The following is a 55613-nucleotide window of genomic DNA, read 5'->3' as shown; positions in this document are numbered from 1 at the left end:
CCACCTTTGCCTGCGACCACTTCAATGGTCGCTTCGTCTACGAATTTCATGGTGATGAGTGCTGTATAGGTCCAGGGGCCGCAGAACTGTATGGGCTGCTGGTCTGGGAGCAGACCATTTTAAACAAAAACCCCAATTGCTTAGTGTATAGGAGATTGGCTTATCTGCCGGTATGTGCCGTGATAGTGGCCGATTTTTAGTCTCTTGCTGTGGCCGTAGGGAGACTGGCTAAGCCGGGTGGGCGGGTTTGGGCGATGGCGCGTTGGCCATGCATAAAAAAAGCCCTGCCTAGGGCGGCAGGGCTTTTTCGCAGCGAGTACGCTTTGATCGGGTGGCTTATTCGCCAGCAACGACCGAAACGGTACGCTTGTTCAGAGCACCCGTGATGGAAAATTTGACTTTGCCATCGACCAGGGAGAACAGGGTGTGGTCTTTACCAATGCCCACGTTCACGCCGGGGTGAAACTGAGTGCCACGCTGACGAACAATGATGCCGCCAGCCGAAATTACCTGACCGCCGTAGACTTTAACGCCCAGACGTTTGGCCTGTGAGTCACGGCCGTTCCGCGTAGAGCCGCCGCCTTTCTTCTGTGCCATTTCTTTAGCTCCTAGATGAAGAAAATACCAAATTCGCTTTTAGCAACAACTTAGGCGTTGATCGCTTCGATGCGGATTTCAGTGTAGTTTTGACGATGGCCTTGCGTTTTGCGGTAGTGCTTGCGACGGCGCATTTTGAAAATCTTGATTTTGTCGTGACGGCCTTGCGCAAGAACAGTAGCCTTGACCACAGCACCAGCAACGAAAGGAGCACCGATTTGCAGTGCTTCACCTTCGCCGACGGACAGAACCTGGTCAAGCGAAATTTCTTGCCCAATGTCTGCCGGTATCTGTTCTATTTTGAGTTTTTGGCCAGCAGTAATGCGATATTGCTTACCGCCGGTTTTTATAACCGCGTACATAGGGAATCCCTTAAAGAGTCAAACAGGCATCGCGTAAAAGGCCAATAACAGCCCGCTGTAATGCCATCTAACATAAAAAAATCTTGACACGCAAAATGCCAAGCAAAAAATAATAGGGCAAAAAGGCTTTGCTGTCAATGGCTTGGGGCTTCTCCTGTCTGTATTTTGCATCCAATCCTTTCCTCTGCCAGAGCAAGGTCAGGGGAACAGGGCTATCGCAGAGCTCGAAGTGGCGGGCAGAGGGCCAGGATTCACTCAAAATGGCGCCTGGCTCCAAACTATTACACTTTTCCTCAATCTGTGGCCTTTGAAAGCGCGTGTATCCGTTACGGTAGAGGCGTTGCGTTCACAGAGCGTAAGTCATTTATTTTTCGAACCTGATTAGGGGAAACGTATGAATAAGGACACGATCGAAGGCAAATGGAAACAACTGGCAGGCAAGGCACGCAGTGTCTGGGGCGAGATCACCGATGATGATTGGGCCAAGATCAAGGGCGATGCCACTCAACTGGCTGGTTTGGTGCAAGAACGCTATGGCCGTACCCGCGAAGAGGCAGAGCGCGAAGTAAAAGATTTCTACGACAAGTACGACCGTTAGTGAAGCGGGGCTCGTTTTGGTCTGATGCTTATTTTATGAGCCGTAAAAAAACGGCCCACCAGACAAAGCCTTGATTCTGTACATACTGATGATGAGGAGAATCGTATGCTTTACTACGCTGTCATCTTTTTTATTGTTGCTATTGTGGCCGCTGTGTTGGGCTTTGGTGGTATTGCCGCCGGTGCTGCGTCCATCGCCAAAATTCTATTTGTTGTGTTCTTGATTCTTGCGGTGCTCTCGCTGGTCAAGGGCATGGGCAAGAAATAGAACAGGCCCGCACAAGAGGCGGGCCTGTCTTAGCCATAAAGCCGTCTCCACCCATTGAGTGGAGGCGGCTTTTTATATCAGGAGCGGTAGTCGGCGTTGATGGTGACGTACTCGTGCGAGAAGTCGCAGGTGTAGACCGTTTCGCTGTGCTGACCACGGCCCAGAGAGACACGGACCAGAATTTCGGCTTCTTGCATGACACGCTGGCCGTCCTCTTCCTGGTAGTCGGGGTTACGGCCGCCGTTTACGGCGACCAAAACATCGCCTAGCCACAGGCGCAGCTTGTTGACGTCCAGATCGCTAATGCCGGCGTAACCAATGGCGCACAGAATACGGCCCAGGTTCGGGTCGGAGGCAAAGAAAGCGGTCTTGACCAAAGGCGAATGGGCGATGGCGTAAGCCACTTTCAGGGCTTCTTCGCTGGAACCGGCGTCATCAACCTGGATGGTCATGAACTTGGTGGCGCCTTCGGCGTCACGCACGATTTTCTGGGCCAGTTCGCGCGAGGCATCCACCAGAGCGTCGAGCAAGGCGTTGTAGTTCGGGTCTGCGATGGACTCTACCGTGACACCGCTCTGGCCAGTTGCCATGATGATGAAGGAGTCATTGGTGGAGGTGTCGCCATCAACCGTAATGCGGTTGAAAGAGCGGTCCGCCGCCAGACGGCACATATCGCGCAGCAGTTCGGGAGCAATACCGGCGTCCGTAGCCAGGTAACCCAGCATGGTGGCCATATTGGGGCGAATCATGCCCGCGCCTTTGCTGATGCCGGTCAAGGTAACGGTTTTACCCGACAGCTGGATTTGACGGGACACGATTTTGGGCTGCGTGTCGGTGGTCATGATGCTGTGAGCAGCATTGAACCAGTTGTTGTCGGCCAGATCGTTCACCGCCGCAGGCAGAGCGCCCAGCAGGCGATCCATGGGCAGCGGTTCCAGAATCACGCCGGTGGAAAAGGGTAGTACTTGCTGGGGCAGGATGTTCAGCAGGCGTGCTGTTTCCGTGCAGGTTTGCTGTGCTTTTTCCAGGCCTGCCTGACCTGTGCCCGCGTTTGCATTGCCGGTATTGATGACCAGAGCGCGGATACCATCATGAGTAGCCAGGTGCGCTTCGCACACTTGTACTGGAGCAGCACGGAAACGGTTGGTGGTGAACACACCGGCCACGCTGGTGCCGGGGGCCAATTCAAACACGGTCAGGTCGCGTCGGTTGGCCTTGCGAATACCGGCTTCGGCAATACCGATTTTGACACCGGCAACGGGGTGAATATCAGATTCAGAGGGGATGAACAGATTGACGGCCATGACGCGATCCGAAAAACAATGTTAAAGGCGGCTCAAAGCAGTAATGATACTTGCTTTGAGCCGCCTGGGCATATCTTTGGTCGCGCGATGATGTTAGCTTTCGCGAGCAGCCATGGCGACGTTGTTGCGAGTGATCAGCTTGAGTTCGCCCAGAGCTTCAAACAGGTTGACGCGTGCTTTTTCCGATAGGTTGGCAAACATCTCTTGCAGCCACTGCTCGTGGGAGGCAGCCATTTTCTTGAATTGGCGCTTGCCTTTGGGAGTCAGGCGGATCAGGGAACTGCGACGGTCGGTGAGTACCTTGATACGTTCGACCAAACCCTCTTTTTCCAACTGATCGGTGATGCCCGTGATATTGCCGTTGGTGACCATCAGGTGGCGGGACAGCTCGCTCATTTTCATGCCGGCGGGCTGGCGCTGCAATTGGGCCATCAGATCAAAGCGGGGCAGGGTGGTGGTGTGTTCAGTACGCAGACGGCTGCGAATTTCGCTCTCAACCAAATTGGTGCAGGCCATCAAGCGCAGCCACAGACGTGTGTCGAAGTGGTCGTCGCTATGGGCACGGCTTTCCAGGTCGGGAGCGGCATCGGCGACGGCGGAAGCGGGGATATCGTTCATGATCATAGATAGCTTGCCTTAATGGTGCATGTCCAAAATATTTAGCTTTGAAGGACGCAGACCGCAGCCATGAGCAAGCTGGGTTAGCTTGGAAGGTATCTTAGGGGCTGGTTTGAAGTTTGACATTGCGACAGATCAAAGTAAATTCGTTTTTAAGCTTAAATTAATCAACTTGCTAGAAAGCACTGGCAAGGGTGACAAGGTATTGAGTAAGACAATGCAAATTCTTGTCTGCTATTTACTTTTGTAACCGTGGCTTTGATTACGGTGTAGACAGCGCCTTTACTTTGATTCGATGCGTTAAGCCGTCTGAATTCAAGTGATTATTTAGTTGAAGTATAAGGCATTTGCCTCTGTATCGTCCGTTTGCTTAATCATTTTCCTGCTATTTAGGATGTTTTTTTAGTTTTTGGGAATAATGCTTGGGGTAAGTTTTCTTAATTGAAAAATTGGCAGATGACGGATTGATTTATTTCTTATATCTTGAAATTTTTTATTAAACTTTCCGCTGCCTGGGCAAGACTTCACGGATTTTCAAGCTAGTCTGGAGTGTCATCTGAAAACGGTGGGTAGTGACGCGCTACTGCGGATAACCCGTAGTCAGGTTTACTGATGTTGGGACGTTTTTTTTGCTAATATCCTTTAGGACTAAACAATATAGACCTTGCCAATCTGGCCGGCGCCGTTGAGGGATAGGGTCTACGCCTGAGTGGGGCGTAATCTACGCAGGAGATAAGGATGGAACGTTCAGCGCACCTTGATACCTTTGCACGTGACAATCTGCCACCCATGGAGTGGTGGCCGGAGATGTTGCTGGAAGGAAATCCGGATGTGGACTATCCCGCTCGTCTAAATTGCGCTGTTGCGTTGTTAGGGGAGCAGGTAGCAGCGGGGCAGGGTGATCGCGTGGCTTTGCAGTGGGCACAGGGTGATGAAAATCGTAGCCTGACCTACCAGCAGCTAGATGTGCTGACCAATCGTATAGCTCATGTGCTGGTTGAGGACATGAAGTTGGTGCCTGGGAACCGGGTTTTACTGCGTGGCCCCAATAACCCCATGATGGCTGCTTGCTGGTTGGCCAGCATCAAGGCCGGTCTGGTTACGGTTCCTACCATGCCTTTGCTGCGCGCGGTGGAGTTGAAGACGATTCTGGACAAGGCCGAGATCCATGCCGCCTTGTGTGATGAGCGTTTGCGTGAAGAGCTGGAACACTGCATGGACTCCGCGCACGATTCCTACACGCCTGTTCTGAAACAGTTGCTGTGCTTTAACGATGAAAGCGCCCATGGTTTGGAAGCCCTGCTGGCTGACAAGCCTGAAGAGTTCATCGCCTGCGATACGGCGGCTGATGATGTTTGCCTGATCGCCTTCACGAGCGGCACGACCGGTCAGCCCAAAGGTTGCATGCATTTCCATCGTGATGTGCTGGCCATGTGCGATACCTTCTCGCGCCATGTGCTGCGCTTAAGGCCCGATGATGTGGTTTGCGGTACACCTCCTTTGGCCTTTACGTTTGGTTTGGGCGGTTTGTTGTGTTTTCCGCTGCGTGCAGGTGCATCCACGGTATTGCTGGAGCGCCTGACGCCTTCCGATCTGCTGGGCATGATTGATCGCTTCAAAGTGACCATGAGCTTTACCGCACCCACCTTCTATCGTCAGATGGCAGGGTTGGTGGATCGTTACTCCTTGGCCAGCTTGCGTGCCACCGTGTCGGCAGGCGAAGCCTTGCCAGACGCGACACGTCAGCTTTGGAAGCAGGCCAGCGGTATCGAGATGACGGACGGCATTGGTGGCACGGAAATGATTCATGTGTATGTGTCCAGTCCGCCGGAAAAAGTACGTGCCGGTGCAATCGGCCAAGTGGTACCCGGTTATGTCGCCACGATTCTGGACGATGACCTGAACCCGGTGCCCGTTGGTACGGTGGGGCGTTTGGCTGTTAAAGGCCCAACGGGCTGCAAGTATTTGAACGACGAACGCCAGAAGTTATTTGTTCAGGGCGGCTGGAACTTCCCGGGTGATACGTTCAAGATGGACGAAGACGGCTACCTGTATTATCAGGCCCGTAACGACGACATGATTGTTTCCTCGGGCTACAACATTGCAGGCCCAGAGGTGGAAGGTACCTTGCTCAAGCACGAGGCTGTTGCCGAGTGTGGCGTGGTGGGGGCTGCGGACGAAGAGCGTGGCCAGATTGTGCAGGCTTTCATTGTGCTCAAGCCCGGCTTTACCGGCAGCGACGAGCTCAAGAAAAAGCTGCAGGATTTTGTGAAGGAGAATGCCGCTCCCTACAAATACCCGCGTGCCATCGAATTTGTGGCTTCCTTGCCGCGTACTGAAACGGGCAAGTTACAGCGTTTTGTGCTGCGTCAGATGGCGCAGGACTGAGCCATCAGGCAATAAAAAAGCGGGCTTAGGCCCGCTTTTTTGTGTCCGGCGCGTTTAGTTTTTGAAAGTGGCAAAAATTTCGCGGGCCGCTTGCACGGTTGCGTTGGTGATGTCGGAGGTGTGTTGTACCGACACAAAACCGGCCTCAAAGGCCGATGGCGCAAAGTACACGCCCTTATCCAGCATGGCATGGAAGAATTGCTTGAAGCGTTCGATGTCGCCCGCCGAGACTTCGGCCAGAGACGTGGGAACATGCTCGCTGAAGTAGATCCCGAACAAACCGCCTTGGTGGTCGGCGGTGAAGGGTAAACCGGCTTCTTTCGCTGCGGTTTTCAAGCCCTGAATCAAGTTGGCGGTGTTGGCGGTCAGGGTGTCGTAGAAACCGGGTTGAGCCAGTTTCTTCAAGGTGGCCAGACCAGCCGCTACAGCGACAGGGTTACCGGACAGCGTGCCTGCCTGGTAGACACCACCGACGGGAGCCACGCATTGCATGATGTCGCGGCGGCCACCGAACGCACCGACGGGCATGCCGCCACCAATCACCTTGGCCAAGGTAGTCAGGTCTGGGCGAATGCCGGTCAGGCCTTGTACGCCTTGCGGGCCAACACGAAAGCCGGTCATGACTTCGTCAAAAATCAGCACGGCGCCGTATTCGGTACACAGCTCCCGCAAGCCTTCCAGAAAGCCGGGGGCTGGGCGCACCAGGTTCATATTGCCGGCAAAAGGCTCAACGATAATGCAGGCGATTTCGTCGCCCTTTTGTTTGAAGGCATCGCGCACGGCATCCAGGTCGTTGTAGTCCAGAACCAAGGTATGGCCTACAAACTCGGCCGGTACGCCTGCGGAGGTGGGGTTGCCAAAAGTCAGCAGGCCGGAACCGGCTTTGACCAGCAGGCTGTCAGCGTGGCCGTGGTAGCAGCCTTCAAATTTGATGATGGTGTTGCGACCGGTAAAGCCGCGGGCCAGACGAATGGCGCTCATGGTGGCTTCAGTGCCGGAGCTGACCAGACGCACTTGCTCGATGGAGGGCAGCATCTTGGTCAGGGTTTCAGCCAGTACGACTTCGCCTTCGGTCGGTGCACCGTAAGACAGGCCATGAACGGCTGCTTCTTGTACGGCCTTGATGACGTCCGGATCGGAGTGGCCCAGAATGGCCGGGCCCCAGGAACCGACGTAGTCCGTGTATTGCTGGCCGTCAGCATCCCAGATGTAGGGGCCTTGGGCGCGTTCGACAAAGCAAGGTGTACCGCCCACGGAACCGAAGGCACGGACGGGCGAGTTGACGCCGCCGGGAATGACTTTGCAGGCACGTTCAAAAAGTTCGGAGTTACGGGACATGAGGCAAGAATCCAGAGGTGAAAAGGTCAAGGCCAGGCAAGGACTCAGCGCACAAAGCGCGATGCGTCCTGAGCGTGAAAATAGTCGGTAAAGCGTTGCGCCGTGGCGCGTATGTCGCTGGTTTCAAACAGGCTGCTGATAACGGCAACGCTATCAACCCCCGCCTCCAGCAGTTCGGGCATTTTCTCGGGTGTGATGCCGCCAATGGCAACAATGGCAGCACGCCGTCCCTCGTGTTCTTGTTCTTGGCAAAGCAATCGGGCTTGTCGCACGGTGTTCAGTTCAGCCGGTGGTGCTTCGGGTTTGACGCTGGAGGGGTACATGGCCCCGAAGGCAATGTAGTCTGCATCGTCCGCCAGGGCCTGGCGAGCCAGATCCAGACTGTTGTAGCAGGAGCGTCCCAGCAGGGCGTGCGGTCCCAGTGCCTGACGGGCCTGGCTCAGTGCGCCATCGCTTTTGCCCAGGTGTGCGCCCTGCACGTCAAGCTCTTGCGCCCAGTTCCAGTGATCGTTCACCAATAGCGGTAGATCCAAAGACAGGCACAGCTTGATCAGCTCTTTGAGTTGTTGCTGGCGGATGGGTTCCGGGCCGTTCTTGCGACGAAACTGCAAAACCTGCAAACCACCGTCGTGAGCGGCACGCACTGCGTTCAATAAGCGGGTGGTGTCGTCCCATTCGGGAGTAATGCCGTATAGACCGGCAGGAAAGCGCAGGGTGGTGGCGTCAGTCATCTTGGGGGGCAACAGGGTTGAACAGGCGGTGGCCCATACCGGGCTGGAAGGTGTTGCTGGCACGTGCCTGCAGGTGCAACAAGGCTGATTCTACCGCGTTATCCAGTTCGTGACCTCGAGCCAGAAAGCTCAGGCAGGCGGTAGCCAGCAAACTGTCTATGTCCTGCTGGCGCAGGCCGCCATCCAGCGGCATGCTGTAGTCCAGACGGCCATGATGCCCCTGGAAGCGTGTGTGCCATTGCCCGGCAGCCCCTGGCACGCCTGTCACCAGTACGGCATTGGCGCCGTTGTTCAGCAGGGTTTCTACGGCATCCGGGGTATCGCCCAGCAACTCGTCGGCTTGCCAGCGTTCCAGGCTTGGATGGTCGATCAATAATAAAGAGCTGAGCGGCAGGAGCAGGCGTAAACTGGCATCAAGCGCATCGTCAGCATCCAGTTCGTCCAGTCCGGTGGGCATGGTGCTCAGGTGCAGCACTAAAGGTAGTTCAGGGTAGTCGGAGCATAGCTCGGCCACCATGCTGGCGATTTCCGGGCTGTAGACGGGGCCACACTTGATGGCTTGAATGTTCATGTCTTCCAGCAAGCAGCGCGCCTGGTCGTCGGCAATGTCTTCTGCCAGGGTCTGGATGTTTTCTTGCTGGGCACTGTCGCGTACCAGCAAGGCAGTGGGCACACTGACGACATGGCAGCCCAGTTGAGCGCCAGTAATGCCATCTGCAGGCAGGTGGGCGCCACCGCTGGGATCATAAGGAGCCAGCACGAGCGCCAGGGCAGGACTTGAATTTTTGATTTCAGCAGCCATCTTGTCTTGGATGCACATGCAGGGCCAGTAAGGCTCTGGATGTCACAGGTTGAGTAATTTAGTAATATGAACCCCATTTTAATGGATTGCCCCGATTTGCACGCGGATCGGACTATGTTTACAAATACAGTAGGAATACTATGCGTACGTGGATGTGCCTGATTTGCGGCTGGATTTATGATGAAGAAGCAGGTTTGCCTGAGGAAGGCATTGCGCCAGGCACACGTTGGGAAGATGTCCCTCCGAACTGGGTCTGTCCCGAATGCGGCGCCCGTAAGGAAGACTTCGAAATGATCCAAGTGTGATCATCTCAAGTTCCAAGGTGGTTTGTTTTGACGGGAGGTGTGTATGAGTGCCACTAGCCAGTCCCCGCTAATCCAAGAAAGCGCCGACTTAACGCACCACCTGTTACTTGCCATGCCCGGTGTGGTGTCGGGCAGTTTGGCCGACACGGTGATTTATGTCTGTGAACATAATGAACAAGGTGCTTTGGGCCTGGTCATTAATCGACCAACGGATCTGAGCCTGGTTGAACTATTGTCTCGCATCGAAGTGGAGGTGGAGAACCGGGCTGATCTAGCCGGGACTTCGGTTTATTTCGGTGGGCCCGTGCAAACGGATCGCGGCTTTGTCCTTCATGACTCCGACAAAACCTATACTTCCAGTCTGGGGGTGGGGGATCTTACCCTGACCACTTCCCGCGATGTGCTGCAGGACGTGGCTCAAGGCCAGGGGCCAGTGCATATGCTGGTCACGTTGGGCTATGCTGGTTGGGGTGCCGGTCAACTGGAAAGCGAGATGGCCGACAACGCCTGGCTGAGCATCAAGGCTACCCATGAAATCTTGTTTTCCACCCCAGTTGGGGAGCGTTATGATCGCGCCCTGGCTTTGCTGGGAATCAGTCCTTTTACCCTGACAGGTGCGGCGGGCCATGCCTGAACACGATACGCCGTCAACGGTTAGCTCGGCACAAACCTTGCTGGCTTTTGACTACGGCCTGAAAAAAATTGGCGTGGCGCTGGGCAATACCTTGACGCGCCAGGCCCGCCCTTATACGATTTTGCGGCCCGTGACACGGGAGCAGCGTTTTGCGGCTATCGAGGCTTTGCTCAAGGAATGGCAGCCTGATCGCGTCGTGGTAGGTTTGCCTTTGACTCTGGATGGCGGTGAGCAGTATGCTTCGCTGCGGTGCCGGCGTTTTGCCAACCAACTGCACGGTCGCTACGGTGTTGTAGTAGACCTGGTCGATGAGCGGGGCTCCAGTATGGAGGCTCAAGAATTGCTGGGCAATAATGACGATGATGATGCCATGGCAGCTTGCGTGATCCTGCAGCGATATCTGGACAGTCTGCCACCGGCCTGAGCCCTCTATAAGGTTGCAGCCTTTTGATAAGTTTATTTCGTTTTAGTTGGCGCGCTGTCGTTCTGATTGTGTGGATCGTGATCGGCTTGTTCAGCGTCGGTTTGCTTTTTCCGGTATTGCGTCCAGGCGGACGTCGCGTCATGGTGCTGCGCATGTCACGCCTTTTGATGCTGATCTGTGGCGTACGCGTCATTCAACACGGTCAGGCAGTTCAGGATCGCGCTGTGCTGTATGTATCCAACCACGTGTCCTGGCTGGATATCTTTGTGATCAATAGTGTGCGCTGCACTTCTTTCATTGCTAAAAGCGATATTCGACGTTGGCCTGTCATTGGTTGGTTGGTCGCGGGCGCAGGAACTGTCTTTATTGAGCGTGGCCAGCGTCGTGCCATTCAGGTTGTCAGTCAGCAAATGGCAAGCTGCTTTGAGCGCGGTGACGCTGTCGGGCTGTTTCCTGAAGGCACCACCTCCACAGGAATGGATGTCCGACCTTTCCATGCCAGTTTATTTGAGGCTGCCATTGCCTTGAATGTCGATATTCAACCGATGGCTTTGCTGTTTGAGCAAGCAGGGCAACGCAGTGAGCGTTTTGCCTTTGTGGGTGAACAATCTCTGGTAGCTAATATTTGGGTCTTGCTAAGCGCCCGTCAGGTGTCGGTGCATTGCCATTTTCTTGATCTGATCCCAGCTCAGTTCTGTACGGAATGGGGGCGCGCACAAACGGCACAAAATGCCCGTGAACAGATTCGCGCAGTCGTTTGCCCGGAAGCTGTGACTGTCGCGGCCTGATAGGCTTAGCCCGGTTTTTTGCTTTCCGGGCAATGAATCTGAACCAGATGCCGGTCTTGCAGACGAACAGCACTAAGCTGACGACCCCAGACGCAGCCGGTGTCCAGGCTGATTACCGTCGGTGTATTCAACAAGCCCAGCGTAGACCAATGACCAAAAATAACAGGTACCTGGGCACAGGCACGATTCGGCAGTTCATACCACGCTAACAGGCCTGATTCGGTATCCGGGGCCCCCTTGTGCTTGAAGTCCATGCGGCCATTGAGATCACACATACGCATGCGTGTCAGGGTGCTGACAATGGCCCGCAGGCGGTCATAGCCTTGCAAGTCGGTATCCCAACGATCCGGCTTGTTGCCAAACAATTCGATAATCTTGTCTTGCCAGTCATCCGCACGCAGCAGCGCCTCCAGCTCGTGAGCGTATTCCAGTGTTTGTTGCGGGCTCCAGTCTGGATGCACACCGGCATGCACCATCAAATGACCGTGCTCGTAGTGGGCTAGTGGCTGGTGTCGCAACCAATCCAGCAGTTCTTGGGCATCAGGGGCGGCAAGCAGTTCTTGCAAGGTGTCCTGTTTGCTGGATTTGCGTACACCTGCCGCGACGGCCAGACAGTGAATGTCGTGGTTGCCCAGCACGCAGACGGCGCGATCCCCCAGGGAGCGAATGAGACGTAGCGCACCGAGCGAATCCGGGCCACGGTTGACCAGATCGCCCGCGAACCAGAATTTGGCCTGGTTATCGGCCGCGACATCGGGATGGCTGAGCAAGCTGTCCAGAGGGCGGCAGCAGCCTTGAATATCACCAATCGCCCAGATGGCAGGGGAAGTAGCTAAGGACATGGTTTAGTTAGTGGTGCTGGAGGTGCGACGGCGCCGGTTGTGCCGGTTTTCCATCATGATAAGGGCACTCAAGGCCATGGCCATGGCAATCAGGTTTGGCACCAGTGCGGTGACCCATGGTGCCAGGTTACTGAGCATGGCTACATTCAGGGCCAGTTGGTTGATCATGAAAAAGCCCACGCCCAGCAAGATGCCGGTAAAGACCTTGGTTCCCACACCGCCGTGGCGCGTCTGCATAAAGCCGATAGGTGCCGCAATAGTAATCATGACCAGCAAGGTGAAGGGGTAGGCAACTTTGCGCCACAAGGCGACAACCTGACGTTTGGTTTGCAGCTTGTTGGCATCCAGATAGCCAATGTAGTCTTTCAAATCCAGAATGGACATGCGCTCGGGTGTGACGACTCGGGCAATCAGACGATCGGGAGTCAGTGTGGTGGTCAGTGACAGGTCTGGGCGTTTTTCGATACGAACCAGAGGCTGATCCGGGGTCTTATCTTGCGCCAAGGCCTCGTGGGATTGTTCACTGACATAGGTTTCGGTCACGTCCTGCAAGTCCAGTTGATTCTTGTGGAATTGACCGGTTGGCGCTTGTGTCATTGAGCTTAGGCGTTGTCCATCCGAGAAGTCGAACACGCTGACATCGCTGACTTTGCCATCGCCTTGCAGGTTGGCAATATTGATGATGCGCACTCCGCCATTGTCATTGCTTTCTTTGAACCAGTAGCCGCTGTCCAAGCGCCCGCCACCGGAGCGGCCCAGCAAGGCCATACCTTGCTCACTGGATTTGACTTCGGCCATTGGTGTGACGTATTCGGAGAGCACAAAAGCACCGGCCACCAAGGGCAGGGTAATGGTCCAGAGCATCAGCATCATATGTAGGCCGCTGACGCCTGAGGCGCGCAAAATCACGAGCTCATTGCGTTGTGCCAAGCTGGCCAGGGCCAAGGTGGCGCCAATCAACAGCCCAATGGGGAGCAGGTCGTACAAACGGGTAGGTAGCTCCAGGGCCTGGATGTAAAACAGATTCATCAGGGTGAATTTGGAGCCTACCTTGTCCAGCTCTTCGATCAGGGCGAAAAAGCTAAACAGGCCAAGCAAGGCAATCAGCACCACGGCGCTGGAGCGATAGATTTCGGAAGCGAGATAGCGGCGAGCGGTGCGCATGAAAATAGGGCCCAGGAAAGACGTGGCTAGCTTAACAAAAATGCAGATTGCAGTCAGGGAATAGCGACTTGTCGCATACGTTGACTGATGGTGCGTGTGCGCGATTGCAAGTAGGGGCTGTTGCGGTTTTTGTCATAGTAGGCTGGATTGGGCAGCATGCTTGCCAGACGGGCGGATTGCATGGCGCTGAGCTTGGTTGCATCAACCTTGAAGTAGTGGCGTGCCGCCGCCTGGGCGCCAAAAACGCCTTCCCCCCATTGGGCTACGTTCAGGTACAGCTCCAGAATGCGTTCCTTGCTCATGACGGCTTCAATCATATAGGTCAAAATCAGTTCCTGACCTTTACGCAAATAGCTGCGGGACTCTGACAGAAACAGATTCTTGGCCAATTGCTGGGAAATGGTAGAACCTCCGCGACGGCGGCTAGAGCCTTTTTCTGACTGGCGGCGGTTGTATTCCCAGGCTTGACGAATGGCATCCCATTCGACACCAGTGTGGTTCAGGAAGTTTGAATCTTCGGAGGCAATCACCGCACGTTTCAAGTTGACGCTGATCTTGTCGTAAGGCACCCACTGATAACGCAGTTCGGCGTCTGCATCGGCGCTACGCAACTGGCCCTGTTCTGCCGCCATGAAGGTTGTCATGCGTGGCGGCATCACGCTGTACCAGAGCACCATGACAAATAGGGCAATCTGATAGATCAGGACACCGGCAGCCACAGCCAAAGCAGCTAGGCCAGCCAGTTTCCAGGGATGGATCAGTAGGCGACGCACGTCAGACTTGTCCGATTTCCTGGCGTAGCGTGGCCAGTACAGGTTCGACATTGGCCGCTACACCGTGCCAGATTTGAAAACTGGCCGCCGCTTGGCCGACCAGCATACCCAGGCCATCGACGCTCTGTGTCGCACCGGCCTGTTCGGCGGCGCGCATGAAAGCGGTGGGTTCGTTGGCATAGAACATATCGTAAGCCAGGGAGTTGCTGCGATAACGGGCGTTGGGCAGTTCGGGCAGGTTTTGATTCAGGCTGGCCGAGGTGGCATTGATCACAATGTCCCAGTCGCCACAATGATCGTCCAGGCCGCCCGCGCTCAGGCGGCGCGAGGCATCCGGGTCCAGCGCAACGACCTGCTCACGAATGTCGTAGGCTTTGGCACTGGTGCGATTGATGATGTGCAGCATCTCGCAACCGGCCTCCAGCAAAGGGAACACCACCCCGCGCGAGGCGCCACCTGCACCGATCAGCAAGATACGCTTGCCTTCCGGCTTGTGGCCAACACGTAGCAGATCCGCGCACAGGCCCACGCCATCAGTATTGCATCCATGCAGTTGGCCATCCTCCAGCCACAAGGTATTGACGGCCCCGGCCATGCGAGCGCGACGGCTCAGGCGCGGGCCGACCAGATCATAAGCTTGCTCTTTGAAGGGCAAGGTGACGTTCAGGCCACTGCCGTTCTTGAAAAACGCTTCCACGGTGACGGCAAAGCCATCCAGCGGTGCCAAGATACGCTCGTAGCTCAGGGCCAGGTTGAATTGACTGGCAAACTGCGTATGGATTTGCGGGGAGCGGCTGTGCTCGATAGGGTGGCCAATAACGCCGTAGCGCTTGGCGGGAGTCGTGTCGGGCATGGTTGAGCAATACTAGTTTTGTTGTGAGTGGTCAGCCCTTAGGCCGCAAGCCGGTATTTTACCCTAGGGGCTGCTCTCGTTTGGGCTTGCTGTGGACAATATGCGCTTACTGCGTATCTCCGCCGTGCATGCTGAGTGTGTCATGCGTAAAGCTCCAACTGCGAGTAATGACGAGTACATCGGCGCCAGGGGCCACGTGTTCGGGTAGGGGGGCGAACGGGGCGGCCAACTCAACAATCCGTCGTGCAGCCAGATTCAGGGCGGCCTGATCCGAAGGCTGAGTAATCTGGGCGCGTAGCAAGCTGCCATCGCGTCGGATGTAAACCGTCATTTGCAACTGGCCGTATAGCTGTTTGCCGTCCTGCTTCGGATAGTGACGCGTGCCAGTTTGCTCAATTTTTTGACGCCATTGGTCCAGATACTGGGCCTGCTCGCTGGCTTTGGCGCTAGGGCCGACATAGTGATAGCGCGGTTGGCGTTGTTGCTCACGGATTTGCTCGCGCAAAATAGCCAGCTGGCTATTGTGAATGTGCGGATCCAGATCATGGTCATCCGGGCCGGGTTCAATGGAGGCACCAATATATTCAGGGTTGGGTGTGGAGGGAGGCGCTTTGTCTAGACTGTCCAGTTCACCCAGCAGGCGCTGCTGCTCAGCTTCCAGGCTTTGTTGGCGGGCACGCAATGCCTCCAGTACTAATTGGTTAGGCAAGTTGGGGTCGGTCAGCGGCAATGGGTTGCTGGCCTGTCCTTGCTGATGCTCTCCGCCACCGTCCAGATTCAGTTGTGCCAGCAGTTGGGGACTTAAGGGCGCCGAGTCGGTACTGAAATTGACCAGTGCCACATCCAGATTATGGGCCGGTGCTGATGAGGGGGGGCGGCTGGGCCAGAAGATCAGCAACAGGTGAAACAGTGCCGAAAGGGCGACCGCCAGCCACAGATAGTCTTTGGGTGCGTGGCGGCGGTCGGGCTTGACCATGATCGTCAGTCAGCCGTGGCGACCGAGCGCAAGCGGGCTTCTACCGTCAAAGCCAGTTCGTCGAAAGACAACAGATCCAGCGTCACTTCCTGCCCACGATCCAGAGCAGGTAGGCCGGGTACATGAAGCACCAGCGGCGCATTGCTCAGGCGCACCAGATCTTCTTTGATGAAGTTGGCCTGGACCTGCTTGATGTCGTTTTGTTGCAGCCAGCGCAGGCACCAGAAGCGTTCCAGAGAAGACTGGTAGTCCGACCACTGAGTGTATTGTGATTCAAAGGCGCCAATAATGGCGTACAGGTCTGCATCTTTAGGCTGGAAGGGGGCCGCCAGACGCGCAGAGATTCCGTGCTCGGCAGCCGCCAGAATCTGGCCCTGGTTGATCAGGTCCACATAGCGACGTAGGGGCGAGGTAGACCAGATGTATTGCGGTACACCAATGGATTCGTGTGGGCCAGGCGTGGTGGACATGCGTGTACGCATGAATTGCTGGGAGCGATAGATGCCAGGTACATTGTGCTCGGCCAGCAAGCCGCCCCACAGTTGATTGGCCAGAATCATGTATTCAGCAATCAACAGGCTTAGCGGGGCATTGCGCACGCGAGGCACCAGACGAATGATGGAGTTGGGGTCGTCGTGCGGGCCATCCAGTTCAAAACTGTATTCCACACGGTTATTGTTTTCTGGCTTGCCTCTTACCGCTTCACGCTGAGCCGATAATTGGCGCGAGAAGTTCCACAGCGGGCGCAGCCATTGTGCATAGGGCAGCTCGGCATTTTCGTCGGCCAGGGCTGCTTCGCTGATCAGTGGGTCCAGCTCGTGCTGACGCAAGTTGCCCGCCACGGTAATGCGCTCTAGACGGGTGTGATGTGACAGGATTTCGCCGGTGCTGATATCCGCGTCTACATACAGTGACAGGGTAGGGCGAGTCTGGCCTTGATCCAGCGAGAAACGCGCGATCAGTTCGGGCGGCAGCATGGGAATCTTGTGGCCGGGCGTGTACACCGTGGCCATGCGATTGCGAGCAATCTGGTCGATCTCGTTGCCGCGTGTCATGGCCAGCGAAGGCACGGCGATGTGAACCCCGACACGCAGGCGCCCCGGCTCTGGGTGTTGGACGGACAGGGCATCGTCAATTTCAATCGTATTGGCGTCGTCCACCGAATAAGCGGTGACATTGGCCTCGGGCAGATCCTGCCCCCAGTTTTGCAGGGCAATACTGGGAAAGCCCGTGCCTTTGGGGAAATGTGCGGCCAGAAAGCGATGTTGATGCAAGGTCAGCGGATTGGACCAGGCCCCCAGCGATAGCAGCAGCTTTTCAGTACTGACGCCTAACTCTTTCTGAGCCTGATCAAAAGCTTTCCATTCCAGTGTGTTCTTGTCTGGCTGGGTCAGGAAGGTGCCGGCCTTTTCGGCGACTTCGGGGGGCAGTTCGCCCTTGATCATCTGTTCGGCCCAGACCTGGATTTGCTCTTGCTGTAGACGTTTTTTCTCAATGGCAGCCAGGGCAGCTTGTAAAATTTCCGGCGGGGCGGGGCGGTACAGTCCTTTGCCGCGACGGTGGAAGTAAGCGGGCGCACTATGCAGGGCAAAGATGGTGCCGGTTTTTTCGACGGCGCTGGGCGCGTGACCGAAGTATTCCTGTGCCAGTGTGGAGGCCTCAAATTCGTCCTGAGGGGCGCATTCCCACAAAAAGTTGATATCCAGGGATTCGGCCAGGGCTTGTGCTTTTTCCAGCAGCTCTGCCGGTGCAGGCTGCTCGAAGGTAAATAGAACGCTGTTCTTCTTTATTTTGCTGCGTTTGCCAGACGCGGATTCCACCTGCATGGTGGTATCGCTGTCAGAAAATATTTTTTCTGCTTTGAAATTACCGCTGTCTTCAAAAAGGACGTACATGATTTTCCATCTGGATGGGGCTGGCCATCCGGTAAAGATAAATTAAGGGTGTGGCAGGGCAAAGCGCAAAATGTCGTCGATCCAGGGATCAAAGTCGGTCAGGCCGTGGTCTCCGCCTTCTAGAATGTGCCCTTGGCTACCTTTGTACCAGTCTGCCATTTCGCGCCAGTTCAGGACTTCATCACCTTTAGCGGCCAGTAGGTAAAAGCGTTGAGGATCGACAGGGCGCGGTACGTGAATGTCGTTCAGTTCATCCACATACTCGGGCAGGAAATGAAAAGGGTCGGGCGAGTGATAACAGATATGTTCGCCCACCTGTGTAGCCAGATCCCGTCCTGCATAGACTGCCGGGTTAAGCAGCACCGCGCGGCTGTGGTAGTGCTGCGCCAAGTGGCTGGCATAGTAACCGCCCAGCGAGGAGCCAATCACACATAACTGATCGGCCGTCATGCCCGCCTGTATTTCTGTATCCACAATGCGCTTGCACATGGCAATGGCCTGGGCCGGGCTGGCGGGCAATTGTGGACAGCGCCACAGGTGCAGCAAGCCTCTGTCTTGCAGGGTTTGTTTCAGGCGCTGCGCTTTATAGGACGAGGGCGAGGAACGAAAGCCGTGTAGATAGAGGATCATGGGGAGGCACCTGCTATATGGATGAGGGGGTCAGCGTGACAATTGATCCAGCAGACGCTGATGAATGCCACCAAAGCTGCCGTTACTCATGACGACAATGGCATCGCCGGGCTGGCTGGCCTGAACAATGGCCTGAACCATTTTATCCAAATCATTCCACGCTGTGGCGCGATTACCCAAAGGAGCCAGTACCTGAGCCGCATCCCAGCCCAGTGCGTGCTTGCCCTGGGCTTCGCCGTAGCAAAACACCAGGTCGGCATCTTCCAGCGAACCGGGCAGCCGGGACGCCATGGCGCCCAGCTTCATGGTGTTGGAACGCGGCTCCAGTACGGCCAGAATCCGAGAGGTTTTGCCGGTTTGGCTGCGCAAGCCCGACAGGGTGGTGGCAATGGCGGTGGGGTGATGTGCAAAATCGTCGTAGACGGTAATGTCATTGACCACGCCACGCACTTCCATGCGGCGCTTGATACCGGCGAACTGGCTCAGCGCAGCGCAAGCCTGTGCGGGCTTGACGCCTACATGGTAGGCAGCGGCAATGGCGGCCAGGGCGTTCAGGCGATTGTGTTCGCCGGTCAGGGTCCATTGGACCATGCCTTGGGACTGGCCTTGGAATATCACTTCAAAAGAGGTGGCGCTGATTGCCTGGCTGTCCCAATCCCCTTCGGGGCCAAACTGCTCGACCGGTGTCCAGCAACCTCGGGCCAGGGTTTCGTCCAGACTGGGGGTGTGGGTAGGGCGCAGAATCAGCCCGGTGGAGGGGATGGTACGTACCAGATGGTGAAATTGGGTCTGGATGGCGTGCAGATCAGGGAAGATATCGGCGTGATCGTATTCCAGATTGTTCAGGATGGCTGTGCGAGGCCGGTAGTGAACAAATTTGGAGCGTTTGTCGAAAAAGGCGGTGTCGTATTCGTCGGCCTCGATCACAAACAGGGGGTGCTCAGGGTGGAAGCGGGCCGATACGCCCAGGCCTGGAGCCACGCCACCGATCAGAAAGTTGGGGCAGAGCCCGGCCTGTTCCAGAATCCAGCCCAGCATGGAGCTGGTGGAGGTCTTTCCGTGCGTGCCAGCCACGGCCAGAACGTGCTGCTTGTGCAGGATGTTCTCGCCCAGCCATTGAGGGCCGGAGGTGTAAGGCAGACCCTGGTCCAGAATCGCTTCCATCAGGGGATTGCCGCGCGTGACCACATTGCCCACTATATAGAGATCGGGGGACAGCGTGGTTTGCTCTGCGCCAAAGCCTTCAATAAGCTCAATGCCTTGTTCTTCCAACTGTGTGCTCATGGGCGGATAGACCCCGGCATCGCAACCTGTCACTGTGTGGCCAGCCGAGCGGGCAATCAGGGCCAGGCCGCCCATGAATGTGCCGCAAATCCCTAGTATATGTATGTGCATGACAATCCTCCGGCCTGTATTCTAGACGACTGTTTGATCTGATGCGTGAGCTTTGGTGAGGGGCGATGCTATCATCTTCAGATGATTCTTTTTCAGGTGTGAGCCGGTATGCGTAGGCGTCTTTTTTTACAGAAATCGCTAGTGTGTGCAAGTCTTTTGGCCTTGCATCCCGCTCCTTGGGCTAGTTTGCTGCCTTCAGACCCCTTCCTGGCGCAAAGTTTCAAGGATCTTCAGGGCGAAGATCAGGCACTCTCTACTTATATAGGCAAGCCCCTGGTGGTCAACTTCTGGGCTACCTGGTGTGCGCCATGCGTCAAGGAAATGCCGGATCTCCAGGAACTGCACCAACGCTATCCCGACGTGAACTTTGTGGGCATCGCAGTGGACTCGCTGGATAACGTGACCGAGTTTCTGGAGCGCGTGCCCGTCAGTTACGACATTTTGCTGGCTGGTTCGGGTGGCTTGAAACAAATGCGCAGCGTGGGTAATAAAAAGGGCGGATTGCCCTTTACCGTAGTCTTTGGCAGCAACGGCCGGGTCAGCGAACGTATTTTGGGCCAGATAGATCCCGAAAAGTTGGACGAAGTTATTAAAGCTCAACGCTAACTGGCCGACTTTTTCGCTTAATTTCGTCAAATTGCCGGTCTGCTCCATCCCTGTTTAAAACGGGATTGGACCAATGCTAACTGTTTGTAAGCCAAGCAGGTTTATGGACAAATGACGTTATTTAGCGTAAAAAGGCGGTCTGTCTTGACGAAAAATCCGCTATGGCGAAACATGTCCTGGTCCTGAATGGGCCTAACCTTAACCTGCTGGGTACCCGGGAACCCGATGTCTATGGACATCAGACTCTCGACGATATCAATAATGGTTTACAGGTGCTGGCCGACCAGTATGGCGCGCAGTGTCATTTTTTTCAAAGCAATCACGAAGGCGGGCTCGTCGATCGAATTCATCAAGCCCGTACCGAGGGCGTCGATTTCATCCTGATCAATGCTGGGGCTTATACCCATACCAGTGTAGCGATACGGGATGCACTTGCCGGTGTCGGTATTGCGTTTATTGAAGTTCATCTGTCCAATGTTCACCGTCGTGAGCCGTTCCGTCACCACTCTTATCTCTCTGACATCGCTAGCGGTGTCATTGTTGGTTTGGGGGCGTATGGTTATGAAGCCGCCCTGCGGTTCGCTTTGAATAGTTAGGTGGTTCGTTTCGTTTTTTTGACCAATATTTTTTAATGCCGTCCTGACCCGGTCAGTGGCTAGTACGGCGTTGCGGGAAGTACGCATGGATCTTAGAAAACTCAAAACCCTGATCGATCTGGTCGCCGAGTCTGGCATTGCCGAACTGGAAATCACTGAAGGTGATGACAAGGTTCGCATTGTGAAATTTTCGCAAAGCTCGGCCGCTCCTGTGGTCTATGCTCCCGAGGCTCCTGTCGCCCAGGTGGTAGCCCCCGCTGCTGGCGCTCCTGCCGCGGCACCCGCAGCACCGGCCGCTCCTGAGGGCCACGCCGTCAAGGCTCCTATGGTTGGCACCTTCTACCGTGCTCCTAGCCCAGGTGCTTCTCCTTTTGTGGAAGTGGGCCAAACGGTCAAGGAAGGCGAGCCTTTGTGCATTATTGAAGCCATGAAGTTGCTCAACGAGATCGAAGCCGACAAATCCGGCGTGATCAAAGAAATTCTGGTTGAAAATGGCGGGCCGGTGGAATACGGCCAGACTCTGTTCGTCATCGGTTGATGATATGTTTGAAAAAATCCTAATCGCCAATCGGGGCGAAATTGCCTTGCGTATCCAGCGCGCTTGCCGCGAGATGGGTATCAAGACAGTCGTCGTTTATTCTGAAGCTGATCGTGATGCCAAGTACGTGCGTCTGGCCGACGAGGCCGTGTGTATTGGCCCCGCCCAAGCCCGTGACAGCTACCTGAGCATGCCTGCCATTATCTCGGCAGCAGAAGTCACCGATGCGGAAGCCATTCATCCTGGTTACGGTTTTATGGCTGAAAACGCGGACTTTGCTGAGCGTGTCGAAAAGAGCGGCTTTGTCTTTATCGGCCCACGTCCCGAAAGTATCCGCACGATGGGCGATAAGGTCATGGCCAAAAAGGCCATGATCGAGGCCGGTGTGCCTGTAGTTCCCGGCTCGGACGGTGCCTTGCCCGACGATCCTGCAGAAATTGTCCGTATTGCCCGCGAAGTGGGTTACCCAGTCATCATCAAGGCCTCTGGCGGCGGTGGTGGTCGCGGCATGCGCGTGGTCTACACCGAAGCAGCCTTGCTGACTGCGGTTGCCACTACCAAAACCGAAGCCGCTTCTGCGTTCAACAATCCCGAGGTCTACATGGAAAAGTACCTCGAGAATCCACGCCATATCGAAATTCAGGTATTGGCTGATGGTGACCGCAACGCGATCTGGCTGGGTGAGCGCGATTGTTCCATGCAGCGCCGTCACCAGAAAGTCATCGAAGAGGCACCCGCTCCTGGTATTGCCCGTCGCCTGATCGAACGTATCGGTGAGCGTTGCGCTGATGCCTGCCGTCGCATGCATTACCGTGGTGCAGGTACGTTCGAGTTTTTGTATGAAAACGGCGAGTTCTTCTTCATCGAGATGAATACCCGTATTCAGGTTGAGCACACCATTACCGAAATGATCACCGGCATTGATCTGGTCCAAGAGCAGATCAAAGTGGCTGCAGGCGAGAAGTTTGTGCTGCGCCAGCGTGATATCGAGTTTGAAGGTCACTCGATCGAATGCCGTATCAACGCAGAAGATCCGTTCAACTTCGTACCAAGCCCAGGCCTGGTCAGCAAGTGGCATACTCCTGGTGGCCCTGGCGTGCGTATCGACTCGCATGTCTTTACCGGCTACACCGTGCCGCCGTACTACGACTCCATGATTGCCAAGCTGATTACTTACGGTAAGACGCGTGAGCAAGCCATTGCCCGTATGGACATTGCCTTGTCTGAAATGGTGGTGGAAGGAATCAAGACGAACGTGGAATTGCACCGGGAATTGATGCAGGACGCCAGCTTCAAGGCAGGCGGCACCAGCATTCACTACCTGGAACAAAAGCTGGCCCAACGCAGCAAATAAGGGCAGCAAGGGGCAGGCCACAGGCCTGGCCCGATAAGAATAATGATTACGTAAAACAGGGGCGAGCCCCCTGTTTTGCTTTATGGAAACTATGTATGCGTGAACTCTTACTGAGCTGCCAGGAACACGAGGCCGAACGCTTGTCCGATGCCTTGCTGGAAGCCGGCGCCTTGTCGGTGTCGGTAGAAGATGCGGATGGTGATACCGATCAGGAAAAACCCCTGTTTGGTGAACCTGGTATCGAGCCGGATGTGCTGGCCTGGGATCGCAACCGGGTGGTTGCTTTGCTGCCCGAGGAACTGGAGCCTGAAGAGTTACTGCAGCCGCTTTTTGATGCCGGTGTACTGGAGCCTGAAAAGGCACAGTGGAGTGTGCGTGAAGTGCCCGACGAGGATTGGGTTCGTTTGACACAGTCGCAGTTCGGTCCTATCCCGGTGGGCGAGCGCATCCTGATTGTGCCTAGCTGGCACAAGGACGATGAGGACCTGCCGGTCGCTCAAGAAGGCGATGATGGTCTGGTGCGCATTGAACTGGATCCCGGCCTGGCGTTTGGTACCGGCAGCCACCCCACAACACATTTGTGTCTGGATTGGTTGGCTCACCATGTGCAAGCGGGTCAGACTGTGCTGGACTATGGTTGCGGTTCCGGCATTTTGGCGATTGCTGCCCGCAAACTGGGTGCTGGCCATACCGTGGGTGTGGACATTGACGAGCAGGCCGTGATTGCCACGCGCTACAATGCGCAAGTCAATCAGGTTGAGGTTGAAGGCTTGCTGCCCGATGCCATGCCCGCTGGGCAAACCGATCTGGTGCTTGCCAATATTCTGGCCAATCCCCTGCGTATGCTGGCCCCCATGCTGGCCAATCGGGTCAAACCGGGCGGGCATCTGATTCTGTCCGGTATTTACGATTGGCAGGCCGAGGAAATGATCGAGGTCTATTCCTCTTATCTGCCCTTGTCTGTCTGGCAGGAGCGCGATGGCTGGGTGTGTTTGGCCGGTCAACGCCCCTTGTAAGACGGTAGAACCTAAGGTGAGTTCATGGAGCTAAAGACTCGCTGCCCCCGTTGCGGGACATCGTTTGCAGCCAGTGTAGAAACGCTGCAACGCCGCCGGGGCTATATACGCTGCATTCAATGTGCGCATATCTTCGATGGTTTTGAAGAAGTCATTGATGATCAAGCTCCTGAGCCTTCTTATCACCCCCCGGCTGCACCGGTTCAGACCGAGCCGCGCCTGGAGCTAGAGCCATTTGCCTCACACCGGCAGGAGCAGGCGCAGACAGTGGACTTGCAAAGCCCTGTTCCGGGGCCGCGCTTTGTAGAGCATTCCCGTCACGCACCGCCGCGTGATGAAGGTACAGCCCACGACTCCTTGCAGGTACGTAAATTTCCCGATTCCATCCTGGCGCAGGCGCCGGTCACGCCGGCCTCGCCTTCTGTTAATACTGCGGAGCCTTTTGTGCGACCGGCAGAACCGTCTGTTGAGTTGACTCAGTCTTCTTTGCAGGCTTCAGAACCTTCTGTCATTCGTGCCCGCTCTCGCCTCGAGCCCGTGACCAGAGAGAATCAGGACACCGCTTTTTTTGTATCGACCGGTACTGCTGCCCCTGAGCCGGAGGGCGGGCATCACATTGGTCAGGCCTCCTGGCCGGCTGCCGAGCCCGAATTCAGTGTGGGGGATCGTGCCGGTGCTTTGCGCGCTTCATTCCCCTCGCGGCAAGCTGACGGCACCCACGATGATGATGGCGACCATTTCCAGCAGGATTGGGTGATTGATCCCAACCCTGCTTTGCAACGCGAGACGCGTTACGAGGGTGAGGCCAGCTTTGGCCAGCGCGTGGGTTCGCTGATCTGGACCAGCTTGTGTGTTTTGGGCGCGCTGCTGTTCGTTTTGCAACTGATGTACGTTTATCGCGTACAGATCGTTAGCCAGATCCCCATGCTACGTCCCGTGTTCGAGCGCGCTTGCCAGACTTTGTCGTGTGAAGTGCCTTACGAGCGCCGCCTGGACCAGATCCGTGTGCAGGCTTCGGCCCTGCATAAAGCGCCGAATCAGCCTGAGCAATCTACGTTGGGCTTTACGCTGCGTAACGAGTTTGAGCGGCCCCAGGAGTGGCCGACACTGGTTCTGGACTTGAAAGATTTTTCCGGAGCCTTGATCGCCCGGCGCAATATTGCGCCCGATCAGTATTTGGCCCCCGAGCGACGCGAGCCCGCGTTTGCAGCGCGCAGTGAAATTATGGTGCGTCTGCCTTTGAATACCGGGTCGCTCCAAGTTAATGGCTACCAGATTAGCCCTTTTTTTCCATAAGGTAATTTATGACCGAGCGAGTGCTGGTATGTGGTTCGATCGCGTTTGATACGATCGCGGTTTTCGAGGGGTACTTCAAAGATCACATCTTGCCCGATAGCATCAAAACCCTGAGTGTGTCTTTTTTTGTGCCCAGCTTGCGTAAAGAGTGGGGCGGCTGTGCTGGCAACATGGCCTACACATTGAACATGCTCGGTGGCCATCCTGTTCCAGTGGGGGCGGTTGGTAGTGATGGTGTGGATTATGTGCAGCGTCTGCAGAATCTGGGTATTGATACCAGCATGGTGCGAGTGATGCCAGATATGTTCACCCCCCAGTGTTTTATCACTACAGATTTGGCTGCCAGCCAGATTACTTCTTTCCATCCTGGTGCCATGGTCAGTTCGGCCCAGATTGACTTGTCCGGTCAGGAAGCGGCCTGGGGCATTGTGGCTCCGGACTCCAAAGATGGCATGTTTGCTCATGCCCGTCGCCTGAGCGCACAAGGCACACCATTCATCTTCGACTTGGGCCAAGCCATGCCGTTGTTTATGGGTGAGGATCTGCTGGAAATGCTGGAACTGTGTCAAGTTCTTACGGCAAATGAGTATGAGGCCGAAGTTATCGAGCAACGTACCTCCAAGAGCATGGCCGAGATCGCACAGGGCTTGCAGGCCGCTATTGTGACGCGTGGAGAGTATGGAAGTACGCTCTACCACAACGGACAGGTTTACGAAATTGCCCCGGTGCCCGTGGAAAATGTAGTTGATCCTACTGGTTGTGGTGATGCCCATCGTGCAGGTTTGTTATATGGTCTTACAAAAGGCTGGAGCTGGCAGGAGGCTTGCAGCTTGGGCAACTTGATGGGCAGTATTAAAATCCAGGTCGATGGCCCGCAAAATCATGAATTTAAACGGTCACAGATCTCGGCCATGTTAAAACAGCACTATGGCATTGAGCGCAGTCTGTAAGAGAGCGCCTAACAACTTTTTATGGTTCGGCCAGCTACGTTTTTTGGAGTAAACCGTATGTATGTTTCTTTTTTCGATCGACCCAAAGTGCGTCTGCTGGTAGTGGCGAGCTTGGCGGCCCCCGTGTTTTTGTTGGCGGGTTGTGCCAATAAATCGGCATCCAGCTCGGTGTACAGCTACGGTCAGGCTCAGCGTGAGCAAATCGTGCGTTTGGGTACCGTTGTTTCGGTCCGTGCTGTCACGATTCAGGAAGATCAGAACTCCGGCGTCGGCACCGTGGGTGGGGCTGCATTGGGTGGTGTCGCTGCCAGCAGTATTGGTGGTGGCCGAGGCAGCATCCTGGCTAGTATTGGTGGCGCCATTCTGGGGGGGCTGGTTGGTAATGCGGTTGAAAACCGCATGGGTAAAACCCAGGGTCTGGAGATCACGGTGCAACTGGATAATGGTGAAACCCGTGTGGTGGCCCAGGAAGCCGATGTGCCTCTTTCAGCCGGTCAGCGTGTCCGTATGCTTAGCGGTAACGGCCCAACTCGTGTGGTGCCCATGTAAGCAAAGCCCCTGGGTTTTGTGCATAAGACCCGGCCATTGGCCGGGTTTTTTCATGCCTGCTAATCGTAGTGACTTTATTGCGCGTGTTCTCGCTCCAACAAGGTTTTCTTGCGCTCCAGCCCCCAGCGGTAGCCCGCTAGGTCACCGCTTTGTCGCAAGACGCGATGGCAGGGGATGGCAATGGCCAGAGTATTGCTGGCGCAGGCTCGTGCGACTGCACGGGCGCCCTTGGGCATGCCCAGGCGCTCGGCAATCTCGGTATAGCTCAGCGTCTGGCCTGCCGGGATATGACGCAAAAACTCCCAGACCCGCTGTTTGAAAGGCGGTGCCTTGAATGTCCAGGGGTAGGGCTAACTTTTGGTTTGGCTCTTCTACCATGGCCAGTACTTGAGCAACCCGCTGCTTGAATGGTGAATCTGCACCCATCAGTTCGCTTCCTTTGAAACGATCCTGCAACTGTTCCAGCAAGACTTTGGGATCATCGCCTAAAGAAATGGCACAAATCCCGCGCTCACTTTCTGCGACCATCAGTGCGCCCAAGCTGGATTGGGTAATTACAAAACGAATTGGGTTGCCTGGGCCTTGTTGGCGAGGTGATTTGGCCTGTGGGCGTTGACTGCGATGTAGCTTGTTTGGGGTAGGCTCTGACGCTGGTGTGTGTTTGGGCATGCGCCACAAGTACCAGGAAGCCACACTGCGATAGGGTGCCCAAGCCTGGCCGATGTCACGCAAGGCGCGGGCGGAGGGGGCCTTGTCCAAACGCTTCAAATGACGATAGCCCTCACGCACCCCGAAGTCGTCTGCGGGCAGAATATCCTCATGCTCCAGCGTGTACATCATCATCATTTCCACCGTCCAGCGGCCTATGCCGCGTAGTGTGGTCAACTGCTTGATCAGATCTTCATCAGGCATTTGCAAAGCGGTGGCCTGATCGGGAATAACGCCCTCCAAACTTGCTTGAGCCAGTCCCACAATGCTATTGGCCTTGGCACCGGACAAACCACATGCGCGCAGGGTTTCATAGGGAGTGGCCAGCACTTCTTCAGGTGTTGGGCAGTGGCCATGTGGATAAATATCAATCAGGCGTTGCAGAATGCGTTCAGCCGCACGGGTGTGCAATTGTTGATACACCACCGAGCGGATCAGGGCCTCGTAGGGGTCGCGCTCGGGGCGCGGCTGATGGATGCAAGGACCTACATGGGTGACCAAGGCTTGCCAGTCTGGGTCCAGTGCGGCCAGAAATTGTTCGGCCTCGCGGTAGCGGCGGTCTGAGTCCGATTTTGGTGGAAGACGAGTCATGGCTGTGGCCTGCTGATGGGTGATGAGGCCAGTATAAGGTCCGCTTTTGGCCAAGACACCCTGATTCTTGCTCTTGAATTCAGGGCAGGAAAGGAAGGTTTTTTTCCAGACTTGGGAGGAGATCAGATCAGCCTAATTCAGAATGAGTTTGTTTGCTTGAATATGGCTGCGGGTTGCGTATTCTTGAGGATGACTTTAATGCGGTTCAGCAAGTAGGCAAAGATCAAGCATAGCGATGCATCAAAGTAAAAAACCTGAGCATAGCCCAGGTTTTTCAAGTTTCCAGCGCGCAGTGCTTAGATTGGCACCAGGCTGAAAGCCGTGCGTGTGATAACCATATTAAGCACTTGGGTCAGCAGCAAGACGACCAGCGGCGACAGATCCAGGCCACCCAAGTCGGGCAGGACACGGCGTATCGGGTCCAGCAAGGGGGCGGTAATTGAGCGCAGCAAAGGCATGCTGGGTGATTGTGGCTGAATCCAGGATAGCAGGGCCTGCAGCAGCACAACCCAGAAGATCAGGCTTAAGGCCCAGCGCAGCAAGGTAAAGACGGCGGCCAGCAAGAACATGGGGAAGTTCGAGAGCATGGACATGGAGCCGGTCAGCACCATGGCACTGAGGACCAGGTAGACCAATGCACTTAGCCAGGCTGCGACCAAGGAGGTCCAGTCCCAACGGTTGCCGCTTTTGACCACGCGTCGCAAAGGCATGACCAGCCAGTCCGTGACTTTGAACATGGCTTGTGAATAAGGGTTGAAGGGATGAATTCTGAGCGCATAAACCCAGGCACGCAGTAGCAAAATCGTGCCCAGCAGCGACAGAACAATATGGATTAGGAAGAGGGCGACTTCACTGAACATAGTTGCTTGGTATGAATTGATGGGAGAAGGAATTGTCGCATGCAAGTGCTACAAACCAAAGAGCCACCCTGACCAGGGTGGCTCTTTGAGGAAAAATATGAAGGCAGTGTGTGATTAAGGACGCTTGCCGGTTGGGAAGGGCCAGGAGCCGGCGGGGTTGATGTCGTCGCGCAGCGGCTCGGCAGGCGATGCTGCCGTTTTGCTCGCTTTGCGAGCTGCGGTTTTATTCCCTACCTTAGCGGTAGTTTTAGGTGTGGTGCTGGTCTTTGAGGTTTTGGTTTCTGCGGTCACGGATTTAACTTCTTTCTTCTTTGGAACTACGGGTTTCTTGGCACTGGCAGCAGGACTGGCTTTCTTGGCCGCGGTCTTTACAACTGCCTTGGTGCCGGTTTTAGTGGCAGGTTTCGCTGCCGCTTTGTTGGGAGTGGCTTTTTTGGCCACAGGCTTGCTTGCCTTGGTGCTGGCCGTTTTTTTTGCAGCAGCGGTGGCAGCAGGTTTAGTGCCTGCCTTTTTAGCGACGGCCTTTTTGGCCACGACTTTCTTGGCCACCGCTTTTTTAGCGATTGTTTTTTTAGCTGCTGCTTTTTTAGCTACGGTCTTGACGGCGGCAGCCTTGGTCGCGGTGGTTTTGATCGTCGTGCTCTTTGTCTGAGCCGTTTTTTTCACTGCCGCTTTTTTCGCAACCGTTTTCTTGGCGGGTGCGCTGGTCGCGGACTTGGCAGGCGCTTTTACAGCAGCCTTGCTGGTCTTGGTAGCCGTGGTTTTAGAGGGGGACTTTTTGGCAGCGGGTTTGCTGCTGGGACTGGTCTTGGTAGCGGAAGCTTTTACTGGTGCTTTGGCTGGCGTTGCTTTCTTGGGGCTAGGGGTTTTGGTGTTTGCTGCTTTTGCTGCGCCTTTCTTGGCTGTTGCCATGATCATGCTCCTTGAGAACAAGTCTTTAGTTTGTCCACACCCATTTGACCTGGCCTGGAAAACTGCAATGGCCTTTTTCAAATGACGCAGGCGTCTAAGGTCAATACCTTATAAGCTTAGCAGTCTAACGCAAGCCCCTACACAGTCAAGTAATAATCATGTAGCACAGGCATATGGCTTTGTTAAGCCCCGCCTGCTGTCTCCAATAAGTTGCGTTCTGTAGACGGGAAACCCATTCGTGGCCGTAAGTAAGTCCCTGATTCTTGACGCATTCTCGTCTAGAGGTACGGGGCTTTTGCGACTTGAAAATCCCTATTAAGCGTGGCAAATAAGTTTGAAAACGAGGTGTGGTTCATGATTGAGCTGCGGTTTTTAGTGTGTGTTCAAGCTTAAAAAAAAGCCCTGCATAAGCAGGGCTGAAAGGGCAGGTTAATCCTTCTGGAGAGGTAAGACTTAGGCGGGAATTGCCTGAATTGTCAGGCCTGTGTTTTTCAATTGCTGCGTCAACTCTGCAAACCGGGCTTCGTATTGCTTGGCCGATTCCATTTTTACGGGGCCGAAGCCGCGCAATTGTTGGGGCAGCTCGGCCAGTTCCAATGCCGTGGCGTAGTTGGCCTGATCCAGATTCTTGCTCAAGCTGTTGAGCAGGCTCTGGTATTCACGCCAGAAGCGACGCTCCATACGACGCTCATGGGTGTAGCCAAAGGGATCTAGTGGGGTGTTGCGTAGACCCTTGCCTTTGGCCATCCAGCGCAGCAAAGTGGCTGTGCGTGGTCCCAAGGTGATCTTGCGTGGGCGGCCTGTCGCCGGGTCACGGCGTGCCAGCAAAGGCGGGGCGAAGTGAAAGCGCAAGGAGAAGTCACCTTCAAATTGCTGTTCCAGATCCTGGCGGAAAGCGGGCGAGCTGAACAGGCGAGCCACTTCGTACTCATCTTTGTAGGCCATCAGCTTGTACAAGCTGCGAGCCGCTTTTTCAGTCAAGACAGGACGCTGACCCGGACGCAGTGTTTGCTCGGCGTCACGCAGTGCATTGATGGTGTTGGTGAAGCGTTGGGCATACGCGGCGTTCTGGTATTGCTCCAGGCTGCTGGTGCAACGCTGCATGATTTGTTCCAGTGTTTCGCGACGCTGCAAGGTCACCACTTGAGCGGCTGGAGCCAAGAGGCTGGCCAGTGCTTTTTCATCGTGAGCCAGCACGCGACCCAAGTGGAAGGCATCCAGGTTGGCTTGAATAGCTACACCATTCAGACGGATGGCTTGTTCAACCGCCGTGCTGCTAACGGGCATGGAACCTTGCTGCCAAGCCATGCCCATCAAGAGCATATTGGACAGCAGACTGTCTCCGAACAGCAGGGTGGCTGCCTGGTGAGCATTGAAAGAACGCACCTGGTTTTCACCAGCGGTGGTCTTCAGTTGGCTCAACAAGTGCTGTGCATCCAGAGGGGCATCCGGGTTGCGGGTGAACTCGGCTGTGGGAGCCAGATATTCGTTGATGATGGCGTGAGTATGGCCAGGGCGCAGGCAGGAAAGGGCATTGGGGTGAGCGGCTGCCACCACGTCGCACAAGATTGCCAGGTCGGCTTGGCCGGGATCAACACGCACGGCACCCGTGTTTTCTTTATTGGCAGACAGGCGAATGTGGCTGATGACGGTGCCGCCTTTTTGTGCCAGACCGGTCATGTCCAGTACGGAGCTGGAGCGACCTTCCAGGTGTACCGCCATGGAGAGCACCGCACCAATAGTGATCACGCCGGTACCACCCACACCGGCCACAATCACATTGCAGTCCTTGGCTTGAATGACAGGTTGTGGCAGTGTGTCCAGCTTGGCCAGCAACTGGGCCTTCATATCGGCCTGACCGTTTTGATCGCCACGGCGCAGCGCACCGCCCATTACCGACACAAAGCTGGGGCAGAAACCGTCCACGCAGGAGTAGTCTTTATTACAGCTGGACTGGTCAATCTGGCGCTTGCGGCCTTCGGGCGTTTCAGCAGGCACCAAAGACAGGCAATTCGATTGCACCCCGCAATCCCCACAGCCCTCGCAGACGGCCTTGTTAATAAAGAGGCGGCGGGCAGGATCGGGGTACTCGTTCTTTTTACGACGACGGCGCTTTTCAGCCGCACAGGTCTGGTCGTGAATCAAAATGGTGACGCCAGGGATCTCGCGCAGTTCACGTTGCAGACGATCCAGCTCGCGACGGTGATGAACGTCTATACCGGCAGGCAGGCTGACACCGCGATAGCGTTCTGGCTCGTCGGTGGTGATGACCACACGACGCGCCCCTTCACCAATGGTTTGCTGGCAAATGCGGGGTACGGAGATCGGGCCGTCAACGGGCTGACCGCCGGTCATGGCAACCGCATCGTTGAACAGAATTTTGTAGGTGATGTTGGCATTCGCGGCAATAGCCTGACGAATTGCCAGATAGCCGGAGTGAAAGTACGTGCCTTCACCCATGTTCTGGAACATGTGGCCCGTCTGGATAAAGGGCGACAGACCCACCCAGTCCGTGCCTTCGCCACCCATTTGAGTCAGACCACGGGTTTTGCGGTCCATCCAGGTCGCCATGTAGTGACAACCCACACCGGCCATGGCCTGACTGCCTTCGGGCACTTTGGTGGAGGTATTGTGCGGACAGCCTGAACAGAAGTAGGGGCGACGCGTCAGCCCATTGGTATCAATCGGAGTTAGGTTTTGCACCGTACAGGCAGGCAATTGCACATTGGTGTGATGGCCCAGCCAGCGACGCAGACCCACGGCCACGCGGGCAGGGCTGAGCTGACCATCGGCAGGAATCAGTACTTCATTTTCAATATCGCGCTTGCCCGACACCGTGGGGCGTTGGGCACGGTTAAAGAGCAGGTTCTTTAACTGATCTTCAATGATCGGGCCCTTTTCCTCAATGACCAGAACGTGGTCCAGGCCTTCAATAAAATCGTTCAGCGATTGCGGATTCACAGGCCAGCTCAACCCGATTTTCAGATGGCGAATGGCGGGCAGATCCTTCAGGCTGCTGAGCTGTTGCAGTGCGTCCAGGGTGTCCAGTGTGGCTTTGCCGGTGGACACAATACCGATACGTGCCTGGGGCGCTGCTTCCAGCACACGATCCAGACTGTATTTATGGGCAAATTCGCGCACGCTATCCAGACGGGCATCCAAGGTGCCCTCCATGGAAGGCGTCAGGAATTTGCTGGGATCGTAGGGGTGTTTGCCGCCTTGTTTGTCGGCCAAGGCTGGGGCCAGATCATCCAGAGGGGCAATCTCGAAAGAGCGGCCGCTTTCCACGGTTTCGGTAATGGCTTTGAAGGCTACCCAGGAACCGGAGTAGCGCGATAAGGCCCAGGCCCAGATACCAAAGCGTTCGTATTCTTCAACAGAGCTGGGGTTGACCACCGGGATGCCCCAGGCGATCAGGGATTGTTCGCTGGCGTGGGGGATGGACGAAGACGAGGCTACGTGGTCATCACCCACAATCATCAGGACGCCACCGTGCTGGGAGGCTCCAGCAGCGTGACCGTGGTGCAAGGCATCGCCCGCACGGTCTACTCCGGGACCCTTGCCATACCACATGGAGAACACGCCATCGACGGTACGGTCGGCGCGCTCGCCGGCCTGCTGGGTGCCCATGATCATGGAGGCCGCCAGATCTTCGTTAATAGCCGGTTGGAAACGGACCTTGGCTTGATCCAGATGCTTCTGGGCCTTCCACATGATCATGTCCACGCCACCCAGTGGCGAACCACGGTAGCCGGAGACAAAACCGGCGGTGTTCAAACCGTGTTCTTTATCCAGGCGCGCCTGGGTCAGCAACATGCGCACCAGGGCCTGTGTGCCCGTTAAAAAGATGCGTCCTGATTGTGCGGTCAGGTTGTCGCTTAGCTTGTATTGAGTGTCGACGGACTGCGTCATGATGAAACCTCCAGATAGAGATCATGATAGAGAGTCTGCCCTCGCTTTTTTTTGCGTTATAGTTGCGTGTATTCCCTATTCTTTGAAATATTCATTTCGTAAATGTTTAAATATGGATAAAACTGACTTAAAAATCTTGGATGCTTTGCAGTTGGATGGTCGAGCCTCGGCTCAGCAGGTTTCCGAGCAGGTGGGTTTGTCCACCGCGCCCGTCTGGCGGCGCATCAAAAACCTGGAAAAAAACAAGGTCATCCAAGGCTATTATGCGCGCGTGGATCGCCGTCAGGTGGGCCTGCAAAGCTGCATGTTTACCCAGATCAGTCTGGACCGCCATTCGGGTGAAATTGTTGATAACTTTATCCGTGCCGTGCGCGATGCACCTGAGATTCTGGAGTGCCACGCTGTGACCGGTGATGCGGATTTTCTGCTCAAGATCATGGTGCCCAGTGCCGAGTCCTACGACGATTTCCTGCACCGCTTCTTGTTCAATATGCCGGGCGTGCGTCAAACCCGTACGATTGTGGCCATGCGTGAGATCAAGAATGTGACCCGTCTGCCCTTGCCACTTTGAAGCATCTTGTTATGGGGTAATACAAGCGCCTTCAGGTAGAATAATCAGGATTCGCCGGCCTGTGGTGGGTCGGTATAAAAGCATGAAAGACGGGGTTTTATGACGAAGGCGAATATCTTGCGACGCACTTCCTGGGTTGCTGTGCTGGCGACTGTTTTTTTGAGCGCCTGCGCGGTCAAGGCACCGGCTCCTGAGCCTGCTGCACAAGCTGCTGCTGCCAAGCCCGTCCATCCTGCATGTCAGCCCGCTGCGGCTGGAGATCAACTGGCGGGTAACTGGTTAAGCAAGCACCGCCAAAAAGGTGTGGTGGGCGAGCTGCGTACCTTGTTTACCTTGCAGGCTGATGGTTCCATGGCTTACACCGAGCAGGTCAAGCGCCCTAACAAACCGTCGCAAGGTTTGAACGAAAGCGGTTGCTGGGTTCGCAAGGGCAATGACTTGCAAATCCACACACAAGAATCCAATGGGGTGACCACCGAACCGGGCGACCCGATTTACGAAAATCACTACAACATCGTCCGTCTGACAGCCCGCAATCTGGTGCTGCGTGACCAAAGTGGTACCACCTATCGCTTGACCAGAATGTCGCCTGGCTACCGCCTGCCGTTCTGACTGCTTCTGGTTTGAATGATTCCTGGCCGTCCTGGGGGCGGCCAGTTTTTTGTCTGTTTCTTTTGCTGGACGCTCCATGGCTCTGCGCGCAACGATTTATAAAGCTGAACTTAATGTGGCCGATAACGACCGGGCCTACTACGGCAGTCATACACTGACGCTGGCCCGTCACCCCTCCGAGACCGAAGAGCGTCTGATGGTGCGTTTGCTGGCTTACGGTTTGTATGCGCAAGCGGAGGAAGCCCTGAGCTTCTCGCGTGGTTTAAGCGACTCGGACGAGCCTGCTCTGTGGGAACATGATCTGGGCGGCAATTTGCTGCATTGGCTGGAAGTGGGCTTGCCGGACGATAGACGTCTGATCAAGGCCAGTGGCCGTGCTGACAAGGTGACGGTGCTGGCCTATGGCCGCAACGTATCCGTCTGGTGGAGTGGTATCAAGGACAAGATCAGCCGCGCTCGCAATATACAGGTCTATGCGCTGGATGCTGCTGGTACCGACGCTTTAGCCGCCCTGGCCGAGCGTGGTATGACCATCAATCTGAATGTTCAGGACGGTACGGTCTGGGCCAGTAGCGATAAAGGCGAAGCTACTATCGAAGTCAGCCACCTGAACGCGCCTGTTTGATCACTTTCAATGAATCTGTGATGAGAAAGTCGGTGTAGAGGGCATAACGCCACTGGTTTTACTGCGTGGATAAGACGGCCATGGAGTATTGGCTCGTCACGCTCTGGGCCGAATGCTTTTATTTATGTCGCTACGACAGGATTGAACAGTTGTAGAAGGACATTGGCCAGTTCATTGGTTGTTACAAATATTAACGCATCGGATTCAAGCTAAAAGGCCTGAATCCGGCGCAGTACCGGGTTCAGGCCTTTGGGCATTAATATATCTCGTCCAGCGATGGGGCTTAGTCCCTCTCAGAGGCCCTTTTAATTCGCGACGGAGATTTTTACAAACCCGCCAGACGCCCCAACACCTTGTCGCGTCCAACCAAAGCCAGCACTGCATCTACCGCAGGTGTCTGCTTCTGTCCCGTCACAGCTACACGCAAAGGAATCGCCAGCTTAGGCATCTTGACCTCATGATCCGCTAGAACCTGCTTGATCAAAGCAGCCAGATTCTCCGTATTCCACTGCGGCAAGCTGATTGCCTTGCTGGCAAAATCACGCAGCAAAACACGTGCTTCCGGCGTCAACACCTCGGCCATCAGCTCATCGCTGGCAGGCTCGAAAGGACGGCAGAACAGCAGCGCACCTTCAGCCAGTTGATTCAAGGTCTCGGCGCGGTCTTTCAACAAACCCATGATACCGGGCAAATCCTGACCATCCGTTTTGCCACCCAAAGCCTCAATACGAGGCGCCACACGCTCGGCCAGATCTGTATTGTCGCTGGCCTTGATGTAGTGGGCATTGACCCAGTTCAGTTTCTTGGGATCCCACTGCGAAGCGGACTTGCTCAGGCTGCGCGTATCAAACCATTCCACCAACTGCTCGCGAGTGAACAACTCGTCATCACCGTGGCTCCAGCCCAAACGGGCCAGGTAATTGACCATGGCTTCAGGCAGGTAACCATCCTTGTCGTAATCCATGATGCTGACTGCCCCATGACGTTTGGACAACTTCTCGCCATCCGGGCCCAGAATCATGGGCACATGGCCGTACTCGGGCAAAGTCGCGCCCAAGGCCTGCAAAATCACAATTTGACGTGGCGTGTTGTTCACGTGATCGTCGCCGCGAATCACATGCGTGATTGCCATGTCCCAATCATCTACCACCACGCAGAAGTTGTACGTAGGCGTGCCGTCCGGGCGGGCAATGACCAGATCGTCTAGCTCGCTGTTATCAAAGCTGATGCGGCCCTTGACCATATCGTCCCAACTGGTTGCGCCGGACTGCGGGCTCTTGAAACGAACCACAGGCTTGCGGTCGGCCGGGATGGCAGGCAATTGCTTGCCTGCTTCAGGACGCCAGGTGCCGTCATAACGAGGCTTCAAACCCTGAACACGCGCCTTTTCGCGCATGGCCTCCACTTCCTCGGGGCTGCTGTAGCAGTAATAGGCATGGCCGTCTTTCAGCAACTGGGCGATGACCTCGCGGTAACGATCCATGCGCTGCATCTGGTAGAACGGACCTTCATCCGCATCCAGGCCCAACCATTGCATACCATCCAGAATGCCTTGCACCGCTTCCGGTGTGGAACGCTCCAGATCCGTATCCTCAATGCGCAGCACGAATGTACCTTGATGATGGCGGGCAAAAGCCCAAGAGAACAGTGCGGTGCGCGCACCGCCCAAGTGTAGATAACCCGTGGGCGAGGGGGCAAAACGGGTACGGATGACGTTGGAAGTAGACGTGCTCATAACTTGTGTGTGGCCTTGACCTTGGGAAGCCCGCATACGGGACCGAATCTGCGCATTTTAACCCAGCGCGTCAACTAAGAAAGAACCGCGGGGCAGAAGTGTCCTAATGGCCTGTTTCCGTATTGAGCAGATCGAACTGACGCACCAGTTCCGCCAGTGAAGCGGCTTGCATTTTCTGCATCACGCGGGCACGCCGTACTTTTACTGTGACTTCTTTCACATCCAGTTCAGCCGCGATCTGCTTGTTCAGCAGGCCTTGTACCACCCGCTCGAACACATCACGCTCACCCGCGTTCAGGCTGTCCCAGCGTTGCTGCAAGCTCATCCGGGCTCTGGCTTCCTGTTTGCGCTGCGCATCCGCAGCCAGAGCCGATTGCACGGCGTCAATCAGGGCCTGATCCCCGAAAGGTTTGGTTAGAAAATCCCAGGCCCCATGTTTGATGGCTTTGACTGCCATCTGAATATCGCCGTGACCGGTAATAAAGATGACCGGCATATGCAGCCCGCGCGAGTCCATCTGCAAATGAAAGTCCGTGCCGCTTTGCTCGGGCATGCGCACATCCAGCACCAGACAGGCGGGGACGTCAGATAAGGGGTGCGCCAAAAAATCCCGCGTAGAGGCAAAGCTCAGTGCGTTCAAGCCTACGCTGGCCAGCAAATCGTCCAGGGCAGCGCGAACGGAAGGGTCATCATCAATGATGTAGACGGTGGGCGTGTTCAGAGAGGAATCCAGATTTTCTGTCATGGGGCCAACGGTAAGGTGAAATGAAAGGCAGCACCGCCGTCAGCGGGTTCAGTAGCCCAGATATGGCCATTATTGGCATCAATAATGCTGCGGCTGATGGTCAAGCCCAGGCCCAGACCGCCTGCCTTGGTCGTCCAGAACGTATCAAACAAGTGGGATAGCTGCGTGCCCGACAAGCCGGGGCCGTTGTCCTTGATGGAAAACAGCACCGTGTTGGCCTGTGGTTTGTCGCTGGGCAGGACACGGGTTTCTATGGTGATATGAGCGGCATGATAGTCCGAGGTAGGTGACAGGGCTTCGATGGCATTGAGCAGCAAATTGGCCATGACTTGCTGAACTTGGACCCGGTCGGCAAAGACCTGGGGCAGATCGGACTGCAAGGCCAGGCGTAGATCAATATGCTGATGCTGCATCTGGCCACCGGACAGGCTGAGCAGTTCCGTCAAGGCCAGGTTCAGATCAAAAGCACTGCTGCTTGGTGCCTCGTTGCGGGTAATGCTGCGCACCCGATCCAGCACGTCTTTGGCGCGCTGGGCATCGTACACAATCCGTTGTGCGGCAGCCTGTGCCTTCTCGACATTGGGGGGGGAGGCTTGCAGCCAGCGCAGGCAGGCACCGGCGCTGCTGTTGATGGCCGCCAGGGGTTGACTGACCTCGTGGGCAATCGAGGTACTGAGCTGGCCCAGCGTGGTTACACGGGATAATCGCAGCAAATGTTCGCGTGTTTCATGTGCGGCCGCCTGCACGGATTTGAGCTTGAGTCCCAGATAGGTGGTGATGACGATGGCAACCAGGCTGATTCCGGTATTGACCAGCCCCACCTCGTAGTCGCCCGAACGGGTCAACAGAACGCTGACCACTGTCAGCACCATACTGAAGCTTGCCAGGGTAATGACTTGTCGGGCCGATAGAAAACGAATCGCGATCAGCAGCAGCGGAGTATGAAAGACGGCGGCGGCGATAGCGTAGTTGGTGATGGTATCGGCAATAAAGACCAGTGCCATCAAGATGCAAATGCCGGTCACGGCCAAGGCGCGGTAGGTTTTGCTCGACAAGACGCTAAAGGGTGGTTTCATGTCTTTCGTGTGGAGATCAGGTAGCAGGATCGTACTTTTTATGTCGCCATCATATACCTGGGTTTGTGTCTGACTGCGTATCAAGGCCTGGCCCCCCGAAAGGATTTCCGGAAGTCCAGGCCTGTCAGGTTTAGAACCATTGGCCAAAGCGGCGGATGTACCACATTTTCATACCCTGTGCGACCAGGCAGTACGCCAGCAAGGTGCCGGCCAGCCACGGGAAGTATTCCCAAGGCAGTGGCTGCAGGCCAACCATGGCTCCCACACCGGAAAAGGGCAGGTAAATGCCGACAGCGGCAATCAGGAAGGTCATCAGCATGACAGGCAAGGCCGCCGTACTCTGGATAAAGGGAATTTTTTGCGTACGCAGCATGTGAACAACCAGTGTCTGCGAGAGCAAACCTTCAATAAACCAGCCGGACTGGAACAGCGATTGCAGTTCAGGCGTATTGGCGCCAAATACGTACCACATCAGGACAAAGGTAGTGATGTCGAAGATGGACGAGGTCGGGCCAATCCAGATCATGAAGCGGCCAATATTCTTGGCATCCCATTTACGCGGTTTGCGCAGAAAGTCCTTATCCATGCGGTCCCAGGGCAAAGCCAGTTGGGAGACATCGTAGAGCAGGTTCTGAATCAGCAAGTGAATGGCCAACATGGGCAGGAAGGGGATGAAGGCACTGGCTACCAGCACCGAGAACACATTGCCAAAGTTGGAGCTGGCCGTCATGTTCAAGTACTTGATGATATTGCCAAAGGTCTCGCGGCCTTTGATCACGCCTTTTTCCAGAACCAGCAGGTTCTTTTCCAGCAAGATGATGTCTGCCGATTCCTTGGCAATATCTGTGCCGCTATCCACCGAGATCCCCACATCGGCATCGCGCAGGGCGGGGGCGTCGTTGATGCCATCACCCAGAAAACCGACGGTGTGGCCATTGGCCTGCAATGCTTTCAGAACACGCGATTTTTGCAGGGGAGTGAGTTTGGCAAAAACGGAGTGACGCTCGACAGCGCAGCGCAGATCGGGGTCTTGCATCAGCTCGATTTCAGGTCCGAGCAAAGGTTTGCCGGGCGCCAGCCCCACTTCACGGCAGATCTTCGCGCTAATGATTTCGTTGTCACCGGTCAGCACTTTCACGGTTACACCGTGCTCGGTCAGGGCAGCAATGGCTTGGGCTGCACTTTCTTTAGGTGGGTCCAGAAAGGTTAGCAAGCCTTGTACGGTCATCTCGCGTTCGTCCTGGGCTTCGTAACGGTTTTTAGCCTGTTCAATGGGAATACGGCGAGTGGCAATTAGCAAGACACGGAAGCCGTCCGAGTTGTAGCGGTAGGCCATTTTCAGCAGACGGGCACGCTGCTCGGTATCCAGTGGCAGGCGCTGATCACCTTCTTGAACGTGGGTGGCAATGCTAAGCATTTCTTCCACCGCCCCTTTGCAGACCATGAGCTGTTCGCCCTGCGGATTTTGTACGACAACCGACAGGCGGCGGCGCACAAAGTCAAAAGGCAGTTCGTCTATCTTGCGGTAGGAGCCAATGGCTTGCAGGGCAGAGGGTGTTTTCTTTGCAAAGCGCAGCACCGCCTGATCCATCAGGTTTTTCACACCACTTTGGTGCAGGCTGTTGAGCAGGGCCAGTTCCAGAATGTGTGGGTTGTTGCGATCATCCAGACCCAGATGGTGTTCCAGAATAATGCGGTCTTGTGTCAGAGTGCCGGTCTTGTCGGTACACAGCACGTCCATGGCACCGAAGTTCTGGATCGCGTTCAGACGTTTGACCACCACCTTGTTCTTGGCCATGGCCACCGCGCCTTTGGCCAGGTTGGAGGACACAATCATGGGCAGCATTTCAGGGGTCAGGCCCACGGCAACGGCCAGGGCGAAGAGGAAGGCTTCGGTCCAGTCGCCTTTGGAAAAACCGTTGATCAGCAGCACGATAGGCACCATGACCAGCATGAAGCGAATCAGCAGCCAGCTAACACTGTTTACGCCCCGGTCAAACGAGGTCTCGGCGCGCGAACCGACAATGGCTTTGGCCAGCGAACCCAAATAGGTTTTGGCGCCGGTGGCCACAACTACAGCCGTGGCCGTACCGCTGACCACGTTGGTGCCCATAAAGCACATATTGTTCTGTTCCAGTACGCCGGCCTGGGAGCTGGATGCCGTGGCGCTCTTGCTGCTGACGGCGCTAAAGACATCATACTTTTCGACTGGCAGGGCTTCACCCGTTAGAGCCGCCTGGCTGACGAACAAGTCTCGGGACTTGATCAAGCGCAGGTCTGCCGGAATCATGTCGCCAGCCGACAGGCGCACAATATCGCCCGGCACGATCTGGCTCATGGGGATTTCGCGCATGACTGTGGCGCTGGACACGGTAGAGCGTCGTTGCACGCTGGCGGTGGTACGCACCATGGCTTTCAGGGCCTGGGCGGCTTTGCCGGAACGATATTCCTGCCAGAAACGCAGCAGGCCGCTCAAGGTGACCATAACCACGATAATCAGCACGCCGGTGTAGTCCACCTCTTCGCCCGAACGCATAGGCAAAATAATGTCAGTCACGGCGCTGACGGCGGCCAGTACCATCAGGACCGCAATAAAAGGGTTTTTAAAGGCCAGAGCCAATTGGATCAGGGCGTGGGCAGGCTGGTCCCGGGCGACCTCGTTAGGGCCGTATTCGGTCAGGCGGCTCAAGGCCTGGGCGTCGGTCAGGCCATGTAGATTGGCTTGCACAGCGGCCAGAGTCGTCTCCAGGCTAAGCCCGGTTTCGGTGGCCGTGCGCAGCTTGGCGTCGTGATCCATTGAACGCAGTGGCGGACGGTGTTGTTGAATGCTCATGTAATGCTCCTGGGGTACAGGCGTGACTGTGCCGTCCATCCCAAGAGATGGACGCAGCAGATCCTGCTGACCGGTTTGAGGGTCGGCAGACTACAGGTAAGAACTAGCGGATTTAGTAAGCGTCAGGCCGTGTTGATACGCCAGGCAATAGCGGGGCGGCGGTTGGGTGCAGCGCGCTCGTGAGGGCAATCTGTGGCAAGATGCGAGCCCGACAGATTCAGGATTCTGGTCGGTCTTGTATGAATAATGCGGTGCATGGTTGACTCCTGATTGTGCTGCGCAAGCCCTATCAGCAGACAACCGAGCGGATCAGGTGTGTCTGAGGGGCCTGTGCAGCCTGTTTCTTCGACTGTCGTCGTGGGACATAGTGTGTTGTTCCTGTCAGAGGAAACGAAAGCTCCTGCTTTCCGAACGAATGTTATTTTACGGCCTGCAAGCCGCTTTACGACTGGCTTTGAGCCGTTTTTCCCCCAGGCATTGGCGTATGGTTTCTATACGAAAGGATATGAACCGCCGGCTTCAGGGTAAAAACTGGCGGCATGATGCAAGACAGAGATAGCCAGTCCAGTCTCTTTTATTTGTAGACAGTTGTACTTAAGATGGGGGGATTCATTATTTTGGTGTGTGGTTTTCTTATGGCGGAACAATCATGGCAGCCCTAAGGCATCGTCTGACAGCATTGTTTGAGCCCCGTTCGGTGTTGGTCGTCTCGACCTTGCCGATGCCTTTGTTCAAGGAGGTGCCAACCCGATTGGCTGGACGGATCACGCAGGCCCGTATAACTGCCACGCAAGTGCAAGTGCCAGATCGTTTGGAAGGCTTGACGGATACACAGCGCCTGGACCTGGCGCTGGTTTGTATCGAGCCGGTGCGGTTGCCGCAGGCCCTGGATGCGATCCGGGTCCACAAACCTCGTGTAGTTCTGATCCTGCCCTCGAACCTGGCCTCCCGTGATCCCATGGAAGACATGGTGTATGCGCGCTCTTGGGCCCGTATCAATAATTGCCTAGTGCTGGGACCACGTGCCTTTGGAATGCAGCGCCCGCATCTGGGCATCAATTTAAGCCACGAGCCGCAAATGGCACTGGCAGGCCGTGTGGCTCTGGTGTCCCAGTCGCGCTCCATTACTTCGGCCTTGATGGACTGGGCCGAAGACGTCAGCCTGGGTTTTTCTGCGATTGTGTCGGTAGGGGATGAAGCCGTTATCGATGTGCCCGAGGTGCTGGAATATCTGGCCATGGACCCGCGCACGGACAGTATTGCGCTGTATCTGGAGCACACGCCCGCGTCTCGCCGTTTCACCAGTGCTTTACACGCGGTGGCGGCCGTCAAGCCTGTGGTGGTCTTGAAGGTAGGCGGCCAGCGTCAGCAGGGCGAGGCCCACGAGGCGGTATTCAATGCCTTGATGCGGCGCGTGGGGGCGGTGCGGATTCGTTATTTTGTGCAGTTGTTCTCGGCCCTGAAAGTGCTGGTCTACACCCGTCGTCCCAAAGGGCGGCGTATTGCCTTGTTTTCCAATGGGAACGGCGCGGCGCAGATGGCCCTGGATGTACTCGGTTCGGATGCGGCGGTGACGTGTCCGGAGCTGTCGCCCTCGACCCAGCGGGCGCTGGACAACCTGCTGGCCCCTGGCGATCAGGTTCAGAATCCAGTGGTGACCTATGTACCATTGACGCCCATGCGTATCGACTCGGTTATTTCCACCTTGTTGGACGATAAGGATATCGACGGGGTGCTGGTCTTGTTGACCCCGGACCCCTTGGCCGACATGCCGGCAGTATCGCGTGAGTTGGCCATGCTGTCGGCCAGTGCTCGCAAGCCCATCATTACCTGCTTGATTGGGGATGCGGATATGCGGCCCTTGCGTCATTTGCTCGATGGGGTGGGGACACCGGCTTTCCGTACTCCGGATACGGCTGCCAACGCCTTTGACCTGCTGGCCCGCTATCACTACAACCAGCACTTGTCACAGCAGACCTTGCCGCCTTTGCCGCTGGGCACCTTGCCAGAGGTAGAACCTGCCCGCGAACTGGTGCGCCAGATTCAAAGCGAGCGTCGCGAAGCCAGTGAGCAAGAGTGCCGTGATCTACTGCGCTACTTTCACGTGCCTGTTGTCGATTTGCGCGTAACACATGATCAGGGCGAACCTGATCCCGATGTCACGCCCATGGGGCTGCGTTTTGAAACCGATGACAAGCTGGGCCCTTACGCCGTCTTTGGTGGGGCCGATCACGCAGATTGGCTTTCTGCGTCCTATCCGGCGGTCGAGCTGCCACCGCTGAACCGATATCTGGCTCGTCAACTGGTGGAGCGTAGTCCTTTGTGGCGCAAGAGTTTGTCCTCGCAGTTGACGCCCTTGGTGCTGACGCAACTGTTGCAGGTGCTGGAGCGTCTGTCGGACTTGATGAGCGAGTTGCCCGGCGTGCGCCGTGTGGTGCTCGATCCCATCATGGCGGGCGACAATAGCCTGTACATCAAGAGTATTTCGATCTCCTTGAGCAAGCAGTCCATGCTGGTGCTGCCTGAGACAGCGGGTTATCGCCATATGGCGATTCACCCTTATCCGCGCAACATGATTGAACGGCGTCAGTTCAAGGACGGACAACGCTGGACCTTGCGGCCGATACGTCCTGAGGACGCCGAGGCGCTGCAGACCTTCATGCGTGGCCTGTCGGATGAAAGCCGCTACATGCGCTTTGTGTCCATGCTGCGTGAACTGACTCCACGCATGCTGTCTCGCTATACCCGTATTGACTACGACCGGGAGTTGGCACTGATTGCCACCGTACGTTCGCCCAATCCCGATAACCGTAATCATCCGCGTGACGAGATTATCGGCTTTGCCCACTATCTTCGTAATGGCGATGGCCGGGGGGCGGAATATGCCTTGGTGATTGGGGATGCCTGGCAGAGGCGTGGTCTGGGAGTCATCTTGATGGAGGCGCTGATTCAGGCTGCTGCTGAACAAGGGTTGACCTATATCGATGGCTATGTGCTGGCTTCCAACTCGCCTATGCAAGCCTTGATGAAGCGTCTTGGGTTCCAGAACGATGCAGATCCGGAGGACCCCAGTATGCGGCGTGTCTGGCTGGATCTGGGTGAGACGCGTCGATCAGATTGATTTTTCGCTTGTTTTGGCCCATAAACAAACGCCACGGATATACAGTGGCGTTTTTCTTGCTATTTGGTGTGTCTACCAGCGATTGGCTCTGTCAGGCGCCACGCTTATTTCAGTACCTGCTTCAGAAAGAGACCGATTGCACTGATCTCTTCCGGGCAAACCGCGTGGGGCATGGGGTAGACATTCCATTGCACCTGATAGCCCATGGCCTCCAACTGCTGACGGCTGGCTTCGGCACGGGTCAGCGGCACAACGGGATCCATGTTGCCATGCGCCATGAAAATAGGCGTGTTCTGATTGGCCTGATGACGCTCGTTTTCTACCACTGCCGCCAAAGGTAGGTAACCGGACAGACAGAGCATGCCAGCCAGACGCTCGGGCAGGCGCAAGCCGGTTTGCAAGGTCATGGCACAACCTTGTGAGAAACCAGCCAGCACAATGTTTTCGGTAGGAATACCACGGGCATTTTCGCGCGCAATCAGGTTTTGCACCTCGATCTGTGATTTACGCAGTCCGCTTTCATCCTCGTGCCGTACCAGGTCAGCCACATAAATGTCGTACCAGGAACGCATGGCCATGCCGCCGTTAATGGTGACAGGCTGGATAGGGGCGTGCGGGAAAATGAAACGGATAGCGGGGGCGTTTTGCAGGCCTAGCTCTGGCACGATGGGGGCAAAGTCGTGGCCGTCTGCACCTAAACCATGCAGCCAGATAACAGCATGTTGGGGATTGGCACCGGTTTCAATTTCAATCGACTCAAGCAGCGGGTTCATGCGGACTCCGAAAGATCTACCAAGGTCTTGATGTACTGGTACAGGGCGCGGTAGTGTTTGCGCTGTGGGTCCTGGCCTTGTACCAGTGTGGCGTTTTTCTGGGCTTCTTTGCGTGCGGCACGAATCAGGGTGCGCAATTGCTGGATATCAGCGCCGGAAAATTCATTCATGAATTCGGTCAGGGCGTCGTCATCACGCAACAGCAGGTCGCGCAGAGCTTCCAGTCTGTGCATGGCACGGGTGTCTTCTTTGGAGCCGTTTTCCCAGACGTCCAGTTGTTTCAGGATCGGTTCGGGATCCACGTTGCGCATCAGCTTGCCCACATAGTGGATTTGACGGCGGCGTCCTTCGCGGGCCGTCGGGCTGATGCGCTTGGCATCCTTGATGGCGGCCATCAAGGACTCGCCCAGATCAAGTTGTTTGAGTCGGTCGTCCGAGAGCTCGATCAGGCGTTTGCCCAAGTCGAGCAGAGCGTGCATTTCGCGTTTTACCTGCGATTTGCTGGGGCGGTCGTAACCGTTTTCATCGATTTCAGTGCGTGGACGGGCCATAAGAAGTGAAATAGCAAAGATTGTCGCCAATTGGCTATGATAACCGCCTAACCCTCAAAGAGTAGCAATGAGTCATCCAACTATTTCCCAATTGTCGATCAGCGCCAATCAGTTCCATTTTTGCGAATTGGTAGATGAGGCACTGCGGCATGCCAAAAAACTGGGCGCCAGTGATGCTGCCGTCGATATTTCAGAAAACAAAGGTCTGGCCGTTTCGGTGCGTCAGATGGAACTGGAAACGGTAGAGCAGACGCAAGACCGCTCCTTGGGTGTGACCGTGTTTGCAGGCCAGCGCAGTGGCTCGGCCTCCACGTCGGACTTTTCGATCAAGGCGCTGCGTGAAACGGTGGAAGCCGCCTGGCATATTGCCCGCTATACCGCTGAAGATCCTTTTGCGGGTCTGCCTGAAAAAGACATGCTGGCCCAAAGCTATCCCGATCTGCATTTGCACCATCCCTGGCTGCTGGACGCGGATCAGGCCGCCAAGCTGGCGATCCGTGCCGAGCAAGCCGCGCTGGAGCGAAGCCCCCTGATCAGTAATTCCGAGGGCGCGTCGGTGGATACGCTGGAAGGGCACTTTGTGATGGGCAACAGCCGTGGCTTTTTGGGTGGCTATCCCTACAGCCGTCATTCGCTGAGTGTCAGCCCTATTGCCGGCAAGGGCGACAATATGCACCGCGATTATTGGTACAGCAGTTCGCGTGACCCTTCCCGTCTGGCCAGCGCCGAGTCGGTTGGTCGTTACGCGGCAGAGCGTACCTTGTCGCGCCTGTCGGCCCGTCGTATTCCGACTGGCCGCTATCCGGTTTTGTTTGAAGCTCCGCTGGCGGTAGGCTTGATTGGTTCCTTGGTACAGGCCACCAGTGGCTCTGCCCTGTATCGCAAAACCAGCTTCCTGCTGGATTCGCTGGGCAAGTCCGTCATGGCCAAACACATTGATGTGCTGGAGCGCCCACATCTGGCTGCTGCCATGGGCAGTGCGCCGTTTGACTCCGAAGGGGTGCGTACCTGCGACCGTGATGTGGTGCGTGGCGGCGAGCTGCAAGGTTATTTCCTGTCTTCTTACGCAGGTCGCAAGCTAGGCATGCCCTCCACGGGGAATGCTGGTGGTTCGCACAATTTGCTGCTGAGCTCGCGCCTGACCCGTCCCGAGGACGACCTGGACACCATGTTGAAGAAAATGGACCGTGGTTTGTTGGTTACCGAGCTGATTGGTCAGGGTATTAATTATCTGACCGGCGATTATTCGCGTGGCGCCTTTGGTTACTGGGTGGAAAACGGCCGTATTCAGCACGCGGTCGAGGAAGTGACCATTGCGGGCAATCTGGCGGAGATGTTTGCGCAGATTGTGGCCGTGGGTGCCGATATTTTTGCCGCCGGTTCCAAGCGCACGGGTTCCATCTTGATTGAACAGATGTCGGTGGCTGGTTCCTGATTTCTGCTGTCTGGAAAATTTGCTTGGCCCGCTATGCCTGGTCACAGGCAAGAGGGCGCTCAGAAATCAGATGATTACGGTCTGAGTTCGAACTTGCTTCCGACTCAGGCTGTTTTCCTTAGGGCGTCGTTCAGATGTTCCAGGTCAAAGGCCTGGCAAGATAGGGCTGGATTTGCGGGATAATCCGGGCTTTCACCGCCCCCCATTCGGGGCGCGCCAGTGTACTATCCATAGCATAAAAATATTTCCCCATTTTCGTCGAATACCCATAAGGAGGTTATTCATGCAGCGTCGCTCGTTTCTGAAAAAGGCAGGTCTTGGCGCCGTAGCCAGTACCGCCGCTGTTGCTGCCCCTGCTATTGCCCAAAGCAATCCCAAGATTAACTGGAAACTGACGTCGACTTACGGTCCCGCCACTCCGGCTCTGTTTTCGACTGCTCAGTCGTTTTGCAAGATGGTTGAGGAAGCCTCCGATGGCAACTTCAATATTCGTCTGTATCCTGCCGGTGAAATCGTTCCCGGTTTTGGTGTGATGGATGCGGTCAGCAATGGCACAGTCGAATGCGGCCAGACGGCCTCGTATTACTACTACGGCAAAGATCCTTCTTTCAGTTTTGATACGGCAGTGCCATTCGGTCTGAATGCCCGTCAGATGAATGCCTGGATGCAGGAAGGCAACGGCACCAAGCTGCTGCGCGAGTTGTTTGCCACCCGCAACATCGTCAACTTCGCGTTTGGTAACACCGGCACCCAGATGGGGGGGTGGTACCGCAAGGAAATCAACTCGCTGGAAGACCTGAAGGGTCTGAAAATGCGTACGGCCGGTTTCGCTGGTGAAGTGCTGGCCCGAATGGGCGTGGTTCCTCAGCAAGTGCCGCCAGGTGATATTTACCCATCGCTGGAAAAAGGCACGCTGGACGCCGTGGAGTTTGTCGGCCCAGTAGACGACGAAAAACTGGGCTTTCAGAAAGTGGCCAAGTACTACTATTACCCCGGTTGGTGGGAAGGTTCGGCCCAAGTGTCGCTGTACGTGAATGATGCCGCTTTCCAGGCACTGCCCAAGCAATACCAGTCCCTGATTGAAACGGCTTCGCGTGCAGCTGGTGAGCGCATGATTTGTCAGTATGATGCGCAAAGTCCGGCTGCATTGCGTCGTCTGATTGCCAGCGGTGCTGTACTGAAAGCCTTCCCGCGTGATGTGATGGACGAGGCTTTCAAGACCTCCAATATTTTGTACAAGGAATTCTGCGATAAGGATCCCATGTTCAAGAAGATTCACGACGACTACATGGGCTTTCGTGACGCGATTGTGCCTTGGTTCCGTGTCGCTGAAGGCTCCTACGACAACTACCTGGGTATCGCTCTGGCGAATCGTAAAAAAGGTTGATCCCAGTGCCTGGGGCCGGACAGAGCAATTTGTGCGGACTCGACAGGCCAGCCTTGTTAACCCCTGCTTGCCAGTTGGAAGCAGGGGTTTTTAATGCCCGCTCCTTCTATGAGAGATCGCTCGGATGTGGCAAAAAACCTGTGCTTTCGTACAAAACCCTAGTGTTATCCACTATTTATGTTATTATGTCGAGCTATTTGGCAGAAATGCACGGGCGGAATATAACGCCTTGGCAGGGTCAAATAGAGCTGCCCGACTTGAAAAAGCGGGTGGGTTGTATGGGCCAGGCATGTTGCTTTGACCCAGAATTTTAATATTTAGGAACCATCATGAAGACCTTCGTGGCCAAGCCGCTTGAAGTCAAACGTGACTGGTTTGTGATTGACGCTAAAGGCAAAGTCCTTGGTCGTGTGGCCAGCGAAGTCGCACGCCGTTTGCGTGGTAAGCACAAACCCGAATATACCCCTCACGTTGATACCGGCGATTACATCATTATCATCAACGCTGCTGACATTGCCGTGACCGGTAACAAGGCACAGGATAAGAAGTACTATCGTCACTCGAACTACCCAGGCGGTATTTACGAAACCAACTTCCAAACCATGCAAGAGCGCTTCCCTGGCCGTGCCATTGAAAAGGCCGTCAAGGGTATGTTGCCAAAAGGCCCTCTGGGCTACGCCATGGCCAAGAAACTGAAGGTTTACGCTGGTGCCGAGCATCCTCACAGTGCTCAACAGCCTAAAACTCTGGACATCTAAGGATAGGTCATGATCGGTAACTGGAATTACGGTACGGGCCGTCGCAAGACCTCCGTCGCTCGTGTCTTCATCAAAAAAGGTTCGGGCCAAATCGTAGTCAACGGCAAGCCTGTTGACGAATATTTTGCTCGTGAAACGGGTCGCATGATTGTGCGTCAGCCATTGGTGTTGACCAACCATGTTGAATCCTTCGACATCAAGATCAATGTGCATGGCGGCGGCGAAAGCGGCCAGGCCGGTGCTGCCCGTCACGGCATCACCCGCGCTCTGATCGACTACGACGAAACACTGAAGACAGCTCTGAAACAAGCTGGCCTGGTGACTCGTGACGCTCGTGCTGTTGAGCGTAAGAAAGTCGGTCTGCACAAAGCACGTCGCCGCAAACAGTTCAGCAAGCGTTAATTCGTCTCGCGACCTGTTTATGGTGTTCAAAAACCCCGGACTTGTCCGGGGTTTTTGTTTGCGGGCTACATTTGTCCTGCTTTGCCCGCTCTGGTACTTGAGAACAGGCAGGACTACGTTAAGATAGAATTTTTGCTCGTCTCTCTTTCAGGAAAGTTCATGGCTACACATAGCGATACCCGGATCAAGGTAGGGATTGTTGGCGGTACAGGTTACACCGGGGTCGAGTTGCTGCGTCTGTTAAGTCAGCATCCTCAGGTGGCGCTGGTCGCCATCACCTCGCGTAAAGAGGATGGCGTGCCGGTATCGGATATGTATCCGAACTTGCGTGGCCATGTGGATCTGAAATTCTCTACTCCTGAAAATGCCAATCTGGAACAGTGCGATGTGGTGTTCTTTGCCACTCCGCATGGTGTTGCCATGAGCCAGGTCGAGCGTCTGCTGGAAGCAGGCGTTCGTGTTATTGACCTGGCCGCAGACTTCCGCCTGCAAGATACGGATGTGTTCCAGAAGTGGTACAAGATGGAGCACAGTTGCCCGGACATTCTGAGCCAGTCGGCTTATGGTTTGCCAGAGCTGCTGCGCGACAAGATTGCCCACGCCAAAGTTATTGGTAATCCTGGTTGCTACCCCACTACTGTGCTGCTGGGTCTGGCTCCCTTGCTGGAAGGCGCGTTGGTTGATACCCAGCATCTGATTGCAGATTGCAAATCCGGGGTGTCCGGTGCCGGTAAAGGGGCTTCGGTTCCCAATCTGTTTGCTGAGGCCAGCGATAACTTCAAGGCGTATGGTGTGTCGGGTCACCGACACCATCCGGAAATTGTGGAACAGTTGCAGCGCCTTGCTGGTGGCCCGGTCGGCTTGACCTTTGTGCCTCACTTGGTGCCCATGATTCGCGGCATGTTCTCCACGATCTATGCGCGGATCAAACCCGAAGCCATGGATACAGACTTCCAGGCCTTGTACGAGCAGCGTTACGCTCAGGAAACCTTTGTAGACGTGTTGCCTGCCGGTACCCTGCCAGAAACCCGCTCGGTGCGCGCTTCCAACCAGCTACGCATTTCCGTGCAACGTCCTGGTAATGGCGATCAACTGATCATTCTGGTGGTGCAGGACAACCTGGTTAAGGGCGCTTCGGGTCAGGCTGTGCAGAACATGAATATCTTGTTCGGCCTGCCAGAGCAAACTGGCTTGAAGCACGTGGCAATTTTGCCTTAAAGGGAACTTGGTTTTGGTGAGCGGGTCAAATGTTTATGGCTGAATCACCGCAAACCAATTCGCGTGCTGTCGCTCCCTCCCGTTCGCGGGGCGGGGCGACGACGATTGGGCTGGCTGTCTTGTTGGGAGTGCTGTTGGGTGGCGGCGGGTTGTGGCTTTACCGCAGCCTGACTCAACCTGCCGATCAGTCCGAACAAATACAGTTGGCCATGCAAAATCTGGCGCGTAGTCAGCAATCCTTGCAGCAGATCCAAAGCGAGTTTGAAGGGTTGCGCGGGCAACTGGTTCTAGAAGAGAGCACGCGCAAGGGTTTGGAAAAGTCCTTGTCGTCTACTCAGGCTGAACTGGCACAGACACGCGAGCAACTGGCCTTTTACGAGCAGTTGCTCCCACCCGGTCCCAGTGGTTCTGTTACGGTTCGGGCCTTGGACGTTGTCCAAAGGGGTGATTTGCTAGAGTACAAGGTGCTGCTGCAGCGTAACGCCCCAGAAGGAAAGACTTTTTCTGGCCGTCTGCAGTTTCAGTTGACTGGGCGGCAAGACGGAAAAAACGTTAAAATCGATTTATCACCCAGTTCCGGGCCGGACTCGGTACTGGCAGAGTCGTCTGTAGAACAGATCGATCCCTTGGTTTTAAACTTCAACCAGTTTCAGCGCGCCATGGGTTGGCTGGCTTTGCCGCCAGGCTTTGAACCCACCGCCTTGACGCTGAACGTCCTGGAAGGAAACGTTATCCGCGCCTCCCGACAGGAAAAAATCGCCCAGCCAGACTAATCACCTTACCCGAGGGTGGTCATGTGCAAGGCGATCACATGATAATTATTCATGCCGGCGGGGGCCGGCAGGAGAACCACATGAGCACTCTTACCGAATCCGTTGATCTGCAAGCTCCTCCTTCCCCACTGATCTTTACTGATTCAGCGGTTGAGAAGGTCCGTGAGCTCCTGATTGAAGAAGGCAGCCCCGAACTGAAGCTGCGCGTCTTCGTGCAAGGTGGCGGCTGTTCCGGCTTCCAGTACGGTTTTACCTTTGACGAACTGGTTAACGACGACGACACCATTATTGATAAAGACGGCGTGCAACTGCTGGTTGACGCCATGAGCTTCCAATACCTGGTGGGCGCAGAGATTGATTACAAGGACGACCTGGACGGTGCTCAGTTCGTGATTCGTAATCCAAACGCCACAACAACTTGCGGCTGCGGTTCTTCCTTCACGATGTAAGAACACGCCACGGGTACTGATTGCTCAGTGCCGGTGATTTGGCTGGTTTGTACAAGAACACCCCTGGCTCTGTATTCAGAGTCAGGGGTGTTTTGTTTATGGGGTTTTGCTGAGGGCGCTACCTTGCTATGTTCTGCTTTTTTGGCAAGTACTTGGTCAACCGATTATGAGCCCGCTGGTGTGTTTTAAAGTTTTGCGAAGCTAAACCTTAAAAGCGGTTATCAAGCCGGATAACAAGCACCCAGCACCGTCGCGCGCCGCGCGCCTGTCACAGCGGGCAACCCCGCTGGAATGCGTTCGATATGCGCGTAAGCCAGCCAGGCAAAGGCCAGGGCTTCGATGGATTGCGGATCCATGCCAAGTTCTGCGCTGGAATGGATGGGCATCGTCACCAGATCGCTCAGGCGTTTCAGCATGGCTGGATTGGCTGCACCACCGCCACACACGATCAACTCCTGAATCTGACCTGCGTAAGGCTGGATGGCTTGTGCAACGCTGTGTGCGGTCAAATCCATCAGAGTGGATTGCACCGCAGCAGGGTGAAGCCCACCTTTCGGATCAACACGATCCAGGTGCTCCTGCAACCACCTCAAATTGAACAGATCACGGCCCGTAGATTTAGGCGCCGGCAGGGCAAACCAAGGTTCACTTAGCAGGCTGGCAAGCAAGGCAGGGTCCGATGCCGCGCTATTGGCCCATTGCCCATCCTTGTCGTAGGACTGGCCTTGATGCTTGTTCACCCAGGCATCCAGCAGCATGTTCGCCGGACCAGTATCAAAGCCAAAAACATCACGCCCAGGCAGCAGCAGGGAAATATTGGCAATCCCGCCCAGATTCAGAATGACGCGCCCGTGTTCGTGACGGAACAGCGCCTCATGAACAATTGGCACCAAAGGAGCACCTTGGCCACCCGCTGCAATATCTCGGCTACGGAAATCCGCAATGACATCGACCTCGCAGCGTTCAGCCAGCAGGGCAGGTGCATTCAGTTGCAGCGTGTAGCCCTGGTCGGGTGCATGGCGGATAGTTTGACCATGTACGCCAATCGCACGGATCAGGTCTTTGTCTGGGCCTTGGGTCCAGGGCAGGCAGGCTCGGGCGTAGAGTTCGGTCAGTTGCAGGGCGGCGATACTGGCGCGGGCCAGTTCATTGTGCCCAGGATGCTGCAAAGCCAGCAGCTCGTCTCGTAGAGCGGCTGGCATGGGCAGGCTGTGGGTTTGGTGTATCTGTGCCCCCTGTGGGCCGAAGGAGGCCAGCACGGCATCTACGCCGTCCATGCTGGTCCCCGACATCAGTCCGATAAACAGGGGCGCTTGCATGGTTTAGCGGCTGGCCAGTTTCACGGGTTCAGCATCTGTGTGCAGCAAGGCAAAGTTGTTCTGATAGGAAGCCAGGGTTTGCTGGAACTGTTTGCGCTGCGGTGCATCCAGAACGCGGGCGACTGGCAGGTCTACCGACAGGGGGTCAACCGCTTTCTGGGCAATCCGGAACTCGTAATGGAGATGCGGGCCTGTTGCCCAGCCGGTCGAACCTACATATCCAATCAGTTGACCCTGTTCTACGCGGTCTCCTTTGCGCAGACCAGCGGCAAAGCGACTTTGGTGGGCGTACAGCGTGGTGAACTGACCGTGATGCTTAAGAATGATGGTGTTGCCGTATCCGTTCTGGCGACCTATGAATTCCACTGTGCCATCTGCCGTGGCATGGATGGGGGTGCCAGAGGGTGCTGCATAGTCTACGCCTTTGTGGTTACGCCAGCCGCCATGTACCGGATGACGGCGACCGCCGAAAGTCGAGCTGATACGGGTGAACTTCAAGGCCGTACGTAGAAAAGCACCTTTGAGGCTTTGGCCACTGAAGTCGTAGTAACCGCCAGAGCCGTTTTCGGGCTGGAACCAAGCAGCCTCATGGGTTTTGCCCTGATTGTTGAACTCCACTGCCAGCAAGCGGCCTGAACCTACGTCCTGGCCCTCATGGCCGTAGGACTCGTAGACCACGCGGAAGCTGTCGCCTTTGCGCAGGTCTTTCAGAAAGTCGATCTTGCTGCCCATCACATCTGCCATTTGCAGGGTGATGTTGTCGGGAATACCGGCCTGATCACTGGCGCCAAACAGGGAGCTGTTGATGGTGGCCTGTGCCACACGTACTCGGGTTTGGGCCAGATCGCTCTGTTCCTGGGCGATAAAGCCGTTATTGCCATCAGGGCGCACTTCTAGCCAGCGGGCTTGACCTTGGCCGGATTGTTCGGAATAGGGGGTATGACGGTAGCGCAGCCACTGCAAATTGCCGTTGGTATCCAGTGCGGCTTGTATGGCTCGACCGGGGTAAAGCTTGTAGATCGAACGCGCTTTTTTGTCATGCGTCAGAAACTGCAATAGCCCTTCTTCACGGACTTCCATGCGCTGGAGCAGGGCGGATAGGGTGTCGCCGCGGCGGATACGGGTTTCAGTAATGTAGGTTTGCTGGTCCTGGGCCTGCAGCACGGTCAGATCCGAAGGCAGGGTCAGGGTGGTGCGGGCTTGGTAAATCTGGGGTTCCGGGCTGCTGGGCATGACCACGGCAAGTGCGCCGGCGGCTACAAAAGAGCCAAGGGCAAGCGTGATCAAACCGGCGCGGATAACTAGGGCTCGGGCGGACCGAGGCTGGTGGATGTCGAGGTGGGACGAGGCGCGTTTCCCTTTGCTGAACATAAAACCAGAACCTTGTTGGATGTACGGTTTACTGTCCGCCTGGCTGGCGGAGGTCAGTTGTACTGGGCGGACAGAACATTCCAGCCCTGGCAATCTGACCTGCGCGGGAATGATAAAATAGTTTGTTTACGAAACCTTGCTCATTTATTAAGCACGTCTCGCAATAGCAGGCTATCCTAGCGCATTAGGCTTAATTTTTCGAGCATTTTTACTCATTAGTTTGTCACCAGATTTGTTATGTCATCCCCCTCAGAGCCCCTTTCTCCAGAAGTTCTGGCTGATTTAGC

Annotated in this window: 56 protein-coding genes and 2 pseudogenes (2 of these 58 cut by a window edge); 27 read left to right on the top strand and 31 right to left on the bottom strand. The window is 55.7% G+C overall.

The annotated features are described in order from the left end of the window. The 3 genes from obgE to rplU form a co-directional block, all read right to left on the bottom strand. Window positions 1–50 carry the beginning of a GTPase ObgE gene (gene obgE, locus ACDI13_RS07490; protein ID WP_316988723.1) on the bottom strand. Its footprint begins 1039 nt before the window's first position, so only the first 50 of its 1089 coding nucleotides appear in the window; it begins with the start codon at window positions 48–50; its stop codon lies beyond the left edge, outside the window. Between the two features lie 286 nt (window positions 51–336). Continuing rightward, entirely contained in the window at window positions 337–597 is a 261-nt protein-coding gene (rpmA, locus tag ACDI13_RS07485; protein WP_009460566.1) for a 50S ribosomal protein L27, read from the bottom strand. Between the two features lie 50 nt (window positions 598–647). Beyond that, window positions 648–959 (bottom strand): 50S ribosomal protein L21, encoded by a 312-nt coding sequence (rplU, locus tag ACDI13_RS07480; RefSeq protein WP_003801901.1) that lies wholly within the window; start codon window positions 957–959, stop codon window positions 648–650. 394 nt (window positions 960–1353) lie between these two features. Between rplU and ACDI13_RS07475 the strand changes: the two genes are divergently transcribed. Continuing rightward, the gene (locus ACDI13_RS07475; protein WP_094197753.1) at window positions 1354–1557 is read left to right on the top strand and encodes a CsbD family protein; all 204 of its coding nucleotides are present in this window, start codon (window positions 1354–1356) and stop codon (window positions 1555–1557) included. 105 nt (window positions 1558–1662) lie between these two features. After that, window positions 1663–1824 carry a DUF1328 domain-containing protein gene (locus ACDI13_RS07470; protein ID WP_009460570.1) on the top strand — a complete coding sequence of 54 codons (162 nt, stop codon included), beginning with the start codon at window positions 1663–1665 and terminating at the stop codon, window positions 1822–1824. Between the two features lie 77 nt (window positions 1825–1901). Here ACDI13_RS07470 and argJ read toward each other — a convergent pair whose 3' ends face one another. Together argJ and ACDI13_RS07460 are read right to left on the bottom strand one after the other, a co-directional pair. After that, window positions 1902–3128 carry a bifunctional glutamate N-acetyltransferase/amino-acid acetyltransferase ArgJ gene (argJ, locus tag ACDI13_RS07465; RefSeq protein WP_316990537.1) on the bottom strand — a complete coding sequence of 409 codons (1227 nt, stop codon included), beginning with the start codon at window positions 3126–3128 and terminating at the stop codon, window positions 1902–1904. 93 nt (window positions 3129–3221) lie between these two features. Continuing rightward, window positions 3222–3752: a MarR family transcriptional regulator gene (locus ACDI13_RS07460; RefSeq protein WP_316990536.1), complete on the bottom strand. Its 531-nt coding sequence runs from the start codon at window positions 3750–3752 to the stop codon at window positions 3222–3224. Window positions 3753–4484: 732 nt separating this feature from the next. Between ACDI13_RS07460 and ACDI13_RS07455 the strand changes: the two genes are divergently transcribed. Next, a complete protein-coding gene (locus tag ACDI13_RS07455; RefSeq protein WP_316990535.1) occupies window positions 4485–6134 on the top strand; it encodes an AMP-binding protein in 1650 nt (549 codons plus the stop codon). Window positions 6135–6188: 54 nt separating this feature from the next. On the opposite strand, the gene hemL is transcribed toward ACDI13_RS07455, so the two are convergent. From hemL to ACDI13_RS07440, 3 genes are read right to left on the bottom strand one after another with little or no spacing between them, the layout of a single operon-like run. Beyond that, window positions 6189–7472 carry a glutamate-1-semialdehyde 2,1-aminomutase gene (gene hemL / locus ACDI13_RS07450; RefSeq protein WP_316990534.1) on the bottom strand — a complete coding sequence of 428 codons (1284 nt, stop codon included), beginning with the start codon at window positions 7470–7472 and terminating at the stop codon, window positions 6189–6191. A 44-nt stretch (window positions 7473–7516) separates the two neighbouring features. Beyond that, window positions 7517–8203: a thiamine phosphate synthase gene (thiE, locus tag ACDI13_RS07445; RefSeq protein WP_316990533.1), complete on the bottom strand. Its 687-nt coding sequence runs from the start codon at window positions 8201–8203 to the stop codon at window positions 7517–7519. Beyond that, the gene (locus ACDI13_RS07440) at window positions 8196–9005 is read right to left on the bottom strand and encodes a bifunctional hydroxymethylpyrimidine kinase/phosphomethylpyrimidine kinase (protein WP_316990532.1); all 810 of its coding nucleotides are present in this window, start codon (window positions 9003–9005) and stop codon (window positions 8196–8198) included. The genes thiE and ACDI13_RS07440 overlap by 8 nt, the downstream gene beginning before the upstream one ends. Window positions 9006–9145: 140 nt before the next feature. Here ACDI13_RS07440 and ACDI13_RS07435 point away from each other — a divergent pair, with 140 nt between their 5' ends. The 4 genes from ACDI13_RS07435 (at window position 9146) to ACDI13_RS07420 (ending at window position 11156) form a co-directional block, all read left to right on the top strand. Beyond that, window positions 9146–9310, top strand: coding sequence for a rubredoxin (locus ACDI13_RS07435; RefSeq protein WP_316990531.1), 165 nt, complete (start codon window positions 9146–9148; stop codon window positions 9308–9310). 112 nt (window positions 9311–9422) lie between these two features. Further along, complete coding sequence (locus tag ACDI13_RS07430; protein WP_372373106.1) at window positions 9423–9944, top strand: YqgE/AlgH family protein; 522 nt, start codon at window positions 9423–9425, stop codon at window positions 9942–9944. Then, complete coding sequence (gene ruvX / locus ACDI13_RS07425) at window positions 9937–10368, top strand: Holliday junction resolvase RuvX (RefSeq protein ID WP_316990529.1); 432 nt, start codon at window positions 9937–9939, stop codon at window positions 10366–10368. The genes ACDI13_RS07430 and ruvX overlap by 8 nt, the downstream gene beginning before the upstream one ends. 23 nt (window positions 10369–10391) lie before the next feature. Beyond that, window positions 10392–11156: a lysophospholipid acyltransferase family protein gene (locus ACDI13_RS07420; protein WP_316990528.1), complete on the top strand. Its 765-nt coding sequence runs from the start codon at window positions 10392–10394 to the stop codon at window positions 11154–11156. 5 nt (window positions 11157–11161) lie between these two features. Here ACDI13_RS07420 and ACDI13_RS07415 read toward each other — a convergent pair whose 3' ends face one another. The 8 genes from ACDI13_RS07415 to mpl form a co-directional block, all read right to left on the bottom strand. Continuing rightward, the gene (locus ACDI13_RS07415) at window positions 11162–11998 is read right to left on the bottom strand and encodes a symmetrical bis(5'-nucleosyl)-tetraphosphatase (RefSeq protein ID WP_316990527.1); all 837 of its coding nucleotides are present in this window, start codon (window positions 11996–11998) and stop codon (window positions 11162–11164) included. A gap of 3 nt (window positions 11999–12001) precedes the next feature. Then, window positions 12002–13162 carry an LPS export ABC transporter permease LptG gene (gene lptG / locus ACDI13_RS07410; protein ID WP_316990526.1) on the bottom strand — a complete coding sequence of 387 codons (1161 nt, stop codon included), beginning with the start codon at window positions 13160–13162 and terminating at the stop codon, window positions 12002–12004. Between the two features lie 53 nt (window positions 13163–13215). Further along, the gene (mtgA, locus tag ACDI13_RS07405; RefSeq protein WP_372372962.1) at window positions 13216–13986 is read right to left on the bottom strand and encodes a monofunctional biosynthetic peptidoglycan transglycosylase; all 771 of its coding nucleotides are present in this window, start codon (window positions 13984–13986) and stop codon (window positions 13216–13218) included. Continuing rightward, window positions 13937–14788 carry a shikimate dehydrogenase gene (aroE, locus tag ACDI13_RS07400; protein ID WP_316990524.1) on the bottom strand — a complete coding sequence of 284 codons (852 nt, stop codon included), beginning with the start codon at window positions 14786–14788 and terminating at the stop codon, window positions 13937–13939. The genes mtgA and aroE overlap by 50 nt, the downstream gene beginning before the upstream one ends. Before the next feature lie 106 nt (window positions 14789–14894). Beyond that, window positions 14895–15764, bottom strand: a complete 870-nt coding sequence (locus ACDI13_RS07395) for a TonB family protein (protein WP_316990523.1) — start codon at window positions 15762–15764, stop codon at window positions 14895–14897. Between the two features lie 5 nt (window positions 15765–15769). Beyond that, window positions 15770–17659 (bottom strand): RNB domain-containing ribonuclease, encoded by a 1890-nt coding sequence (locus ACDI13_RS07390; RefSeq protein WP_316990522.1) that lies wholly within the window; start codon window positions 17657–17659, stop codon window positions 15770–15772. A 42-nt stretch (window positions 17660–17701) separates the two neighbouring features. Next, complete coding sequence (locus tag ACDI13_RS07385) at window positions 17702–18289, bottom strand: YqiA/YcfP family alpha/beta fold hydrolase (RefSeq protein WP_316990521.1); 588 nt, start codon at window positions 18287–18289, stop codon at window positions 17702–17704. A gap of 30 nt (window positions 18290–18319) precedes the next feature. Next, on the bottom strand, window positions 18320–19684 hold the full coding sequence (gene mpl / locus ACDI13_RS07380) for a UDP-N-acetylmuramate:L-alanyl-gamma-D-glutamyl-meso-diaminopimelate ligase (protein ID WP_316990520.1): 1365 nt from the start codon (window positions 19682–19684) through the stop codon (window positions 18320–18322). 156 nt (window positions 19685–19840) lie between these two features. Here mpl and ACDI13_RS07375 point away from each other — a divergent pair, with 156 nt between their 5' ends. From ACDI13_RS07375 to ACDI13_RS07340, 8 genes are all read left to right on the top strand, one after another. Further along, window positions 19841–20290 carry a TlpA family protein disulfide reductase gene (locus ACDI13_RS07375; RefSeq protein WP_372372960.1) on the top strand — a complete coding sequence of 150 codons (450 nt, stop codon included), beginning with the start codon at window positions 19841–19843 and terminating at the stop codon, window positions 20288–20290. A gap of 161 nt (window positions 20291–20451) precedes the next feature. Then, window positions 20452–20886 carry a type II 3-dehydroquinate dehydratase gene (aroQ, locus tag ACDI13_RS07370; protein WP_316990518.1) on the top strand — a complete coding sequence of 145 codons (435 nt, stop codon included), beginning with the start codon at window positions 20452–20454 and terminating at the stop codon, window positions 20884–20886. An 85-nt stretch (window positions 20887–20971) separates the two neighbouring features. After that, complete coding sequence (gene accB / locus ACDI13_RS07365; RefSeq protein ID WP_094197734.1) at window positions 20972–21424, top strand: acetyl-CoA carboxylase biotin carboxyl carrier protein; 453 nt, start codon at window positions 20972–20974, stop codon at window positions 21422–21424. 4 nt (window positions 21425–21428) lie between these two features. Beyond that, complete coding sequence (accC, locus tag ACDI13_RS07360; RefSeq protein WP_316990517.1) at window positions 21429–22778, top strand: acetyl-CoA carboxylase biotin carboxylase subunit; 1350 nt, start codon at window positions 21429–21431, stop codon at window positions 22776–22778. 95 nt (window positions 22779–22873) lie between these two features. Further along, a complete protein-coding gene (prmA, locus tag ACDI13_RS07355; RefSeq protein WP_316990516.1) occupies window positions 22874–23794 on the top strand; it encodes a 50S ribosomal protein L11 methyltransferase in 921 nt (306 codons plus the stop codon). 24 nt (window positions 23795–23818) lie between these two features. After that, window positions 23819–25090, top strand: a complete 1272-nt coding sequence (locus ACDI13_RS07350; RefSeq protein WP_316990515.1) for a zinc-ribbon and DUF3426 domain-containing protein — start codon at window positions 23819–23821, stop codon at window positions 25088–25090. A gap of 8 nt (window positions 25091–25098) precedes the next feature. Then, complete coding sequence (locus ACDI13_RS07345; protein ID WP_316990514.1) at window positions 25099–26040, top strand: carbohydrate kinase family protein; 942 nt, start codon at window positions 25099–25101, stop codon at window positions 26038–26040. Window positions 26041–26097: 57 nt separating this feature from the next. Then, window positions 26098–26589: a glycine zipper 2TM domain-containing protein gene (locus ACDI13_RS07340; protein WP_153231046.1), complete on the top strand. Its 492-nt coding sequence runs from the start codon at window positions 26098–26100 to the stop codon at window positions 26587–26589. Window positions 26590–26663: 74 nt separating this feature from the next. On the opposite strand, the gene ACDI13_RS07335 is transcribed toward ACDI13_RS07340, so the two are convergent. The 6 genes and pseudogenes from ACDI13_RS07335 to ACDI13_RS07310 all read right to left on the bottom strand — a co-directional run bounded on the left by ACDI13_RS07335 (window position 26664) and on the right by ACDI13_RS07310 (window position 33572). Continuing rightward, complete coding sequence (locus ACDI13_RS07335) at window positions 26664–26885, bottom strand: MGMT family protein (RefSeq protein WP_316990513.1); 222 nt, start codon at window positions 26883–26885, stop codon at window positions 26664–26666. A 97-nt stretch (window positions 26886–26982) separates the two neighbouring features. Next, window positions 26983–27117 (bottom strand): annotated as a pseudogene (locus ACDI13_RS07330) (bifunctional transcriptional activator/DNA repair enzyme protein Ada); the annotation flags it as partial. A gap of 135 nt (window positions 27118–27252) precedes the next feature. Beyond that, a pseudogene (locus tag ACDI13_RS07325) lies at window positions 27253–27888 on the bottom strand (DNA-3-methyladenine glycosylase); the annotation flags it as partial. A gap of 296 nt (window positions 27889–28184) precedes the next feature. Continuing rightward, window positions 28185–28748 (bottom strand): YggT family protein, encoded by a 564-nt coding sequence (locus ACDI13_RS07320; protein WP_316990512.1) that lies wholly within the window; start codon window positions 28746–28748, stop codon window positions 28185–28187. Between the two features lie 114 nt (window positions 28749–28862). After that, entirely contained in the window at window positions 28863–29666 is an 804-nt protein-coding gene (locus tag ACDI13_RS07315) for a histone H1 (RefSeq protein WP_372372957.1), read from the bottom strand. Window positions 29667–30113: 447 nt separating this feature from the next. Further along, on the bottom strand, window positions 30114–33572 hold the full coding sequence (locus ACDI13_RS07310) for an indolepyruvate ferredoxin oxidoreductase family protein (protein WP_316990511.1): 3459 nt from the start codon (window positions 33570–33572) through the stop codon (window positions 30114–30116). A 112-nt stretch (window positions 33573–33684) separates the two neighbouring features. On the opposite strand from ACDI13_RS07310, the gene ACDI13_RS07305 reads away from it, so the two are divergent. The 3 genes from ACDI13_RS07305 (at window position 33685) to ACDI13_RS07295 (ending at window position 35380) form a co-directional block, all read left to right on the top strand. Further along, window positions 33685–34143, top strand: coding sequence for an Lrp/AsnC family transcriptional regulator (locus tag ACDI13_RS07305; RefSeq protein WP_009460635.1), 459 nt, complete (start codon window positions 33685–33687; stop codon window positions 34141–34143). Between the two features lie 117 nt (window positions 34144–34260). Next, window positions 34261–34755, top strand: a complete 495-nt coding sequence (locus tag ACDI13_RS07300; RefSeq protein WP_316990510.1) for a hypothetical protein — start codon at window positions 34261–34263, stop codon at window positions 34753–34755. A 76-nt stretch (window positions 34756–34831) separates the two neighbouring features. Further along, complete coding sequence (locus tag ACDI13_RS07295; protein ID WP_316990509.1) at window positions 34832–35380, top strand: YaeQ family protein; 549 nt, start codon at window positions 34832–34834, stop codon at window positions 35378–35380. A gap of 325 nt (window positions 35381–35705) precedes the next feature. Here the strand turns inward: ACDI13_RS07295 and gltX are convergent, their stop codons facing one another. The 5 genes from gltX to ACDI13_RS07270 form a co-directional block, all read right to left on the bottom strand. Further along, a complete protein-coding gene (gene gltX / locus ACDI13_RS07290) occupies window positions 35706–37115 on the bottom strand; it encodes a glutamate--tRNA ligase (protein ID WP_316990508.1) in 1410 nt (469 codons plus the stop codon). A 103-nt stretch (window positions 37116–37218) separates the two neighbouring features. Then, window positions 37219–37860: a response regulator gene (locus ACDI13_RS07285; RefSeq protein WP_316990507.1), complete on the bottom strand. Its 642-nt coding sequence runs from the start codon at window positions 37858–37860 to the stop codon at window positions 37219–37221. Further along, window positions 37857–38936 carry an ATP-binding protein gene (locus ACDI13_RS07280; RefSeq protein ID WP_316990506.1) on the bottom strand — a complete coding sequence of 360 codons (1080 nt, stop codon included), beginning with the start codon at window positions 38934–38936 and terminating at the stop codon, window positions 37857–37859. The genes ACDI13_RS07285 and ACDI13_RS07280 overlap by 4 nt, the downstream gene beginning before the upstream one ends. Before the next feature lie 130 nt (window positions 38937–39066). Continuing rightward, window positions 39067–41769, bottom strand: a complete 2703-nt coding sequence (mgtA, locus tag ACDI13_RS07275) for a magnesium-translocating P-type ATPase (protein ID WP_372372953.1) — start codon at window positions 41767–41769, stop codon at window positions 39067–39069. 122 nt (window positions 41770–41891) lie between these two features. Next, on the bottom strand, window positions 41892–42026 hold the full coding sequence (locus ACDI13_RS07270) for a hypothetical protein (RefSeq protein WP_316990505.1): 135 nt from the start codon (window positions 42024–42026) through the stop codon (window positions 41892–41894). Between the two features lie 392 nt (window positions 42027–42418). Between ACDI13_RS07270 and ACDI13_RS07265 the strand changes: the two genes are divergently transcribed. Beyond that, window positions 42419–44890, top strand: coding sequence for a GNAT family N-acetyltransferase (locus ACDI13_RS07265; RefSeq protein ID WP_316990504.1), 2472 nt, complete (start codon window positions 42419–42421; stop codon window positions 44888–44890). A 104-nt stretch (window positions 44891–44994) separates the two neighbouring features. On the opposite strand, the gene ACDI13_RS07260 is transcribed toward ACDI13_RS07265, so the two are convergent. Beyond that, complete coding sequence (locus tag ACDI13_RS07260; RefSeq protein ID WP_316990503.1) at window positions 44995–45663, bottom strand: dienelactone hydrolase family protein; 669 nt, start codon at window positions 45661–45663, stop codon at window positions 44995–44997. Beyond that, window positions 45660–46214, bottom strand: a complete 555-nt coding sequence (gene yjgA, locus ACDI13_RS07255) for a ribosome biogenesis factor YjgA (protein WP_123050224.1) — start codon at window positions 46212–46214, stop codon at window positions 45660–45662. Before yjgA ends, ACDI13_RS07260 begins: the two co-directional genes overlap by 4 nt. A gap of 67 nt (window positions 46215–46281) precedes the next feature. Here yjgA and pmbA point away from each other — a divergent pair, with 67 nt between their 5' ends. The 7 genes from pmbA (at window position 46282) to erpA (ending at window position 52636) form a co-directional block, all read left to right on the top strand. Beyond that, window positions 46282–47649: a metalloprotease PmbA gene (pmbA, locus tag ACDI13_RS07250; RefSeq protein ID WP_316991161.1), complete on the top strand. Its 1368-nt coding sequence runs from the start codon at window positions 46282–46284 to the stop codon at window positions 47647–47649. A 283-nt stretch (window positions 47650–47932) separates the two neighbouring features. After that, complete coding sequence (locus ACDI13_RS07245) at window positions 47933–49036, top strand: TRAP transporter substrate-binding protein (RefSeq protein ID WP_316991160.1); 1104 nt, start codon at window positions 47933–47935, stop codon at window positions 49034–49036. A 329-nt stretch (window positions 49037–49365) separates the two neighbouring features. Further along, window positions 49366–49794, top strand: coding sequence for a 50S ribosomal protein L13 (rplM, locus tag ACDI13_RS07240; protein WP_003801836.1), 429 nt, complete (start codon window positions 49366–49368; stop codon window positions 49792–49794). A gap of 9 nt (window positions 49795–49803) precedes the next feature. Next, on the top strand, window positions 49804–50196 hold the full coding sequence (rpsI, locus tag ACDI13_RS07235) for a 30S ribosomal protein S9 (RefSeq protein ID WP_026484385.1): 393 nt from the start codon (window positions 49804–49806) through the stop codon (window positions 50194–50196). A gap of 159 nt (window positions 50197–50355) precedes the next feature. After that, window positions 50356–51414: an N-acetyl-gamma-glutamyl-phosphate reductase gene (gene argC, locus ACDI13_RS07230; RefSeq protein WP_316990357.1), complete on the top strand. Its 1059-nt coding sequence runs from the start codon at window positions 50356–50358 to the stop codon at window positions 51412–51414. A 29-nt stretch (window positions 51415–51443) separates the two neighbouring features. After that, on the top strand, window positions 51444–52187 hold the full coding sequence (locus ACDI13_RS07225; protein WP_372372949.1) for a DUF6776 family protein: 744 nt from the start codon (window positions 51444–51446) through the stop codon (window positions 52185–52187). A gap of 80 nt (window positions 52188–52267) precedes the next feature. Then, window positions 52268–52636, top strand: a complete 369-nt coding sequence (gene erpA / locus ACDI13_RS07220) for an iron-sulfur cluster insertion protein ErpA (protein WP_003801826.1) — start codon at window positions 52268–52270, stop codon at window positions 52634–52636. 221 nt (window positions 52637–52857) lie between these two features. On the opposite strand, the gene ACDI13_RS07215 is transcribed toward erpA, so the two are convergent. Together ACDI13_RS07215 and ACDI13_RS07210 are read right to left on the bottom strand one after the other, a co-directional pair. Continuing rightward, window positions 52858–53955: an anhydro-N-acetylmuramic acid kinase gene (locus ACDI13_RS07215; protein WP_316990359.1), complete on the bottom strand. Its 1098-nt coding sequence runs from the start codon at window positions 53953–53955 to the stop codon at window positions 52858–52860. A 3-nt stretch (window positions 53956–53958) separates the two neighbouring features. Beyond that, window positions 53959–55326 (bottom strand): M23 family metallopeptidase, encoded by a 1368-nt coding sequence (locus ACDI13_RS07210; RefSeq protein WP_316990360.1) that lies wholly within the window; start codon window positions 55324–55326, stop codon window positions 53959–53961. A 237-nt stretch (window positions 55327–55563) separates the two neighbouring features. Here ACDI13_RS07210 and tyrS point away from each other — a divergent pair, with 237 nt between their 5' ends. After that, on the top strand, window positions 55564–55613 hold the start of the coding sequence (gene tyrS, locus ACDI13_RS07205) for a tyrosine--tRNA ligase (RefSeq protein WP_316990361.1). The gene runs 1177 nt beyond the window's last position; the window shows 50 of its 1227 coding nt (coding positions 1–50); its start codon is at window positions 55564–55566; its stop codon lies beyond the right edge, outside the window.

It is taken from the genome of Alcaligenes faecalis (assembly GCF_041521385.1).
GTDB classification, from domain to species: Bacteria; Pseudomonadota; Gammaproteobacteria; order Burkholderiales; family Burkholderiaceae_B; genus Alcaligenes; species Alcaligenes faecalis_E.
This window is presented reverse-complemented; position numbering and strand designations above follow the sequence as displayed.

Coding starts and splice junctions, on each gene's coding strand:
- ACDI13_RS07390 (WP_316990522.1), bottom strand. CDS start 17,659: ATGTACGTCCTTTTTGAAGACAGCGGTAATTTCAAAGCAGAAAAAATA.
- accC (WP_316990517.1), top strand. CDS start 21,429: ATGTTTGAAAAAATCCTAATCGCCAATCGGGGCGAAATTGCCTTGCGT.
- aroQ (WP_316990518.1), top strand. CDS start 20,452: ATGGCGAAACATGTCCTGGTCCTGAATGGGCCTAACCTTAACCTGCTG.
- pmbA (WP_316991161.1), top strand. CDS start 46,282: ATGAGTCATCCAACTATTTCCCAATTGTCGATCAGCGCCAATCAGTTC.
- prmA (WP_316990516.1), top strand. CDS start 22,874: ATGCGTGAACTCTTACTGAGCTGCCAGGAACACGAGGCCGAACGCTTG.
- ACDI13_RS07320 (WP_316990512.1), bottom strand. CDS start 28,748: ATGTTCAGTGAAGTCGCCCTCTTCCTAATCCATATTGTTCTGTCGCTG.
- mtgA (WP_372372962.1), bottom strand. CDS start 13,986: ATGTCGAACCTGTACTGGCCACGCTACGCCAGGAAATCGGACAAGTCT.
- ACDI13_RS07470 (WP_009460570.1), top strand. CDS start 1,663: ATGCTTTACTACGCTGTCATCTTTTTTATTGTTGCTATTGTGGCCGCT.
- rplU (WP_003801901.1), bottom strand. CDS start 959: ATGTACGCGGTTATAAAAACCGGCGGTAAGCAATATCGCATTACTGCT.
- ACDI13_RS07430 (WP_372373106.1), top strand. CDS start 9,423: ATGCCCGGTGTGGTGTCGGGCAGTTTGGCCGACACGGTGATTTATGTC.
- rpmA (WP_009460566.1), bottom strand. CDS start 597: ATGGCACAGAAGAAAGGCGGCGGCTCTACGCGGAACGGCCGTGACTCA.
- ACDI13_RS07270 (WP_316990505.1), bottom strand. CDS start 42,026: ATGCACCGCATTATTCATACAAGACCGACCAGAATCCTGAATCTGTCG.
- ACDI13_RS07245 (WP_316991160.1), top strand. CDS start 47,933: ATGCAGCGTCGCTCGTTTCTGAAAAAGGCAGGTCTTGGCGCCGTAGCC.
- hemL (WP_316990534.1), bottom strand. CDS start 7,472: ATGTCCCGTAACTCCGAACTTTTTGAACGTGCCTGCAAAGTCATTCCC.
- ACDI13_RS07435 (WP_316990531.1), top strand. CDS start 9,146: ATGCGTACGTGGATGTGCCTGATTTGCGGCTGGATTTATGATGAAGAA.
- ACDI13_RS07385 (WP_316990521.1), bottom strand. CDS start 18,289: ATGATCCTCTATCTACACGGCTTTCGTTCCTCGCCCTCGTCCTATAAA.
- ACDI13_RS07310 (WP_316990511.1), bottom strand. CDS start 33,572: ATGACGCAGTCCGTCGACACTCAATACAAGCTAAGCGACAACCTGACC.
- ACDI13_RS07265 (WP_316990504.1), top strand. CDS start 42,419: ATGGCAGCCCTAAGGCATCGTCTGACAGCATTGTTTGAGCCCCGTTCG.
- ACDI13_RS07350 (WP_316990515.1), top strand. CDS start 23,819: ATGGAGCTAAAGACTCGCTGCCCCCGTTGCGGGACATCGTTTGCAGCC.
- erpA (WP_003801826.1), top strand. CDS start 52,268: ATGAGCACTCTTACCGAATCCGTTGATCTGCAAGCTCCTCCTTCCCCA.
- ACDI13_RS07395 (WP_316990523.1), bottom strand. CDS start 15,764: ATGGTCAAGCCCGACCGCCGCCACGCACCCAAAGACTATCTGTGGCTG.
- argC (WP_316990357.1), top strand. CDS start 50,356: ATGGCTACACATAGCGATACCCGGATCAAGGTAGGGATTGTTGGCGGT.
- ACDI13_RS07305 (WP_009460635.1), top strand. CDS start 33,685: ATGGATAAAACTGACTTAAAAATCTTGGATGCTTTGCAGTTGGATGGT.
- rpsI (WP_026484385.1), top strand. CDS start 49,804: ATGATCGGTAACTGGAATTACGGTACGGGCCGTCGCAAGACCTCCGTC.
- ACDI13_RS07280 (WP_316990506.1), bottom strand. CDS start 38,936: ATGAAACCACCCTTTAGCGTCTTGTCGAGCAAAACCTACCGCGCCTTG.
- ACDI13_RS07285 (WP_316990507.1), bottom strand. CDS start 37,860: ATGACAGAAAATCTGGATTCCTCTCTGAACACGCCCACCGTCTACATC.
- thiE (WP_316990533.1), bottom strand. CDS start 8,203: ATGACTGACGCCACCACCCTGCGCTTTCCTGCCGGTCTATACGGCATT.
- argJ (WP_316990537.1), bottom strand. CDS start 3,128: ATGGCCGTCAATCTGTTCATCCCCTCTGAATCTGATATTCACCCCGTT.
- ACDI13_RS07295 (WP_316990509.1), top strand. CDS start 34,832: ATGGCTCTGCGCGCAACGATTTATAAAGCTGAACTTAATGTGGCCGAT.
- accB (WP_094197734.1), top strand. CDS start 20,972: ATGGATCTTAGAAAACTCAAAACCCTGATCGATCTGGTCGCCGAGTCT.
- ACDI13_RS07225 (WP_372372949.1), top strand. CDS start 51,444: ATGTTTATGGCTGAATCACCGCAAACCAATTCGCGTGCTGTCGCTCCC.
- aroE (WP_316990524.1), bottom strand. CDS start 14,788: ATGCCCGACACGACTCCCGCCAAGCGCTACGGCGTTATTGGCCACCCT.
- yjgA (WP_123050224.1), bottom strand. CDS start 46,214: ATGGCCCGTCCACGCACTGAAATCGATGAAAACGGTTACGACCGCCCC.
- gltX (WP_316990508.1), bottom strand. CDS start 37,115: ATGAGCACGTCTACTTCCAACGTCATCCGTACCCGTTTTGCCCCCTCG.
- ACDI13_RS07215 (WP_316990359.1), bottom strand. CDS start 53,955: ATGCAAGCGCCCCTGTTTATCGGACTGATGTCGGGGACCAGCATGGAC.
- ACDI13_RS07340 (WP_153231046.1), top strand. CDS start 26,098: ATGTATGTTTCTTTTTTCGATCGACCCAAAGTGCGTCTGCTGGTAGTG.
- lptG (WP_316990526.1), bottom strand. CDS start 13,162: ATGCGCACCGCTCGCCGCTATCTCGCTTCCGAAATCTATCGCTCCAGC.
- mpl (WP_316990520.1), bottom strand. CDS start 19,684: ATGCACATACATATACTAGGGATTTGCGGCACATTCATGGGCGGCCTG.
- ACDI13_RS07440 (WP_316990532.1), bottom strand. CDS start 9,005: ATGGCTGCTGAAATCAAAAATTCAAGTCCTGCCCTGGCGCTCGTGCTG.
- rplM (WP_003801836.1), top strand. CDS start 49,366: ATGAAGACCTTCGTGGCCAAGCCGCTTGAAGTCAAACGTGACTGGTTT.
- ACDI13_RS07455 (WP_316990535.1), top strand. CDS start 4,485: ATGGAACGTTCAGCGCACCTTGATACCTTTGCACGTGACAATCTGCCA.
- mgtA (WP_372372953.1), bottom strand. CDS start 41,769: ATGAGCATTCAACAACACCGTCCGCCACTGCGTTCAATGGATCACGAC.
- ACDI13_RS07460 (WP_316990536.1), bottom strand. CDS start 3,752: ATGATCATGAACGATATCCCCGCTTCCGCCGTCGCCGATGCCGCTCCC.
- ACDI13_RS07260 (WP_316990503.1), bottom strand. CDS start 45,663: ATGAACCCGCTGCTTGAGTCGATTGAAATTGAAACCGGTGCCAATCCC.
- ruvX (WP_316990529.1), top strand. CDS start 9,937: ATGCCTGAACACGATACGCCGTCAACGGTTAGCTCGGCACAAACCTTG.
- ACDI13_RS07415 (WP_316990527.1), bottom strand. CDS start 11,998: ATGTCCTTAGCTACTTCCCCTGCCATCTGGGCGATTGGTGATATTCAA.
- ACDI13_RS07315 (WP_372372957.1), bottom strand. CDS start 29,666: ATGATCATGGCAACAGCCAAGAAAGGCGCAGCAAAAGCAGCAAACACC.
- ACDI13_RS07475 (WP_094197753.1), top strand. CDS start 1,354: ATGAATAAGGACACGATCGAAGGCAAATGGAAACAACTGGCAGGCAAG.
- ACDI13_RS07210 (WP_316990360.1), bottom strand. CDS start 55,326: ATGTTCAGCAAAGGGAAACGCGCCTCGTCCCACCTCGACATCCACCAG.
- ACDI13_RS07345 (WP_316990514.1), top strand. CDS start 25,099: ATGACCGAGCGAGTGCTGGTATGTGGTTCGATCGCGTTTGATACGATC.